The following is a 57671-nucleotide window of genomic DNA, read 5'->3' as shown; positions in this document are numbered from 1 at the left end:
TCCGAATCCCGAATTTCTCGATATAGGTTCTGCGCACCGCTTCGCTGAGCTTTTCCGCGCCAGCCACCACATAGCGTAGGCGGCCAAAATCGTAAGGGTGGGCATATTTGGCGTAATTACCGAGGAAAGTGCTGGTACCAAATAGCACCGAGCAGCCACGGTCATAAACGATTTCTGGGATGATGCGGTAGTGTAGCGGCGTTGGGTAAAGGAAAATTGGCACGCCGGTCACCAGCGGCAAAATCGCGCAAGCAGTCAGGCCAAAGCTGTGGAACAGCGGTAGCGCGACCATGAATTTATCGCGCGGGGTAAAGTCAGCCAGTGCGCGGATTTGTGCCACATTGGCCAAAATCGAATTATGGCTGTGCACTACGCCCTTCGGTTTGCCCTCCGAGCCGGAGGTAAACAGGATCACCGCAGCATCATCCGGTGATTGTTTGATGGCAAAGCTACTTGGACGCAGCAGCCCGAGTAAAACCAGTAATTTATCGCCCAGCCCGATCAATGGGCGTAAATCTTCCAGATACAAGACCTGAATATTCGGTAGATTGTCGATCAAGCCTTCGAGCTTGCCTTTGGCGATAAAGGCGCGTGAAGTCACGATAGTTTTGATATTTGCCGCAATACATGCTGCCAGTATCCCTTCGCGACCCGCGCTGTAATTGAGCATGGCAGGGATACGTGCCCTAGCGCTTAGCGCAAAAAACAGCGCCAGCGTCGGCGTGGTATTGGGTAACAGCACGCCAACTGTTTCCTGTTGGGTGGAGATTTTATCCACAATGCGCGACAGGCCAAGGATTTTCTTAGTCAGACTGCCATAGCTTTCTTCGTGCTGCGAAATGTCTTCTACTACGCTAAACGTGCTGCCAAATGCAATTTGGGCATCCAGATAGGCGCGATAGAGGGTGCGCTCGGGGCGGGTAGCCACCAGCATTTCGAGCAAAATATCGCGCATTAGTTGGCCGGCTTTGCGGCGGCGCTCTTTGGCGCTAGGCAAATCCGGCATTGCAATGCTGCGCCGACCCAGCACTTGCAGGCTGATTTTTGGAAATAAAGTCTGTGGATAAATTCCACCTAGGCGGCTAAAGAAGGTGCGCGAAGCGCCAGAGATGCGCACCGGCACAATCGTTGCGCCCGTGCGCGCCGCCGCAAAGGCCGCGCCATCGTAGACTTTCATCAGCGAGCCGGTGGTGGTAATGCGCCCCTCAGGGAAAATAACGACCGGTTTGCCCGCTTCAAGCAAGCGAACCACTGCCTTGATTGCCAGTGGGTTGGTTGGATCGACTGCCAGAAAATCGGTTAGGCTGAGAAACAGCCGAAAGAACCAGTTTTCTGCCACCTTAGTGTGTACCACAAAGGTGGCATCAATCGGCAAATGGGCGGCCAAGAAAATCCCATCGAGAAAAGATTCGTGATTGGCCACAATCAGCGTGCGCGGATTGTGAAACACGCTGAAATCGCCCTTGATCGTGAGCCGGTATAGCACGCGGAACAAGGTTTTCATTGAGGTACGAAACAGAGTCTTGAGCATGGCATCTACTGTGGCTGTCAACTTGACGTCATATGTTAGCAATAAATGCATTTTCAATTGTACCTTTTCACTGTTTAGCCGCAAAAAAGCCCGCATTAGCCCGCGAGCCATTCAGCGGCTTAGGTATAATGATCAGTATCAAAAGCCGCAACGAATACTTATCCTAGGTATTGCTGTGCGAGTCTCAACAAATATGACCTTCAGGTGAATACATCATGGCAAAAATGCTAGACCAAGCGCTAACCGATGAAGAGCTCGATCAACTCGATCAGTTTTTGTACTCGGATGCCGTCGGTAAGGATGCAATGTCCTTGTCCATGTTGCATGGCTACCTCACCGCCATTTTGATTGGCCCCGCGCAAGTGATGCCCACCGAATGGATGGGACAGATTTGGGATAAACCCGAAGCGGTGATTTTTGCCTTGCCCGAAGCCGATGCGATGATCGATCTGGTGATGCGCCTCTACAATCAAATCGCCGATGAGCTGGCGCAAGACCCTCCGGTGTACGAGCCTTTGTTGTACTGGGAAGACGAAACCGAAGAACACTCCAGCATTGAAGAATGGAGCTTGGGTTTCTGTTTTGGCGCGGGCTTGGCCGAAGAAGAATGGCAGCCGCTGCTCGATGAAGAAGAAGGCCAGTTTATGTTTATGGCCATCATGAGTGGTTCGGACGACGAAATGCGCGCTGATATGGAGCGCGAAGGTATCAACCTCGTGCAACACGATAATGAAATCGCCGAGCAATTGCCGGAAATGGTGCTCGAAATCCGCGACTTCTTCCGCAATCGCCAAATCAGCGAAGGCAGCAAACACCGATTGCATTAAGCCAATCCCAAATCAAAAAGCCGTGTTACGACACGGCTTTTTTGTGGCTAGAGCTTCAAGTTGGTGGTACTAAGCGAGTTGGTCAGGGTAAGCTGCATTCAGACCGAGTGCCTGAGCGCAGTTGGCAATTTGCGCGTGGTCAGCGACTCGGCCGATCCAGCCCAAATACGCATCATCGCCAGTATCCCAGTGCCATAGTGCAAAACCTTGCTGCTGCAGTTGTTCGTGGGCTAGTAGCATAATCTGCCCCACTTCCAGCTCGTCTTCAGGATCGGCGCAGCCCCAGTCAAACTCGATATCGATATGCAGATTGCCGCACAGTGTATCGAGTACGTCGAGCATCGATTCAGTGTCTTTCCAATCGACGAAAAACACCAGCTCCCAATCGGCAGCTTCTTTAAAGCCATAATTAATCAGCTCATCATTCTGCTCTTCGTATTCTTCTTTATTGTCTTCGTCTTCGATAAAGGCTTTGAATTGGGCGCTGCAGCGCTGCGCAAGTTGGCTATTGCCATTGCTAATCAGGTCATACAACTCGCGGGCATTGCGTAAAATGCGTTGATGCTGCGTTTCCTGTGGGGCCGTTTCGCCCAGCGTGGCTGGCTGGTAACCCTTGTTAAGCTTTTCTGCTGTAGTTTTGTCGGCAGCTTTCAGCATGGCTTCAACGCTGTCGAAGTGCTGGGTTTTCGTTTGGCCATTGGCTCCGATGCGCCCATAGCGACTGATCAGCGTGCCGTCGTCATTGAGCGTCAGCTCGTAGAATTTGTGTTCGCCAGTGTTGGCGTTGGATAGCTCGAAATAGCGGGTTTGAATAATATTCATAGGTATTGTCGGGTATGATCTATTTTACAAGGGTTTGGTGGCTATACCATTATGGGTATATGGCTTGCAGCTATTTTTTCTCGGCGAGAACACCGTTGGAAATACTCCGCATGCGCGTTAACATTTCTGCAGACCAAGTTTAAGCTGACTTTATGTGTAGGATTGTGAGCTAAATCTCATGCGCGAGCTAGCTTGCAGGGTGAGCTTGATGCAATTGTCGCGTGTGAATAGTCACTGACAAATCAAACTGATGCCTGCGCGTGGCGTCTTGATCGGGTAAAATGGCGTTTTGATTTTGAATAACGGCGACGCTTCGCCGTGCAAGGATATTTATGAGCCTCAAGTGTGGCATCGTCGGCTTGCCGAATGTGGGTAAATCCACGCTGTTTAACGCTTTGACCAAAGCCGGTATCGAAGCGTCAAATTATCCGTTTTGTACGATTGAGCCGAATGTCGGTATCGTTGAGGTGCCTGATCAGCGCCTCGCGCAATTGGCTGCGATTATCAACCCGCAAAAAATCCAGCCAGCCATTGTTGAGTTTGTCGATATTGCAGGCTTGGTGGCGGGCGCTTCCAAAGGTGAAGGTCTGGGCAATCAGTTTCTGGCCAATATCCGTGAAACCGATGCGATTGTGAATGTGGTGCGTTGTTTTGAAAACGACAACATTATTCACGTGGCTGGCCGCGTAGATCCGATTGACGACATTATCGTGATCGGCACCGAACTGGCGCTGGCGGATATGAATACCGTTGAAAAAGCGATCCAGCGTGAAGGCAAAAAAGCGCGTTCAGGCGATAAAGAAGCATTGGCGCAAATCGCCGTGCTGGAAAAATTGCTGCCGCATTTGAACGATGGCAAACCAGCGCGTTCGGCTGGCCTGTCGGATGAAGAAAAGCTGGCGATCAAATCGCTGTGCCTGTTGACGATTAAACCCGCGATGTATGTCGCGAACGTCGCTGAAGATGGTTTCGAGAATAATCCGCTGCTCGACAAAGTAACTGCTCATGCCAACGCCGAAGGTGCGCCAGTGGTTGCGGTGTGCGCGGCGATTGAATCTGAAATCGCAGAGTTGGACGATGCGGATAAAGCCGAGTTTCTGGAATCAATCGGCCAAGCTGAGCCAGGCCTCAATCGCCTGATTCGCGTCGGCTATGATTTGCTGGGCTTGCAAACCTACTTTACAGCTGGTGTTAAAGAAGTGCGCGCGTGGACGATTCACAAGGGCGACACCGCGCCACAAGCTGCTGGCGTGATCCATACCGATTTCGAGCGCGGCTTTATCCGCGCGCAAACCATCGCGTTTGATGATTTCATCCAATACAAGGGTGAGCAAGGCGCGAAAGAAGCCGGCAAGATGCGTGCTGAGGGCAAGGAATACATCGTGAAAGATGGCGATGTATTGAATTTCTTGTTTAACGTGTAACTTTTGATCGCGCGCGATGCCCATATATACAGGGCGTCGTGCCCCGAAGTGACGGTGAGGCCGCCCTTTTTCTCTGCAACGAGGCAAGCGCTGTCATCTCACTTGTCATTCAGGTGTAACATTAACGTCATATTATCAAGGATTGAACGATGAGCCGCACTGTAAACTGTGTCAAACTGGGTCGTGAAGCGGAAGGCTTGGATTTTGCCCCTGTGCCGGGTGAGTTGGGCAAGAAAATCTACGACAACGTGTCCAAAGAAGCATGGCAAGCTTGGGTAAAACACCAGACCATGCTGATCAATGAAAACCGTCTGAGCCTAGCCGATCCAAGTGCGCGCAAATATTTGCAGCAACAATTGGAAAATTATTTCTGGGGTGCTGGTGCTGATTCGATTCAGGGCTTTGTACCGCAGTAATACAGTAATGAATCAGGCCGCATAATGCGGCCTGATGTGCTTCAAAAGCCCCATATTGCCCTTTCACTGGGGAGCGGGCTTCAATAATCAGTAGCATGGCTTGTGATGTGGTGCGTCTTGGCTTGGCCGACGTGCTGTGAACCGCCAATGTAATTTTGCTGCGCAGCCCCTTAGGTCTGCCTTGTCGATAAAAGCCAAATAAGAGCGATGTTATGACGTATAAACCTGCCGACAATCAACTCATGCTCAATCGCGAATTGGGTTTGCTGGAATTCAATCGTCGCGTATTGGCGCAAGCCGAAGATGCGCGTAATCCTTTGCTGGAGCGCTTGAAGTTTCTATGCATTGTGTCGAGCAACCTCGATGAATTTTTCGAGGTACGCATTGCGTGGTTAAAAGAAAATATGCGCCATAACCCAACGCGGCTATTGCCCGAAGGGCTGACGCCGCATCAGGCTTTTGATTTGGTGTGTATCGAGGCGCACGATTTGGTTGAACGCCAATATCGCATTTTGCGCGAAACGATTTTCCCTGCCATGGAAGAAGAAGGCATTTATTTCTTCCGCCGTAGCCTGTGGACTGATGCGCAGCGCGCATGGGTAAAAGATTATTTCTTCCGTGAGTTGATGCCGATTTTAACGCCGATTGGGCTTGATCCTTCGCATCCATTCCCGCGCTTATCGAATAAAATTTTAAACTTCGTGGTCGAGCTCGAGGGGCGTGATGCTTTTGGCCGCAACTCGGGTATTGCGATTGTGCAAGCGCCGCGTATTTTGCCGCGCTTTGTCAAAATGCCAGCCGAGATTGCAGGTACGGAACACGGCTTTGTGTTCTTGTCGTCGATTATGCATGCGCATATTGATGAGCTTTTTGCCGGTATGCATGTGCTGGGGTGCTACCAATTCCGCGTCACGCGCGATTCGGACGTGTCGGTCGACGATGAAGACATCAAAGACTTGCGCGCGGCGATTGAAGGCGAATTGTCACAGCGGCCATTCGGCGATGCGGTGCGACTCGAAGTGGCCGATAATTGCCCGAAACATGTGCAAGATTTTCTATCGCAGCAATTTGGTTTGACCGATGCTGATGTGTATCGCGTCAACGGCCCAGTGAATATGGTGCGCTTGATGCAAGTGCCCGATCAGGTTGAACGCCCTGATCTGAAATACCAGCCATTTATGCCGGGTATTCCACCCGAGCTACGCAATCAAAGCGATTATTTTGCCGCGATTCGTCATGGCGATATTTTATTGCACCACCCGTACCAGAGCTTCACGCCGGTGGTCGACTTCCTGCAGCAAGCTGCGCGTGACCCCGCTGTGGTGGCGATCAAGATGACGATTTACCGCACCGGTGCTGAGTCCATTTTGATGGATGCACTGCAAGAAGCGGCGGCGCGCGGTAAAGAAGTGACGGTGGTGGTCGAGCTGATGGCGCGTTTTGACGAAGAAGCCAATATCAATTGGGCTGCGAAACTCGAACGTGCAGGGGCGCACGTGGTGTATGGCGTGTATGGCTATAAAACGCACGCCAAAATGCTGCTGATTGTGCGCCGTGAAGAAGGCTTGCTAAAGCGTTATGCACACGTTGGCACGGGGAACTACCACCCACGTACCGCCAAGCTGTATACCGACTTTGGTCTGTTTACCGCCAATCGCGAAGTGACCAGCGATGTGAATGATGTGTTTATGCAGCTCACCGGTTTAGGTTTGGCAGGTGATCATCACCAACTATGGCAAGCGCCGTTTACCTTGCACAGCAATTTTATCGCCGCGATTGAGCGCGAAATCGTGCATGCCAAAGCGGGCAAAAAGGCCGTGATCATTGCCAAAATGAATGCGCTGCTGGAGCCAACGATTATCGATAAACTCTATGAAGCATCAGGCGCGGGCGTCACGATCCATCTGATCGTACGCGGTGTGTGTGCGTTGCGTCCGGGTTTGCCGGGGATTTCGGAAAACATCCGCGTGCGCTCGATTGTGGGCCGTTTCCTTGAGCATCATCGCGTGTATTACTTCTTTAACGATGGCGCAGAAGATGTTTACTTGTCGAGTGCCGACTGGATGGGACGTAATTTATTCCGCCGAATTGAGATTGCCTTCCCAGTGCTGAGCCCGAAAGTGAAACGTCGCGTGATTCGCGAGAGCTTAAGACCATTCTTGGTTGATAACACCCAAGCATGGGAAATGCTATCCGACGGACGTTATCGTCGCAAAGTCGCGCGTGGGGATAAGGTGCGTTCTGCGCAGGGCTTGATGCTGACAGATCTTACTGCTGGGACTCGTACCTAGCTTCAGTGAGGCCACCTTGGGTTTCAAGGTGGTATGAACCAATAAACTAGCTTTATATTGCTATATGGCCGCATACCCGCAGGGGTATGCGGCCATTTTATTGTTGGTCTTATTGCAATGAGTGAGAGTTAAAGCAAAAGATGTCAATAAATTGTAACAATTGGGTGGTAACTTACCCAGCAGCTTCAGTGTTTTTTATGATGAAGCTCGTAAGTATGCTGGGGTTATCCCCAGTTAGCATTACGTGTATCTAGCAAGATAATGTGGTACTAGGGTTAAATGGAGATGGAACCAATGACTGAGGCAAAGGCAATGAATACTCAAAAACCTACCCCGGCCGAGCTCAAGAAACAGCAAGAAAAACCGCTCGCTGAACGTCTAGCCGGTGAAAAGCCTTTTGATTGGATCAAATTAAAAGACGATGTCGCAACGAAATAAAAAAGGCTGCCAAATGGCAGCCTTTTTTGTGGGCACCGCATGCCGCAGATTATTTCATCGCGAGCGCTAAGCTGGCCCGATAGTGATGAGCTGCTTCTTCTTCCCGCTCCAGTTGAGTTAACAACTCAGCCAATTCAGCGTGACTGGTCGCGCTAGGATTAACCGCAATACTGGCTTCGAAATAGCTTTGTGCCTTACCCCATAATTCGCGCTTGCGGCACAAACGGCCCAACGCCAATAGTAATTGCTCATCACGCGGGTGAGATTTCAGCCAAGTTTCTGCCTGCTGCAATTGGGCCATTTGGTGGGGCAAATCGAGCTCTAGCTGACTGTAAATCGGCAGCAATTCACTATTCCAATCGGCTTCCAGCGCTTTTTCCAATGTTTCTTTGGCTTGTTCCGGCGCTTCTTGCGCGACATAGCTACGCGCTGCGGCGTATACCAGCTTCGGATTATGTTGCTCAGCGCTAGAGAGCTTTTTCCACCACTCTTTTAGCTCGACTGGCGTCATTGGGTGCTGCTTGAGCAATTGCAGTTGAGCTGCAATTCGAATATGGGCGGCTTGTTCGGTATCTAGTGCTTCAGCCTTGGTTAATTGCTCAACCAGTTTGAGTACTGCTTCCGGGTTTTGCTCACGCTGGCGCAAACGTAGTTCCAGCTTCATGGCATTGGTGAGTTTCGGTGCCAATTCACGTGCAGCGCTAATCGCTTGGTTGGCTTCGCTATAGCGGCGCTCATCCAGTAGTAACTCACCGGCGGTCATCAGCGTGGCCAAGTGTTGCTCACCAAGGCGTTGTTTGAGTTGCTGCAAAATCTTATCGCGCTGCTCAAAGTCACGAGTGGCGTGGGCTGCACGGGCTGCGAGTAAGCCATTTACTGCAAATGCATCATCTTCATGGCTGGCTTGCATGGCTTCGCTGGCGAGCCGTGCTGCGCGCTGAAAGCGGCCTTCAAAAAAAGCAATGCGGGCGTCGCGTTCCAATTTGACTGATGCTTCTTTGGCCTGATTGGCTTGGTAGCGTCGCACGCGCTGCGGCAAGCCAGCGACCTCAACGAACATTTGCAGTAATAAATAGAGCGCAATGATGCTAACGAGCAACAGCACAATAAATACGTTTAAGGAAATTTCCATCCGCCATGGCGGTAGAAAGATCAGCGCATAACCGGTATTTACTTGTGCAAATAAAGTCATGCCCACTGCAAGCGAGAAAATGGCAATTACCCACAACAAAAACTTCATGGTTTAACCCTTTCTGCAGTGGTTCGTGCGCTGCGCACCGCGGTGAGGCTAGCGCTTAAATCAGGTAATGCAACACGGATTTGTTGATCTTCCAATTGCTTGATCATTTGCAGCGCCCCTTGGGTGGCTGGCATTTGCACATCAAAATAATCATTCAGGTAGCGTTTGATGGCGGCCACATCGGTGCGGAAGGTTGCTTCATTGCGTTGTAAAATCGACGAGCGGGCACTTAGCAAACGCAGCTTGATATTTTCGCGCAGGAAAAATGCTTGTTCTGGGGTGAGCAAAGCCGCTTCTGGCTTATCCATACGGCGAATCTGAATTAGTTGCTTAAACTCGTGCCAGATTTCTAGCAAGAAGGCCTGTACTGGGCCATCATTTTGCGTGCTAGGGTGATGCTGCACGGGTTGATCGTGGCCTTCGTCAATCATCAACGGCAGCGTATCGACTTTGCTAATCAAGCTATCTAGCTTGGCGGTGACGCCCACCACATCCAGATAAGGCATCGCTTTGAGCGTATCCATATCGCGGGTGATGGCTTGGCGGACGCTAATGAGCTCTGGGCGATTCAGGCGTGATAGCTGCTGATCAATATTGCTCAAGCCAGTTAGCGCGAGATTCACATCGCCCGACAGCTGTAATTGCTGGCTGGCAAAGGTCAGCATTTGCTCTAGCTCGGCCAGCGTGTGTACTGACTCGGTACGCGTGAGCATGTCATACATGCCGGTTAGCGCTTCTTGGCGACTTTCAGATTCGGCCAGTTTATTGGCTTGTGTCTGCACCTGAACTTGTAATTGCTGCTGAATCTGTGCCATTTGGGCATGATTAGTGCGCAATTCCTGCTGCAGTTTATTACTATTGGCCAGTTGGCTAGCCAAATCAGCTTTGAGTTGCTCCATGGCATTTTGCTGGTAGAGCCATACCCCGCCGCTGGCTAGTATTGCCACCAAGGCCAGAACTAGTGCTGGTTGTGGTAAGGTACGCCGTGGGGGTACTTGCAGGGCTGCGGAGAATGAATCTTGAGCGTTTTCTTGGGTCATGGGCTTTACACGTCTAAAGATGAGGCCGGTCAAAGTGCTGACAAATCGAACGGGTGATGCCCGCATCGCCAGCATCAGTCAGCAAAATTTGCTGTGCCCCTAGTGCTTGGAGCGTGGCAACAATGCGTGGATGCGGCGCGAAATACTGTACTGATTGTAGCCTGTGCTGCGCTAGCTCTCCACCTATGTGAAATAAGTGTTGTGCAGCTTCTGAGCTGGAGATGATTAAACCATCACAACCGCGTGTTAATTGTGTCAATAATTCACTTGCATTCCATGCTGGCGGCAATCGCTGGTAGCAACTAATCAGGCTCAGTTGCGCACCTGCGGCGGTCAATGCGCTCGGCAGTAGATCACGCCCACCTTGGCCACGGAAAATCACGATGCGCTTGCTCGCCAAGTTTTGCAGCTCAGGCATGGCCAGCAGACCTTCGCTATCAAATTGTTGTGGTGGGCAGATGATCTGCTCAACACCCAATTCTGCGGCACGCTTGGCGCTGCCAGGGCCGACTACCGCGACGGGCAAGGTGGCGGGCCAAGGGGCGGTTAGTTGTGCAAAAACCGCATCGAGTGCCGATGGGCTGATGAAAATCGCCAGCTCAAAGCTTGCCAGTTGTTGCAGTGCCACCGTTAATGGTGCGACATCGGCCGGCGGGGCAATGTCCAGTAGGGGCAATTGCAACACCTCGGCGCCTTGCGCGCTCAGTGCACCACTGAGTGCTGCTGCCTGTGCCGCTGGGCGTGTGACCCACAGCCGGCGGCCTTGCAGCGGAGCTTCATTGGAATTAGTCATGCGCCAGTTGTTTGAGAATCTCGCGGGCGCCTTCAGTGCACAGTAAATCGGCCACGGTACGGCCTAAACCATCGGCTGCGCTAAACGAGCCATTGGATTCTGCGGTCACTACTTGCGAGCCATCGGGCATGGCGATCAAACCGCGCAGGCGCAAAAAGCCATCGTCACTGGTGGCATAAGCCGCGAGTGGAATCTGGCATGAACCATTAAGGCGGCGTGATAAAGCACGCTCAGCTTCAACCGCGGCGGCCGTGGCGACATGATTAAATGGTGCCAGCAGCTCGGCTAAATCAGCGCGATCGCTGCGGATTTCCAAGCCCAAAGCGCCTTGGCCTGGCGCGGGTAGGCTTATTTCTGGGGATAATTCACTGCGAATTCGATCGCCCAAACCCAATCGTTTCAGCCCTGCGGCCGCCAAGATAATGGCATCAAATTCACCGTCATCGAGTTTGCGCAGACGGGTGTTTACATTGCCGCGCAGTGGTTTGATGGTGAGGTGTGGGTAGCGCATCCGCAGCTGGCTTTCGCGACGCAGGCTGGAGGTGCCGACGATTGCGCCTTCGGGTAATTCATCCAGATTGGCGTATTGGTTTGAAACAAACGCATCGCGTGGATCTTCGCGCTCGCCGATGGCGGCGATGCTAAAGCCCTCGGGCAGCACCATGGGTACGTCTTTCATTGAATGCACGGCCAAATCGGCGCGGCCATCTTGCAAAGCCTGCTCCAGCTCTTTGACAAACAGTCCTTTGCCACCGATTTTATTGAGCGTAACGTCTAAAATCCGGTCGCCCTGCGTGGTCATTCCCAATAGCGCGACTTCCAGCTCAGGATAGGTCTGCTCTAGCCATGATTTTACAAATTCGGCTTGCCACAATGCCAATGGGCTTTCCCGAGTAGCAATTACGACTTTCCGTAAATTGGTCGATGCGGACATGGGTATACCTCTGAGCATTGGCAAAGCAGGCAGTTTACCATGTGCGTTTGGCTGGTTGAGCAAGCAGGCGAACAAGTGATAAAACAAAACGCCCACAAGCGCTACACTTGGGGCGTTCAGGGGGGGCTCTACCTGATGATTATTTCGTAGTTTTCTCGTCGGGTTTGAGATCAAACTCCAGAGCACCTAGCTCATCATTGCTGCTAATGGCCTGCAGATTGAGTTCTTCCACTTCAAATTGTGGCGTTTGTTCTTCCAGTAATGATAGATCAGGCAGTGTGTGACCCGCATCAAGGTTAGGGAGCTCGATCGAGTGATCGAGCTCGGGCGGGCTGGCTGGTTTAATCAATAGTGATTCATATTGAGGTGGCACGCTGTTGCTGGGTGATAACGACACCATCATCGACAAATCGGGGCTGATAGGTGCTTCAAGATCCAACTTCAACTCCTCGGCAATTGGTGCCGTTTCGCTTAGGCCAAATGCATGGGCATAACTAGCCGTATGTAGCTGAGGGGCATTAGCTGTGTGGCTTTCACGCAGATACAGCGGGTTTTCCGGGTCGAGTTTGGCTCCAATATTGCGTACTAATTCCCAATCCGCCTCATCATGCTGAATGGCTTTCAAGTTTTGAGCCAGATGTGCATATTCCGATTTCATCCCTTGTTGGCGGAATAAGCGGAACAGCATTAACCAGCGCTCAATGTCTTCCGGATCTTCATCAATGCAGTGATACAGCACATCAATCGCATCCATGACTTCGCCTTGCGCAATCAGCATGTGCGCGCGCGCCAAATCATTCGGAGCGGTTTCTTCAACTTCAATGCCGTGTGGTGTGCCACCCAAATGCATCATCGACATCATGGTATTGCGGCTTAACAGGCCCGCTGGTGCTTTAAAGGTTGGGTTTGGGCCAAACTGGGTGAAATCTTGCTCGGTGTATTCATTGCGTTGCCATTGTGAGCGACGGCGTGTGAACCACCAGCCTGCGCCCAATGCGATCAGCAGTACACCGATTGCGCCACCCCACAACAGATAATCTGGCTCAATACCGTCTTCGCTAGATTCGCGCAGGACGGGAGGCGTGGCTGGTGCTGCATGTGCAGGTACCGCTGCGGAAGCTGCATTGACCGCGCTGGCAGGATGAGCCGTTGCCGGTGTGCTTAGTGTATTGACTGAGCTAGCCGCGACCGTACTGGCTGCATTCATTTGGGCCAGCCGGAGATTGAGCTGAGTAATCTCTAACTGCATTTTTTCCTGCAATGCGTTCAGCTCAAGGACTTTTTGCTCCAGTTCACGAGTGTAATCACTGCTACTTGCTGGCGATGTTTTAGGTTTTGCAATCGGGGCTTGTGATTCACCATCCAGTCGTAATAGGCCGGATTCCTGCTTGCTGGTTTTGCTTGGAGCTTTTTTGCTGGAGCGTAAGCGATCGGGAATCACGATACTCGTTCCGGCAGCAATTGGGGTGTTATCGCTATAACCCGGATTAACGCTAATGAGCTTATTGAGATAGCGCGGGTATTGCGGTGTATTTTCTGGGTAGTACTTTTTAGTTAGCTCAGCCAGTGTTGTGGCTTTTTTGACCGTAATGGTTTGTGGGTCGCGATTGGGTAAATCGGCCACAGCAGTGCTGGGGCGTGGCTGCGGAGCCGGTTTGGCAATGGTGAGCTGTGGTGCTGGTTTGGGCTCATTGAGCGGCGCTACATTCAGAAATGCAGTAAAAGCGCGTGAAAGCTGCACCCCGTTGCATTCGACCTGAATTCCAAAACCCACTGTGGGTTCACCAATAGATTGTCGGGAGCTAATCAGCAACACTCCACCATGATCACCACGGCTGCTTAGGCTGATGCTGGCATTTCCCAGCGTGGGTAAGTCATTATGCGCTTGGGTAAGGGTCAGGCAATCGAGGGTAAGGCTCTCACCCGCATTGGTTTTATAGGGGACTACCGCACGAAAAGGCTGACCAACGTACGATTGCAGCTCAAGCTCCCCAAGGGTTAAGGCATTTACACCTGCTGGATATATCAGCCCGATCAGTGCTAATCGGCGAACCATGGGTTTGAGGGCGGTGAGTGTGAATAGCTTCATAGCGTTTTACTGGCTAGCCAAATTGCATGGCCGATTTATACCAGAATTATGCTTTTATGACACAGAAAACTGCATAATTGAAAGCTATATGCAAAGCTAAATCATTAAATTATAAAGCACTAATTTAAATTGCTCAGGCCGGAATTGAAAACCATGCCCAATTAAACTTGGGCCACTGTATTTTGTGATGCTGATTAAAATTGGGCAATATTCAATAAGGTTTTACGGCTGAGTCGATAATAGGCAACGGGTGTTCGCATGGATTGGGTTGGGCCTTGTTGAGGTGCGCGCGGGGTGCTGATTAAGATTTGCCAACCACTTTTGAGTGCCAAGAGTCGGGCGTTAATTGCCGCAATAGTAGCTTGCGGATTTTGTACCGCATACAAACTAATTAATTCGGCACTCGTAGTTTGACGCTGTGAGCACAAATGCTGATACACCGCGGTTTGTAGCGTATCGAGCCCTAAGCTGGCGGCATTGTAATCAGGGGTAATTTGAAAGTGAGCCATCTAGCTTCCGTGGAGTGGGTGACCAGTAAGGTCATGCAATAATTATATTTTGGCGCCGGCCAGTATCAGTGCAGGCCTAGTGCGCCGACTTTGCCAGTATTTTCCCAGCCGCATACCAGGTTGTTCAATCCAGCGGAAACTCCAGCGAGCACATAGCAACACGCCAGCAACGATCAATAGCAATAAGGCATTATTGAGGGCGATACTGCCACTATCAATGTAGCGCACCTGCCCGACTTGCTTGAGCCAAGCGGGATAGTAATGCGCAAACAATACATTAACGATATACAGCAGAATAAAATGTACCAGATAAATCGAAAATGACCACTGGCCTAGTTTTAAAAAGGGTTTATGTTTCAGCCAGGCAGAGATTTGGCCTCGTTCACCCGCAAAAATAAGAATTGCCGCCGCAAAACCCCAGGTTGCCCAATAACTTTTGTGCGGATATTTCATGGCAACCATAAAATACAGTGCTAGCAGGGTCGCCGCTTCTAATAGGGTGGCCCAATGGCGAGCCAGATGCAATTGCCGGATGCGTAGATGTAGCGCGTAAATGGTGGCGCCAAGGAAAAAGCAGGTTAGTCCGCGTAAGCCGGGGCTATTGGCAATTTGGGTGTTCGCCAGTAGTGTGGTGAGCGAGCACAAGGCTACTAAGCCTGCGAATACCGCCGTGCTATGGCGATTAGCCCACAATACAATTAGCCCAAATGCGATGTAAATATAATACTCAACGCTAATGCTCCAAGATGGGCCATTAAACGAAAATAAGTTTGCATCGGGCAGCCAGCCTTGCAGCAGCAAAGCATTGTAAACCCACTGGGTACGTACCCCTTCGCTCCAGAATAAATCGGGTAAATCTTCCACGGTGAATTCAGCAAACAGTACCGGGCGCAAAAACACCAGCGCCGTCATCAGTAGCAAGGTAGCAAAATGCAAAGGCAAGATGCGGCAACTGCGGCTAATCATAAAATCGCCAAAGCCTGCGCCATTCATGCTGCGCTGGTAGTAGCGATGCGCCATGACAAAACCACTCAGCACGAAAAAAAACTCGACTAGCAGCCCGGCGGAGCGGAAAAACCGCCATTCACCGACGCTTTGCCAGATATGCAAATGAAAAAGCACGACGGATAGGGCGCATAGGCCACGGAAACTATCCAGAACGACAAAACGTTGAGCTGCAGCAGGGGTCATACGACGGAGTTCAATCGACTAAAGCAGGCCAGAATCAGCCAAAAGCAGTATTTTAGGCGTAAGCCGCCAGTAGCGGGAGAATGAATGCGCGACTAGCAGCGGGAATTCCGATTAGCGGAAAGCCGCCGTCCCACGCGTGGCATGGGGGTCATAAAAAAACCAGCCCAATTGGGCTGGTTACTTGTGCTCGGTGTGGGCTTACTGTTTACCCATCGCGTGGGCTAATTGAGCTGCACTTTTCTTGGTGATTTTGTCGATTTCTTTTTCCAGATAATCCAAGGTAATGGCTTTATCTTTTACCTTGGTTTTGCGGGTTTCTTTTAAATTCACAGCGCCAGCCAATAGTTCGCCGTTACTAGCGTCTTCGAGTTGAGCCATGGTACCAATTCGCAGGAGGTACGGCTCTTTGCCGATTGCCATTTTGGCGATATTGATCGCGGCTTTGGCGGGTAATACATCAATTAAATCCAGCCCTGGGCGGGTTTGGGCCAAGCCCGTCACCGCAAAACGCAGGCGCAAGGTGTTAGCGTCGGCTTGTTCTACAACTTTAATACCTTGCTTTTGTAGCTCGATGCTCAGCTTGGCTTTGAAGTAATTGGCAATTTTGCTTTCTTCATTCGGCTGTAGTAGCTCCCATTGCTGATCTTGACCTTGATGCAAAAAGAGTGGGGCTTCAACAATCACTTGTTGGTATTGGCTGAGTGTCACGCCGGGCTTGAGATAAATCCGTTGGCTAGGGTCTTTGGCATCAAGTTGATAGGCCGAGAGTGGAATGGTGAATAAATTATCGCGTACAGCATCGGTTTCGGTATTTGCACTCACCCATGGGCTAAGTAGCAAGCTGGCGCTCAGCAGAGTAGCGCGAAGCAGATGTTTCATAATGTATCCTTTTATTATTTCGACGCCTCAGTTGACGTCGTAAGCATGATGAGTAAGCCCATAAGTTGGGTAATCTATTTTAAAGTTCAATGTCAACTATTACCATTGCAGCATGATTGTGCTGACCAAGCGCGTGCGATGTCTTTGCTCGGTGTAGGCTGCGTGCTTAATTTAAATGTGCAGGGCTGCCTGAATCGCGCAAATCTTTGAATAAGGCTTTCCACTGTGGATCTTTTGGCAGGGCTACTGCGGCATCATTCAGAAAGTCGAGCAAAGTAGCTTGATTCGGTGCCAGAAAAAAATGTCGTTCAACCAAGCCGCGTGGCGTTGGCGCAATATACAACCAATGATCCAGATCGGTGATCTGCTGGCGATAGCTACCCAGCGAGCTGGCAGAAATAAAGGTCGCATCAATACGATGCAAATTGAGTTTTTTCAGATTGCTCAACACGCTGTTGGCGTCCTCACGGGTGATTTTCCCCTGCGCAATATCTGACTCGAAATCTTCCAATTGTCGGCCGATTACTGCCCCAACCCGTAAGCCATATAACGATGCTGCATTTTTAAACTCAACTGGTTTGCTCCGGTGGCTCACAACCAAGTTCACGTCCTGCATATACGGTTTGGACCACAGATATTTCAACTGCAAAGGATCATGGAAAAATACTGGATTGGCCCATGCCACCACCCCTTGCCACTGTGCTTGGTGCTCGATTACAAGATCTAAGCGTTTGCGCGGTAGCTGAGTTGGCACAAATTGATAGCGCCCAGCGGAGCGGTCGCTGAGCCAGTTGGCCAGTTTTGTTGTGAGATTGGCCGGTTGGTCGAGTGCAAACGGAGGCTCATCGTAGTACGTATAGAGTGGAATTTGCTCAACCGCGTGCGCACTCGATTGCACGCATAGCCAAATCAGCGCAATGCGGGCAATGCATTTAATGGTCTGTCGTAAGCGAAAGCGTTGCATTCCTCACCCCCGTCATCCGTTCTAGCATAGGCTAATTACATTGCAACGCAGCAATGCGGGCTAGCAGAATTTAAGTAGTCGTCAGCGAGATTTTTGTTTGGGTATTGCTTTGTAGCCTATTTTTGGCTTTGCTTATAGAGGTATACAGTGCTGGGTATTGACCTCTGTAGCTATAAAAAAGCCGCCAAATATCGGCGGCATAAGGTGGCCGTGTCGCAATCAAGTGCTTGCGTTATGCGGAATCAGGACGTGAGCCGTGATGGCGCATACGAAAAATATCATCCCCGCACCGCCCATAATCCAGCGATCAATTTTTTCGTCCCGTTGGTAAATCATCAGTGGCACGGTGATAAAACAGGCAACGCTCAGGGCATATAAAATAATCGCAAAGGGTGACATACAGTTTCTCGATGGTGGGTAACGCTGATATCGACAAACCCGCCATTCCAGAGTTCTGCCGCGTATGCGGCTTTGCCCAATTTTTTAGGAGAAGAGCTTTTTTTCCAAAAACACCTCAGCAGTTGGGTTGTCGTTGTAGCGAGTAATATCGTAAAAACCGAATTTTTGGTATATCGAGAGCGCCGATGCTGCGTTGCGCATTGTATCGAGCCGAATGATCTGCCAGCCACGTTGAGTGGCTGCTGCCATCGCGTGTGCCATTAGCTGAGTGCCAACTCCCCGTCGCTGGTGGCTCGGTAAAACAAAAAAGCGTTTCAGCTCCGCAATGCCTTGTTCAGCATCGAGCAAGCGTAAGCCAATGGTGCCAATGATTTCGGTGTGCGCCAGTAGTACCCAAAATTCGCCCCCATTATTCTGATAGCTGGTTTGAATGTCGCGTAGATCAGCGGGCAAATGCAGCCGATCAAATGTCCGCCCACGCGACGCCTGCATGATGGCGAAAAAATCGAGCAGTTGTGCTTGCAAAGCGGGGGTATAGGTTTGAAATTGCATGGTCTTATCAGCATTCAATAGCGCATAGCAGAACAAGCTATTGAAGCACGCCAGATATGCGGTGCATAGCATTCGTTGATGCTGGTGGGCTGCCGCAGTCGAAGCGGCTAGAATGCGTTTCACCAAAAAAAAACCGCCAAGATTGGCGGTTTTTCTGTGCAGAAAGGGCTAGCTTGCACTTATTTTTTGGCGCTGCATTTACCTGCTTTGGCCATATTCAAGAGGGCAACATCCACTTTGCCTTGCTCTTCAGATATTTGCTCCAAGCCTGCACCACCCACAAAAACGCCCATCTTCATGTACTGGCGGACAAAATAATGTTTGCCCGCTTCAGACGTTAGCTCCAGCGAATTGGCTGAGAACTCTGATTCAGTATCAATCTTGTGCGTTTTACCGCCGTCTACCTCAGTATAAAAGAACACCTGCGGCGCCGATTCGCCCAAACACTGGCCGTCCACCCAAAGATCTTTTTTGATGGCCGCACCAAAGTTGCTATTGCGATACACATAAAGTCCAGCTTTGCCTTCGCTCGGTGCTTTAAATAGCTTGGCTTTATCGGATTCTGCTTTGGGCACCATATCCACTGAGGCGCAGCCAGTAAATAGCAGGGCCGTGAGTAGGGCAAGGGTAGTTGTGATTTTCATTTTGTCTATTTCTTCTTTTTGGAAATCATTCAGTTAAACAAGGGTTTGTATGTGCCGAATGATGGATGCGAGAAAATTGGCGGATATTTGCCGCCATTGCCGATGCAAATAAGCCGTTTTTGTGGCGAAGATCGGTAGGTAAATGGTACTACGGCAAGTGTGTTTACCGGTACTTTTGAGCCTATCTTGGCATTGGTCTGCAACAAGCAAGCGTGGCGGGTGAAGTTCGGGGAGCTCAGCGTAGCGCTGTAAATCTTGGGCTTGATGAATTACAGGTAAAGAAAAACTGTGGCAGTACTTAGCAGAAAGCGTAACCCAACAATTAGCTCGGGTTACGCTGTGCGAGTTTATTCAGCGGCTGCCAATATTTCTTTTTTTACTTTGAAATATTCATTATCGCGGGTGTTTTTCTGGATCGCGATGGCTGCAAATAGGCTTAATCCATAAGCCATGCCATAAAATCCTTTTTCACTGAGCGTGATGGTTGCGTTAAATAAGCCAATACAAAGCAGTGAGATTGCAGCAATAAAAGAAAACCAGCAAATGCCATAATACATTGCGTTAAATGGCAATCCCTCCAGTTTATCCCGTACTGTTTTCTGTAAGGACACCGCCGCAAACAATCCAAACAGTAAAACGGTTAGGTAATAGCCTTTTTCGTTGAGCTGCATCGCCGCGTTGTTCAGCCCGATGAGATAGGTCGTCACCCCTGCACAGAATGCCAGCCATGAGGCCGCAACAAATGCAGATGAAGTTTTAGTGTTTGTACTCATTGCAAATCCCTATATTGAGAGTAAGTATTTCATCGTGTGATTGTAATGTTCTGTATAAAAATATTGCAACAAAATGTCATAGTTGCTGGTGTGATCTGAAATATTGACAGTGATTTTTTTGTCAGAGCCTGCTGCACGCTTAGATTCTGCCAATCCATGCTGGATGCCACATTGCAGGCAAACCACTATAGTTCGCGCCTAGCCGAACGCGGGCCACAACCCGCCCTATACGGCTATCAAAGTGTCCTGAATGCGTCGCACCAATAAAAAACCGCCAAGATTGGCGGTTTTTTATTGGCTGAGTGACTTAGGGGCCACGTCAGCAAAGTACTAAAACGTGGCCTAGTTCGCAGCTTTAGCAGCGCTGTTTGCGGCGACGTACCACGCACAAACCCAGCAAGCCCATGCCCATTAGCGCGTAGCTTTCTGGTTCGGGCACTGGTGCGGTAATCGCTTGCGGTACAAAATGTCCACCCAGCTCGCTGTCATTGAGGCCAAACACGTAAAACTTATTTTGCCCCGCCACGCCGGATACAAAATCATTGTCATTGGCGACCCACAATGTATGCAGGGTTTTGCCTTCAAATGTCACATCTTGACCGAATGCGTAGCCTTCGATTTTGGCGGGAACTTGCGCAGCGGTGAGGCCTGCGCCGCCTTCATTGCTTGGCTTGGTTAGCATGGCAACGACATCGACCGTGGCCGTTGGCGTTTTGCTGACCAGATATTTGCTTAGATCACCTTTGGTGCTGTCATTTGGAATTGGCGTCGCCCCGCTGATGTCGATGCGATAGCCTTTTTTCACCGCAGCGGCGCTGCCGTCGCCCAAACCTTTGCCGTCACGTTCATCAACTAGAAACTCATGGTCATTGATCGCGACGATCTCGCTCACGCCTGAGCCATCGGTTAATTTATAGGCAAATTGTTTGGTCTCGCCGGTGGCGACATCGACGGTCACAATGCGCACTTGGCCTTTATTATCTTGCAGCAAGGGTGCTTGCATAATGCCGACCAGCGTTTTGCCATCGGGTGTAATGGCCAAGCCTTCCATGCCTTTGTTGGCAACGCGGCCGCTGGTGTTCACAGGTTTGTCTTCCGCGGCGGTGGTTGCGCCCAAGGTTTTTACCGCCAGACTGCCGGGCAATTCAAACGCCTTAATCCGCTCGCCAGTCGCACGATCAAACTGATACACATACGGGCCGTATTCATCGGACACAAATACGCTTTTACCATCGGCAGATACACGCACGCCTTCCGGGTCAAAGCGGGCGTTATTGCTATTGTTCGAGCCTTTGCTGGCGTCAAAGGCATCTGAGCGGCCAGTAAAATAATTGCGACCGCCTGTGTTGTTCAGGCCCGCAGTATTCGGTGTGCCTGCCGTGCCGTAATTGAGCTTGTCGGCTGACCATAACAAGGTGGTGGAAGCGAGCTTGGCATTAACCTGAAATGGCAAAGCGCCCGCTTGGGGATTGGCTTGCAGCGACATATTCAGCGTATGAAAGCGCGAAATATAGCTGCTCGTCTCGTCTACCTTGTTATTCCATGGCGTTGCATTCGGGCCGCGATCTGGCGTGGCGATAAAAGTATTGCCGCCAGCCCAGGCAAAACCCGATCCCATGCCACCCAGAATATTGGCTGGCAGGCCGTTTTCCAGTGTGCCAGTCAGGCCAGATAGATCGGCCGAACCGCCAATTTCACCAATGCCCAGCAGGATTGCAGCATGGGCAGGAACGGCTGCACCAGCCAGTACACCAGCCAGCAAGATCGGTAATACGCGTAAACGAATCATTTCAGACATCCTAAGTAGCTTGTTTTTATATAAGAAAGTGCATGCTAAGGGGCTGAGATGACATGACGGTTAAACGCCAAATTTAGAGGGGAAATCCCGCGGTTCTAGGAACGAACCTCGGCTGACACCGGTTGACCGTTGCGGTGATGGTCATTCACAACACGCGGTGATAGGGCTTGGCACTATTGCAGGTGCAAATTTAGCTCAGAAGGAGCATCTTTATGAATAAATACTCAGTGCATTCTCGTCGATTGAAGCGTATTGCTGGCGTCTAGCCTGCCGCACAGGCAAAAACTAAACGGCCAGCAGTGCAGATTGGGAAGTCAGAATGGCTGGAGTTAGCCAAATCAGCTTCAGCCACATGCCATCTGCGCGGCGTATTACGCTTTATTGCTTGCCCATCGCGTGCGCCAGCTGAGCGGCATTTTTCTTGGCGAGCTTGTCGATTTCTTTTTGCAAATAGGCCAAGGTTACTTCTTGATCTTTAACCTTGGTTTTGCTGGTTTCCTTCAAGCTCACAACGCCTGCCAGTAGCTCGCCGCTGTTGGCATCCTCAACCTGTGCCATGGTGTGCACCATCAGTAAATATGGCTCGCGGCCAACGACCCGTTTCGCCAAATTAATTTTGGCCTTGGTTGGTGCAAAGTCGGTTAATTTGCGATCCGGCCGAGCTTGCCCCATACCTGTGACTGCAGAGCGCAAGCGCAAGGTATTAGCATCAGCCTGCGTCACTACGCTAATCCCCAATTGCTGTAGCTCCGCGCTTAATTGGCGTTGGAAATATTGAGCAATTTTATTCGCCTCAGTCGGCTGCAACAGCTCCCACTCGTGTTGCTGGTTTTGTTGCAAAAACAGCGGTAGCTCAACAATCACCTGCTGGTACTGATTCAGTTGCGCGCCAGATTTGAGGTACAGCCGTTGATTGGGGTTATTCGGATCTGCTTGGTACGATGAAAGTGGAATTGTAAACAAGTTATCACGCATCACTTCCGCATCCGTATTCGCCCACACGGACTGCCCCAGCAGCATGCTGGTGCTGAGCAGTGCAGCGCTAATTAGTTTTTTCATTACAAATCCTTGATTAAATTTGTGCATGGCTCTGACACGTGATGGAAGAGTAGGGATATTCGGGGAATTTGCGTTGAATTTCAATATCAATTGAAGTGGTAATTTGTGCGAATTCGGTGAACCGGCGGTTTCGCAGGCCGGACGAGCTAGGGGCGAGTCTTGCTTCGCCACTAGTAACCCCCGTGCGCCCGATCGCCGCGAAACCCCGTCCGTCCGGCAATTGGCAAGGCGCCGCAAAACTCGCTGCGCGCTAGCGTCGCGCTGCTCAAACAGGTTGCGGCTTAAAACCTCACCATGACTTTTTCAAATGGTGCGTCTCCACGGGCAATCCGTTCTAATTGGCGAATGGGTATGCCAATAGAAGCTTTATTTAATAATGGCTAAAAGTAAATACCGCTATGCAGTATCTGTGATTGTAGCGCTGCGCGTTTCTCCTACAGCTGCACCGAGCGAGGATGTGGTGGCTGTTTGGTGATTGCATTGCCTGCTGGCGCAGGCGGTGAACCGGCCGTTTCGCCGGCCTAACGAGCAAGGGACGGGTCTTGCTCCGTCCCTTGCAACCCTCGCGCGCCCGATCGCCGCGAAACCCCGTTTGAAAAAGCCACGGCGAGGCGCCGCTACAACTCGCAGCGCGCTAGCGTCGCGCTGCTCAAACACAACGCGGCTTAAAACCTCGCCGTAACTTTTTCAAACGGCGCGTCTCCACGGGCAATCCGTTCTAATTGGCTGTGGGGGTATATCAACCAAAGCAATAATCAGTATATCAACCAAAGCAATAATCAATTTAGTCTTCAGCGCAACACTGTGGCAGGTATATGCATAAATCGTTGCTCTGCGCCAATTCCCCTACATCAGCGCCGAGCGAGGAACAAGCGGCAAGGGGTTTCGGCGAGCTCTGTTTTGTTAAAGCCCGCCGCCTTGCCGATTGTCCGCAGCGAGGGCATCGGCGCAGCCGACGCAGATGTGGGGTCGCCTTCCTTTGCTGACTTTCCTTGGCGAAGCAAGGAAAGTCAGTGCCGCGGCGCACAGCCGCCAATCCGTGGTGGATGACAAGTTGAAAGTAAAGAAAAAAAGCGTAGGGCGTGGTTAGGCTAAGGCGTAATCCGCCAATCAGGATGTGAATCAACAAACATTTATCAGCGCGGGTCACGACCCGCCCTACACGGCTGATTTTTTAATTGTTTTCATTTTTTTCTCCAGTTTCGCAAGGCTTTTTCTTGTCTTCAATGGAGGATTGGCATCCTAAATAGATATATTTTTTTGATCTGTAACCGTAAGTTCGATAAAAATGTACAGATCCAGATTTGGATTCAATTATTAGATTGCAATAATCTTGATGACACGTTGTGTCATCCACCTTTGCGCCAATGTATGACCCAAGGTCACCTGCAAAACAGTATTGACCTCTGCGCATTAAAAATATTGAAGCTTGAAGATTTTGTGCGCCAAAATATTCAGTCGCGATGTAGCCTTTTTTTCCACTTTTGCTTAATTTTATTGGTGATATTTTTATCTCTCCAATCGTATCTATGCGAATGCCTTCTACCCCAGGTGGTTTTTCGAAGCACTCCTGTGAGTGTGCAGTTGTATTAATAAAAGAAAAAGCCGTAAATAATAAAGTTAAGATTTTTATCAACTTATTACCTTTGATGTGGGCTTTGTTAATGGAATGGACTCATTTTTCCTGAAATGGGATCAATGCGCTTCTTCCCAATTCTCCCCAACCCCCACTTCCGCCAATAAAGGTACTTTTAGCGTCGCCACGCTTGCCATAATCTCCGGTAATTTGGCTTTCACTAAGTCCAATTCAGCCTCAGGCACTTCCAAAATTAATTCATCATGCACCTGCAACAGCAGACGGCTGCTCAATTTTTCAGCAATCAACCAATGATTCACCGCCACCATCGCCAATTTAATCAAATCCGCTGCTGTGCCCTGCATCGGCGCATTGATCGCTGCGCGCTCGGCCCCCGCGCGTTGCGCGCCGTTGGATGATTTGATCGCCGGCAGCCACAGGCGGCGACCGAAGACGGTTTCTACATAGCCGGCATCGCGCGCGGCGGCGCGGGTGACTTCCATGTATTCGGCCACGCCGGGGAAGCGGTTGAAGTAGCGTTCGATAAAGGTTTTCGCCGCTTCGCGGGTGATTTCGAGCTGGGCGGCCAGACCAAACGCGCTCATGCCGTAGATCAGGCCAAAGTTGATGCTCTTGGCGTAGCGGCGCTGCTCGCTGGTGACTTCATCAAGGCTGACGCCAAACACTTCGGCGGCGGTGGCTTTGTGAATATCCAGCCCCTGCTCAAAGGCGCGGATCAGCGCGGCATCGCCCGATAGATGCGCCATGATGCGCAGCTCGATCTGCGAGTAATCGGCCGACACGATTTTGCAGCCCGCGGGCGCGATGAAGGCTTCGCGGATTTTGCGGCCCTCGGGTGTGCGCACCGGGATGTTTTGCAAGTTCGGGTCGGACGAGCTCAAACGCCCTGTGACGGCGACGGTTTGGTTAAAGCTGGTGTGCACGCGGCCGGTGGCGGCGTTGATCATCAGCGGCAGCTTGTCGGTGTAGGTGGATTTCAGTTTACTCAGGCTGCGGTGTTCGAGCAGCACTTTCGGTAGCGGGTAGTCTTTGGCCAGCTCGCTGAGCACTTCTTCGTCGGTCGACGGCGCGCCTTTCGGGGTTTTTTTGATCACCGGCAGTTTGAGTTTGTCGAAGAAAATCTCGCCGAGCTGTTTGGGCGAGCCAAGGTTAAACGGCTGGCCCGCCAGCTCGTAGGCTTGCTGTTCCAACTCGATCAGGCGCAGGCCGATGTCGTGGCTTTGACGGTTAAGTTTGTTCGCATCCACCAAAATACCGTTGCGCTCCATCACGTACAGCACTTGGCGCGATGGCATTTCGATGTCGCGGTATACGTAGTGCAGCCCGGCATTAGCTTGCAGGCGCGGCAGTAGGGTATGGGCTAGGCGGCCAGTAATATCGGCGTCTTCGGCCGCATACGCGGTGGCGGTATCCAGATCGACCTCGGCAAAGCCAATCTGCTTGGCGCCTTTGCCGCAAATGTCTTCGTATTTAATCGTGGTTTCGCCTAGCTCGCGCGCGGCTTGGTCGTCCATATTGTGCTTTTCGTGGCTGGCGAGTACATAGCTCATTAGTAGGGTATCGTCGGCGATACCGGCCAGATTAATGCCTAAGTTCGCCAAAACGTGCTGATCGTACTTCAGATTTTGGCCGACTTTTTTATGGTCGGCGGATTCCAGCCACGGTTTCAGTTGTGCGAGCGTGTCGTCAAACGGCAGTTGCTCCGGTGTGTCGGCACCGTGGTGTGCCAGCGGCAGGTAGGCGGCTTCGCCGGCTTGCACCGAGAACGACATGCCGACCAAGCGCGCCTGCATTTGATCGAGGCTATCGGTTTCGGTGTCGAACGCAGTCATGCTGGCGGCGCTGATTTTGTCTATCCATTTGGCCAGCAATTCGGACGTGTTGATGCATTCGTAATGGCGCTCAACGGGGGCGGCAGGAATGCTTGATACTTCGGCAGGTATTGCCTCATTAGGCTCGTCACCAAAGAGGTCTGAGGTGATACCCTTAGGTGTTTCGGGTTTGGCGGCTTGGCCGACTTTGCCTTCCATCTCGCGTACCCAAGTGCGGAAATTAAAGCGGGTAAACAGTTGCAGCAGCGTCGCACTGTCTTCAGTTTGATATTTCAGATCGTCGAAACCGTTTGGCAATTCGCTGCTTAGATCGACATCGCATTTGATCGTCACCAGCTCTTTCGCAGTTGGTAGCCATTGCAAAGTGTCGCGTAGGTTTTGCCCGACCACGCCTTTGATTGCGTCGGCGTTGGCGATGATGTTATCGAGGCTGCCAAATTCGGCTAGCCATTTAGCCGCCGTTTTCGGGCCGCATTTCGGTACGCCCGGCACGTTATCGACCGTATCGCCGATCAGTGCGAGGTAATCGACAATCTGCTCGGGCCAGACGTTAAATTTGGCAAACACGCCGTCGCGGTCGAGTACTTCTTCGGTCATGCTGTTTTCGATGCGCGCGTAGTCATCCACCAGCTGCGACATATCTTTATCGCCAGTCGACATGATGGTGGTGATGCCTTGCGCGGAGGCTTGGCGCGCCAAGGTGCCGATCACATCGTCGGCCTCAACGCCTTCAATCATCAAAATCGGAATTCCGAACGCGGCGACGGCTTGGTGGATCGGTGCAATTTGCACGCGCAGCTCGTCCGGCATCGGCGGGCGCTGGGCTTTATATTGCGGGTAAATGTCGTCGCGGAAGGTTTTACCTTTAGCATCGAACACGCACGCGATATAATCGGCGTGAGTTTGTTGGCGCAGCTTTTTGAGCATGTTCACAAAGCCAAATAGCGCGTTGCTCGGCGTGCCGTCCGGTGCGGATAGCTCACGAATGGCGTGAAAAGCGCGGTAGAGATACGAAGATCCGTCGATTAAAAGCAGCGTCGCCATGCGTGAGTTCTCTATACTGTGATTGGGTGTGCCGCCCATTATAAACGAGCTATTAACCTGTTAAGGGAGTGAACCATGCGCCATTTACTGATTGCGATGTTACTCGGTGCCGCGATTGCACCGACTTATGCCGAAGTGGTGGCTGACATGCCGCCACCCATGCCAACCGAAGATACCCCTACTTCAGTTGAGCAAGGCCCTGAAGTGCGCATCATCGAAAAAGCGGATGCCACGATTGCCGAATACCGACTGCACGGCAAGTTGTACCAAGTGAAAGTAACGCCGAAAGTGGGTAAGCCCTACTATCTGATTGATCCAACCGGCAAAGGCCAATTTATGCGCCGTGATATTGGCGAGAATATCGCCGTCCCAACGTGGGTATTGCTGGAATTTTGAGATAAGTGAATGTCTGTTTTTACTACTGTTAGCAGCGACGATTTAGCCCCGTTTTTAAAGCGCTATTCTTTGGGTCAATTGGTGGATATCAAGGGTATTGCCGCCGGAGTCACCAATACCAACTACTTTGTGACCACTACCCATGGGAAGTATGTGCTGACGCTGTTTGAAACACTGCGTGCGGATGAGTTGCCGTATTACGTGAATTTAATGGTGCACTTGGGCCAGCACGGCATTGCGATTGCGGCACCAATTGCCAATTTAAGTGGTGAATACATTGATGAACTCAATGGCAAGCCAACCTTATTGGTGCCCTGCCTGCCCGGCGCAGTAACCGACAGCCCGAATGCCGCCCAATGTGCGCAAGTGGGCGAAATGTTGGCACAAATGCATTTGGCTGCGGCGAGCTACAGTGGACAAATGGCCAATCCACGTGGTCCGCAATGGTGGTCAGCCACCGCGCACGATATGTACCCCTTCATGGGCGAAGCCGAGGCGGCTTTGCTGCATGCCGAAGTACAGCTGCAATCACAGCATAAATTCGATCAATTGCCGCGCGGTGTGATTCACGCCGATTTATTCCGCGACAACGCCTTGATGAATGGCGACTTGGTGGGTGGTTTTATCGATTTTTACTACGCCTGCAATGATATTTTGCTGTACGACTTGGCGATTACGCTCAACGACTGGTGCGTGCTGCCTGATGGCGATATCGATGCCGAGCGTGCCCAAGCGATGTTGGCTGGTTATCAATCAGTTCGCCCACTGACCACCGACGAAGTGGCTGACTGGCCGATTATGCTGCGTGCTGCGGCGTTGCGCTTCTGGGTGTCACGTTTGCTCGATTTTCACAAGCCAGCGGCGGGTGAAATGACTTTTGCTAAAGACCCGGGGCATTTCCAGCGCGTGATTGAGCATCATAAACAACGCAGTGATTTCTGGCTTTCATGATGATGTACCCGTGCCGCGATAGTTAAGATTGTGGCGCGTATGCCAGTGTTGATGGCACGGGCTGAGGATAGTGAATGAGTTTTTTAGAGCAATTGCGTGAATGGCAGGCTTCGCATGCCATCCTGTTTGGCGCCGATACGGCGCCTTATTGTTTGGATCAGCGCCGTCGTTATCAAGGCCAGACCTTGGCCGTTGCCCGCCCTAATTCGACCGAGCAAGTGCAGCAACTGGTGCGCCTGTGTGCCGAGCACCAGATTGCGATTGTGCCGCAAGGGGGCAATACCAGCCTGTGCGGCGCGGCGACGCCACTGAACGATGGGCAATCGCTGATTATCTCACTTGAGCGCATGAACCAAATCATTCAGGTTGATGCCGACAATAATACGATCACAGTGCAGACGGGCGTGACGCTGGCGCAAGTGCAGCAAGCTGCGCTGAATGTAAAACGGTTATTTCCCGCTAATTGGGCCGCAGCACAAAGCTGCCAAATCGGTGGTGCGCTGGCGACTAATGCCGGCGGCGTGAATGTGCTGCGCTACGGCAATATGCGTGAGCTGACGCTAGGGCTGGAGGTGGTGCTGGCTGATGGTGAGGTATGGAATGGCTTGCGTGGGCTGCGTAAAGACAATACTGGCTACGATCTCAAGCAATTATTTGTGGGCTCGGAAGGCACACTCGGCCTGATTACGCAGGCGGTATTGCGGCTGTATCCATTGCCCACTGCGCATGCCACCGCCTTGGTGGCGGTGGATCATCCGGCGGCGGCGGTTGAGTTGCTGCGTGGCTTGCAGGCCGAAGTGGGTGATCGGGTTACGTCGTTTGAGCTGATTTCGGCGCCGTGTCTTGATTTGCTGCATCTGCATTTTCCACGCCTTGCCCAGCCATTTCAGCCAACTCCGGCTTGGTGCGTGCTGATCGAGCTGTCCGATGGCGGTGACTCAGCAGCGCTTACCGATCGTTTGGCGGAATATTTATTTGCGCATGGTTGTATGGATGCCTATGTGGCACAGAATTTGAGTGAGGCTGCTGCTTTCTGGCAGTTGCGCGAATCAATTCCTGAAGCACAAAGGATTGACGGTGTAAGCATTAAGCACGATATTAGTTTGCCCATTGGGGCAATACCTGACTTTCTTGAAATGTGCGATGCTGAGATGCTTTCAGCATTTCCCGGTGCCAAGATCGTGGCGTTTGGTCATCTGGGTGACGGTAATCTACATTACAACTTGTTTTTGGCGGATAAAACCGCAGGCGTGTATGAGCAAGAGCAGGCGGTGAATGAGCTGGTATACCGCCATGTTGCCAGCCACAATGGCAGCATCAGTGCCGAGCATGGCATTGGTCAGCTCAAGCGCGAAACGTTGCAGCAGGTCCGTTCTGAATTAGAGCTAACTCTAATGCGCCAGATTAAGCGCTCGCTGGATCCGCAAGGCCTGTTTAATCCGGGCAAGGTTTTATAACTGATAACAATGACACGGCAATCGGTGCTGCTTGCCGCGCAACTTCTGATGGTTAAGGCTTCTGATGACACAAACGAACTCCACCACCGCAGGGCATGAATTTGGCTGGCATGTGTCTGAAAGTCAGGCGCATTTTGACCCGCTGCTCGATTGTCTGGTTGAGTTGACCCGTTTGCACGGCGATCCGTGGACCGCGCAAGCCTTAGCTGCCGGTTTGCCCTTGGTTGAAAATCGTCTAACACCATCTTTGCTGCCACGGGCTGCAGCTCGCGCGGGTCTGTCATCCCGCGTGCTGCGCCAAGGGCTCAATGAAATTCCCACACGGCTCTACCCAACAATTATTCTGCTGCACGATCAGCGTGCTTGCGTGCTGCTGGAAAAATTGCCAGATGGCCGTTTTCGCGTACGCATGCCAGAAACCGGTGAAGCCGTAGAAACTTTTACCGAAGCTGAGTTATCGGCACTGTACGCAGGGATTGCGATTATTGTTCGCCCGCGTTTTCGTTTTGATTTGCGGACCCCTGAATTGGGCCAAATTCGCGAACGGCATTGGTTTTGGGGGGCAATGTATGACAACTGGCGGATTTATCGCGACGCCTTGATCGCGGCTTTGTTGATCAATATTTTTGCGTTGGCAATGCCGCTGTTTTCAATGAATGTCTATGACCGTGTGGTACCCAATCATGCGATTGAAACGCTGTGGGTACTGGCCTTGGGTGCAGGTTTGATCTTGGGCTTTGATTTTGTGCTGCGCACTGCACGGGGTTATATCCTCGATGTGGCATCCAAGCGGATCGACGTATTGCTGTCGGCCTTGATTATGGAGCGGGTTTTGGGCGTAAAAATGAGCGCCAAACCTGCTTCAGTGGGCTCGTTTACCGCTAATTTGCGTGCGTTTGAATCGGTGCGAGACTTTATTGCCTCGGCGTCGATTACCACCTTGGTCGATTTGCCGTTTGTACTGATCTTCTTTTTGGTATTGGTCTGGATTTCACCTTGGCTGGTGCTGCCGCCTTTGATTGGTGCGATTTTAATCGTGGCTTTTTCCTGGTTGGCACAGGCCAAGATGAATCAAATGGTCGAGCTAACCCAGCGGGCGAGTGCCCAGCGCAATGCTACGTTGGTGGAAAGTATGGTGGGGCTGGAAACCATCAAAATTATGGGCGCCGAAGGTGAAATGCAGCGGCGCTATGAGCGGGCAACCCGTTTTCTGGCGCAAATTGGTGGCCGTTTAAAACTGCTATCAACCACTACGGTTAATTTTGCGCAGGCAATTACGCAGCTCGTGTCGATTGTGATTGTGATTGTTGGCGTGTATCTGTTGGTTGATGGTCAGATTACGATGGGGGCGATTATTGCCGCTTCCATGCTGGCCGGGCGGGCGATGGCGCCTTTGGGGCAAGTCGCGGGTTTATTGATGCAATATCAGAATGCCAAAACCTCGCTCGGGGCAGTAGAAAGCCACATGAAGTTGCCGATTGAGCGCCCAGCCAATAGCTCATTTTTGCACCGTGAATCATTCCGTGGCGAGATCGAGTTTCGCAACGTGACGTTCAAATATCCCGATCGTGACGATATTGCGTTAAAAAATGTCAGCTTCAAAATGTTGGCTGGCGAGAAAGTGGGCGTGATCGGTAGAGTTGGCTCTGGCAAAACCACGATCGAAAAACTAATTCTGGGGCTGTATCAGCCTACCGAGGGCGCAGTGCTTGTCGATGGGATCGATACCCGTCAAATTGATCCTGCCGAATTGCGCCGTGCGATTGGGTTTGTGCCGCAAGACCCGCTGCTGTTTTATGGCACGCTCAAACAGAATATCGCGCTTGGCAATGCTGCCGCCGACGATGCGCAGGTATTGGCTGCCGCTGAATTGGCAGGCATTGCCGAGTTTGTGAATGCCAATCCGCGCGGATTTGATATGCCAATTGGTGAGCGTGGCGATTCGCTGTCAGGCGGCCAACGACAAGCGGTGTCGATTGCGCGGGCGATTTTGAATGATCCTCCTATGTTGATTCTGGATGAGCCAAGCAGTGCGATGGATCATCAAAGCGAAGAGCGTTTGAAGCAACGCTTGCGGAGTTATTTGGCAGGTAAATCCATGTTATTGGTAACGCATCGTACGTCTTTGCTTGAGTTAGTTGATCGCTTGATCGTGATTGATCAAGGTCAGTTGATGGCAGATGGTCCGAAAGCGCAGGTGGTTGAGGCCTTGCAACAAGGCCGGATTGGTAAAGCAGGGGGGCGGCATAATGCAGACGCCTGTGAATTCACCTGTGATGGTCAAACCTAATTGGTTTAAGCGTACTTGGTCGCGTATTAGTCAGCTGTTCGATGCATTTTTCGATCGCTATATCTTTTTTGCCGAAGAAAAAGATCTGATCGACGATAGCGATTACATCGCCGATGCTAACCTCACGATTGTTGAGCAAAGCCCTCACGGTGCACGGGTTTTGATTCGTGTGGCGGCGCTGGCGGTTTTCGTGCTGCTGATTTGGGCGGCATTTGCCAAGCTCGATGAGGTGACTAAAGGCGAGGGTAAGGTCATCCCATCCCGCCAACTGCAGGTTATTCAAAGCTTGGACGGCGGTAGCGTGCAGGAGATTCTGGTGCGCGAAGGCCAGCAAGTAAAAAAAGGCCAGTTGCTTTTGAAGATTGATCCAACCCGCTTTGTGTCGACCTTGAAAGAGAGCAATGCGCAGGCGCTGTCTTTGCAGGCCAAAGCCGCACGACTTGATGCGCTGGCCAACGGAACTAGCTTGAATATGCCAGCTGAGGTGGTTAGCCAAGCGCCGCAAATCGCTGCGCAGGAAGAAATGCTGTATCAATCCAAGCGCTCAGAGCTGGATGCTTCGGTGGGCATTGCACGGCAACAGCTCAATCAGCGCACGCAAGAACTCAACGAAATCCGTGCGCGCCGTGAACAAGCAGCGCAAGGTTACGAGTTAACCAAGAAAGAGCTTGATGCCACACGGCCATTACTCAAATCAGGCGCGGTATCTGATGTGGAAGTATTGCGTCTGGAGCGCGATGTTTCACGCTATTTGGGCGAGCGCGATAGTGCGGGGGCACAAATTCCACGCGTTCAGGCCGCCATCGCCGAAGCCAATCGTAAAATTCAGGAAGTCGAGCTGGTATTCCGTAATCAGGCTCGTACCGAGCTAGCTGAAACCAGCGGGAAACTGAATTCGATTTCGGCGGGTAGCGTGGGTTTGCAAGATCGGGTTAAACAATCTGAAATTCGCTCGCCAATGGATGGTACGGTTAAACAGCTCTTTGCCAATACGGTCGGTGGTGTGGTGCAACCCGGCAAAGACATCATTGAGATTGTGCCGTCAGGCGATAGCTTGGTGCTGGAAGTGAAAATTCAGCCACGTGATATTGCCTTCCTGAGCCCAAAACAGAAGGCAACCGTAAAATTTACTGCTTATGATTTCTCGATCTACGGTGGCCTGGAGGCTGAAGTGGTGCAGATTGGTGCTGACACCGTGAAAGATGAAAAAGGCAATGTGTTCTATCTGGTGCGGGTACGCACCACCGAAGGGTTCTTGGAAAAAGACGGCAAACGCCTTCCGATTATTCCGGGGATGGTGGCCGAAGTAGATGTGCTCACGGGCAAGAAAACGGTATTGTCCTATCTGCTCAAACCGGTGCTGCGTGCCAAGTCGAGTGCATTAACCGAACGATGAGTTTGCCGATCTTTTTAATATCGGACGATGTTAGCCTGCTCGCGTATTGGCAGCAGGCCTTGGCACCCAGGTCGAGCCAGATCGCCACGCAATGGCCTACTTCACCTGCCGCTTTGGTGTTGTTGGATGCTCAATCCACCCGCTATGTGTGGCCGAGTGTATTGCAGTCAGCGCAGTCGCTGAATCAGTATGTGCTATTAGCTAGCTCGCTACCCAATGATGAAGAAGGCTATCAAGCATTAAAAGCGGGGTTTAGTGCTTATTGTCATGCCTATACTCCTGCTGAGTTGTTAAAGCAGATCATTGACGTCGTCGCTGCGGGCGAGATCTGGGCGGGTCGCTCCTTGGTGCAGCGATTAGTGGGGGCACTTAATCGCTTACCTGCACAACAGCAGGTTTTGCAGGGCTTGTCCGAGCGTGAAGTGCAAGTCGCACAGCTAACCGCCAAAGGCCTCAGCAATAAAGAAATCGCACGCCAGCTTGCGATCACCGAGCGCACAGTGAAAGCGCATCTCACACAAATTTTTGAAAAACTACAGGTCAATGATCGCGTGCAGTTAGTGTTGCGCGTCAATGGTTTGGCCTAAGGCTGCGCATGCTTATCGCAGCCGCAACCCGCCGTTGATCATTTGATCGCATCGACTGTACTTCAGTACAGTCGCCAGCCTTATGTCATTCAAGTAAATTCCATCATTAGGAAAATCTAATCTGGAGTACTGACATGGCCGAAACAGTCATCAGCAGCAGCAAGAGCGCAAAAACGATTGTGGTAGTAGAAGGCGAAGCGTTTATTCGTGATGCCAGCGGTAAAACCACACCGATTGCTGCGGGCGATCAACTGCAGGAAGGCCAAGTTATCTTCACCTCGGCCAGCGGCCACGTCACGTTATTGCTACCTAATGGTCAAGTGATCGAGCTGGGCGCTGATCGCAGCCTGCTGCTCGATGGCGATTTGGCTGATACCCAACCGACTGATGCTACCGAGGCCAAAGTTGCCAATGCGGATGCTAGCGCAGATCAAATCATCAACGCGCTCAATCAAGGTAAAGACCTTTCCGATGAGCTAGAAGCTACTGCGGCTGGTTTGAATGGTGCTGGTGGTGAAGGCGAAGGCAGCGGCTTTGTGCGCCTGCTACGGATTGCCGAAAATGTTGATCCGGTGAGCTTTGATTTTGCCGGCACGCCAGCTGCCAATGATTTAGTCGTGCCAGTGGTTGCCGAAGCTGCGCCACAAATCGATGAGCCAGTAGTCAATAAAAAACCCGACTTCGTGGGCGGCAATGGTAATCCATTGGGTGATAATGTTAGCGTCACCACACCAGAAGATACGCCTGTGAGCGGGCGTTTGGCGGCGGTCGACCCCGATGGCGATGCCCTGACTTTCGGCAAAATCAGCGACCCTACGCATGGCTCCGTTGTGGTCCAGCCAGATGGTAGTTGGACTTATACGCCGAACAAAGACTACAACGGCCCAGATAGCTTCCAAGTTACAGTTTCAGATGGCAAAGGCGGTACCGATACGCTAACGGTCAACGTGGGCGTAACCCCCGTAAATGATGCGCCCGATGCGATTGACGACACCGCCAGCACCAACATCAATACCCCTGTGGTGAATATCAATGTACTCGGCAATGATAAAGACCTAGACGGCGATACCCTAACCGTAACCCGTGCCGAGTTGCAAGATCCAAGCAAAGGCAGCGTCACCATCAACGCAGATGGTACGCTCAATTTCGTTCCGGCTACCAATGTGCTTGGCCCGGTGGTCATCACCTACACCATCAGCGACGGCAAAGGCGGCACCGATACCGCCCAGCTCACCGTGAATGTCAGCGATGTTCCAACTCCTCCGATTTCGAAAATCGAAGTGGGTCAGCCTGGCCCGCAAGACGATAGCGTGGTGGAAGGCAATAAACTGGTCTTCAATGTCACCATTAGCGCAGCCAGCCCGAAAGTTGAAACCTACAGCTTCAAACTTGGTGGTGGCACTGCAGCAGAGGCTGATTTCGAACGCGGCAATCTGAGCTTTAGCAATGGCGTCACTTATGATGCGGCAAGCGGCAAAATTACGGTGCCTGCTGGTGTGACCACCTTTAGTGTGACGTTGCCGACGGTCGACGACAAACTGGTTGAAAGTAGCGAAAGCGTACCGCTGAATATTGGCGGTGTCAGCGCCACTGGCAACATCATCGACAACGACACACAAGGCATCACCATTGTGGGCGCCGGCAATGGCGCGGGCACCGGTGACACCGTCGTGTATGAAGGCAGCGCCGCCGTCTTCACAGTGAAACTCGATGCAGCCGCCAGCAGCGACACCACCGTGAAACTGAGCCTGACCACCACCGGTGGCGCAGGCCAAGCCAGCGCTGGCGACGTGGGCAGCTTGGAATACTTCAACGGCAGCAGCTGGACCCCCGTAGTGAATGGTCAAGTGACGATTCCAGCTGGCAGTACCAGCGTTCAAGTGCGCGTACCGACCACGGTGGACAGCGTATTTGAAGGCCCAGAAAACTTCACGCTCAACGCCAATGTGACTGGCGTAGGCAGTGCAAGCGGTACGGGCACGATCGTCGACGACGGCCGCACCGGCCCAACGCCACCAACTGGCACGCCAGACGACGACCGTCCGCACGTGAGCATTGCCGGTGTGACGGATGGTAAAGAAGCAGGCGCAGTCGGCATTGTGTACAGCCTGCACCTCGACCACGCCAGCACCACCGCCACTACGGTGACACTCGACCTTAAAAACGGCAGCGCCACCTTGGGCACCGACACTGGCGCAGTCGAAGTTAGCTACGACGGTGGCAAGACGTATGTGCCAGTGAGCGGCAACAGCATTAGCGTGCCAGCCAATACCACCGATGTTCTGGTGCGTGTGGCGGTCACCGACGACGCTCTGGTCGAAGGTACAGAAAACATCACCCTGGCGGTGAAAGGCCAATATGACAGCGCCTTCACCACGCCAGTGAACGGCAACATCATCGACAACGACACACAAGGCATCACCATTGTGGGCGCCGGCAATGGCGCGGGCACCGGTGACACCGTCGTGTATGAAGGCAGCGCCGCCGTCTTCACAGTGAAACTCGATGCAGCCGCCAGCAGCGACACCACCGTGAAACTGAGCCTGACCACCACCGGTGGCGCAGGCCAAGCCAGCGCTGGCGACGTGGGCAGCTTGGAATACTTCAACGGCAGCAGCTGGACCCCCGTAGTGAATGGTCAAGTGACGATTCCAGCTGGCAGTACCAGCGTTCAAGTGCGCGTACCGACCACGGTGGACAGCGTATTTGAAGGCCCAGAAAACTTCACGCTCAACGCCAATGTGACTGGCGTAGGCAGTGCAAGCGGTACGGGCACGATCGTCGACGACGGCCGCACCGGCCCAACGCCACCAACTGGCACGCCAGACGACGACCGTCCGCACGTGAGCATTGCCGGTGTGACGGATGGTAAAGAAGCAGGCGCAGTCGGCATTGTGTACAGCCTGCACCTCGACCACGCCAGCACCACCGCCACTACGGTGACACTCGACCTTAAAAACGGCAGCGCCACCTTGGGCACCGACACTGGCGCAGTCGAAGTTAGCTACGACGGTGGCAAGACGTATGTGCCAGTGAGCGGCAACAGCATTAGCGTGCCAGCCAATACCACCGATGTTCTGGTGCGTGTGGCGGTCACCGACGACGCTCTGGTCGAAGGTACAGAAAACATCACCCTGGCGGTGAAAGGCCAATATGACAGCGCCTTCACCACGCCAGTGAACGGCAACATCATCGACAACGACACACAAGGCATCACCATTGTGGGCGCCGGCAATGGCGCGGGCACCGGTGACACCGTCGTGTATGAAGGCAGCGCCGCCGTCTTCACAGTGAAACTCGATGCAGCCGCCAGCAGCGACACCACCGTGAAACTGAGCCTGACCACCACCGGTGGCGCAGGCCAAGCCAGCGCTGGCGACGTGGGCAGCTTGGAATACTTCAACGGCAGCAGCTGGACCCCCGTAGTGAATGGTCAAGTGACGATTCCAGCTGGCAGTACCAGCGTTCAAGTGCGCGTACCGACCACGGTGGACAGCGTATTTGAAGGCCCAGAAAACTTCACGCTCAACGCCAATGTGACTGGCGTAGGCAGTGCAAGCGGTACGGGCACGATCGTCGACGACGGCCGCACCGGCCCAACGCCACCAACTGGCACGCCAGACGACGACCGTCCGCACGTGAGCATTGCCGGTGTGACGGATGGTAAAGAAGCGGGCGCAGTCGGCATTGTGTACAGCCTGCACCTCGACCACGCCAGCACCACCGCCACTACGGTGACACTCGACCTTAAAAACGGCAGCGCCACCTTGGGCACCGACACCGGCGCAGTGGAAGTCAGCTACGACGGCGGCAAGACGTATGTGCCAGTGAGCGGCAACAGCATTAGCGTGCCAGCCAATACCACCGATGTTCTGGTGCGTGTGGCGGTCACCGACGACGCTCTGGTCGAAGGTACAGAAAACATCACCCTGGCGGTGAAAGGCCAATATGACAGCGCCTTCACCACGCCAGTGAACGGCAACATCATCGACAACGACACACAAGGCATCACCATTGTGGGCGCCGGCAATGGCGCGGGCACCGGTGACACCGTCGTGTATGAAGGCAGCGCCGCCGTCTTCACAGTGAAACTCGATGCAGCCGCCAGCAGCGACACCACCGTGAAACTGAGCCTGACCACCACCGGTGGCGCAGGCCAAGCCAGCGCTGGCGACGTGGGCAGCTTGGAATACTTCAACGGCAGCAGCTGGACCCCCGTAGTGAATGGTCAAGTGACGATTCCAGCTGGCAGTACCAGCGTTCAAGTGCGCGTACCGACCACGGTGGACAGCGTATTTGAAGGCCCAGAAAACTTCACGCTCAACGCCAATGTGACTGGCGTAGGCAGTGCAAGCGGTACGGGCACGATCGTCGACGACGGCCGCACCGGCCCAACGCCACCAACTGGCACGCCAGACGACGACCGTCCGCACGTGAGCATTGCCGGTGTGACGGATGGTAAAGAAGCGGGCGCAGTCGGCATTGTGTACAGCCTGCACCTCGACCACGCCAGCACCACCGCCACTACGGTGACACTCGACCTTAAAAACGGCAGCGCCACCTTGGGCACCGACACCGGCGCAGTGGAAGTCAGCTACGACGGCGGCAAGACGTATGTGCCAGTGAGCGGCAACAGCATTAGCGTGCCAGCCAATACCACCGATGTTCTGGTGCGTGTGGCGGTCACCGACGACGCTCTGGTCGAAGGTACAGAAAACATCACCCTGGCGGTGAAAGGCCAATATGACAGCGCCTTCACCACGCCAGTGAACGGCAACATCATCGACAACGACACACAAGGCATCACCATTGTGGGCGCCGGCAATGGCGCGGGCACCGGTGACACCGTCGTGTATGAAGGCAGCGCCGCCGTCTTCACAGTGAAACTCGATGCAGCCGCCAGCAGCGACACCACCGTGAAACTGAGCCTGACCACCACCGGTGGCGCAGGCCAAGCCAGCGCTGGCGACGTGGGCAGCTTGGAATACTTCAACGGCAGCAGCTGGACCCCCGTAGTGAATGGTCAAGTGACGATTCCAGCTGGCAGTACCAGCGTTCAAGTGCGCGTACCGACCACGGTGGACAGCGTATTTGAAGGCCCAGAAAACTTCACGCTCAACGCCAATGTGACTGGCGTAGGCAGTGCAAGCGGTACGGGCACGATCGTCGACGACGGCCGCACCGGCCCAACGCCACCAACTGGCACGCCAGACGACGACCGTCCGCACGTGAGCATTGCCGGTGTGACGGATGGTAAAGAAGCGGGCGCAGTCGGCATTGTGTACAGCCTGCACCTCGACCACGCCAGCACCACCGCCACTACGGTGACACTCGACCTTAAAAACGGCAGCGCCACCTTGGGCACCGACACCGGCGCAGTGGAAGTCAGCTACGACGGCGGCAAGACGTATGTGCCAGTGAGCGGCAACAGCATTAGCGTGCCAGCCAATACCACCGATGTTCTGGTGCGTGTGGCGGTCACCGACGACGCTCTGGTCGAAGGTACAGAAAACATCACCCTGGCGGTGAAAGGCCAATATGACAGCGCCTTCACCACGCCAGTGAACGGCAACATCATCGACAACGACACACAAGGCATCACCATTGTGGGCGCCGGCAATGGCGCGGGCACCGGTGACACCGTCGTGTATGAAGGCAGCGCCGCCGTCTTCACAGTGAAACTCGATGCAGCCGCCAGCAGCGACACCACCGTGAAACTGAGCCTGACCACCACCGGTGGCGCAGGCCAAGCCAGCGCTGGCGACGTGGGCAGCTTGGAATACTTCAACGGCAGCAGCTGGACCCCCGTAGTGAATGGTCAAGTGACGATTCCAGCTGGCAGTACCAGCGTTCAAGTGCGCGTACCGACCACGGTGGACAGCGTATTTGAAGGCCCAGAAAACTTCACGCTCAACGCCAATGTGACTGGCGTAGGCAGTGCAAGCGGTACGGGCACGATCGTCGACGACGGCCGCACCGGCCCAACGCCACCAACTGGCACGCCAGACGACGACCGTCCGCACGTGAGCATTGCCGGTGTGACGGATGGTAAAGAAGCGGGCGCAGTCGGCATTGTGTACAGCCTGCACCTCGACCACGCCAGCACCACCGCCACTACGGTGACACTCGACCTTAAAAACGGCAGCGCCACCTTGGGCACCGACACCGGCGCAGTGGAAGTCAGCTACGACGGCGGCAAGACGTATGTGCCAGTGAGCGGCAACAGCATTAGCGTGCCAGCCAATACCACCGATGTTCTGGTGCGTGTGGCGGTCACCGACGACGCCCTGGTCGAAGGTACAGAAAACATCACCCTGGCGGTGAAAGGCCAATATGACAGCGCCTTCACCACGCCAGTGAACGGCAACATCATCGACAACGACACACAAGGCATCACCATTGTGGGCGCCGGCAATGGCGCGGGCACCGGTGACACCGTCGTGTATGAAGGCAGCGCCGCCGTCTTCACAGTGAAACTCGATGCAGCCGCCAGCAGCGACACCACCGTGAAACTGAGCCTGACCACCACCGGTGGCGCAGGCCAAGCCAGCGCTGGCGACGTGGGCAGCTTGGAATACTTCAACGGCAGCAGCTGGACCCCCGTAGTGAATGGTCAAGTGACGATTCCAGCTGGCAGTACCAGCGTTCAAGTGCGCGTACCGACCACGGTGGACAGCGTATTTGAAGGCCCAGAAAACTTCACGCTCAACGCCAATGTGACTGGCGTAGGCAGTGCAAGCGGTACGGGCACGATCGTCGACGACGGCCGCACCGGCCCAACGCCACCAACTGGCACGCCAGACGACGACCGTCCGCACGTGAGCATTGCCGGTGTGACGGATGGTAAAGAAGCGGGCGCAGTCGGCATTGTGTACAGCCTGCACCTCGACCACGCCAGCACCACCGCCACTACGGTGACACTCGACCTTAAAAACGGCAGCGCCACCTTGGGCACCGACACCGGCGCAGTGGAAGTCAGCTACGACGGCGGCAAGACGTATGTGCCAGTGAGCGGCAACAGCATTAGCGTGCCAGCCAATACCACCGATGTTCTGGTGCGTGTGGCGGTCACCGACGACGCTCTGGTCGAAGGTACAGAAAACATCACCCTGGCGGTGAAAGGCCAATATGACAGCGCCTTCACCACGCCAGTGAACGGCAACATCATCGATAATGATTTCCGTCCTGATACGCAAGATGTAACGGCGACAGGATTGGAAGATGCTACTTCAATTGCAATTGTGCTGAAGGGTACTGATACGGATGGTACGGTTAGCAGCTTTAGCCTGAGTAATCTGCCTGCGAATGGTTTGCTGTATAAAGATGCGGCGATGACGCAGTTGGTGACCGCTGGCTCTGATCTGGCAGCCTCTGGTAATCAACTGACTTTGTACTTTAAGCCTAATGCCGATTGGAACGGCGTAAGCAATTTCCAATATGCGGCTAAAGATAATCAGGGCTTGGTGGACCTGACCCCTGCAACAGCAACCATCAATGTAACTGCCCTTAACGATGCACCAACTACCACCGGTGGTGCGGTGACTGGGGTTGAGGATACGGCGCTGGTTTCTGGCGGGGCCGCGTTGAATTGGGCAAGCTTTAATGTCAGCGATATTGATAGCGCCACAAGCAGCTTGGGGATCAAAATTATTGGTCTGCCAGCCGATGGCAAACTGCAGTATTTGAATGGTACGACCTGGCAGGATGTCGCTACTAATCAAGTGATTAGCAAAGCCGACATTGATGGCGGTAAATTGCGGTTTGTGCCAGATGTGAATGAGTCTGGTGTTGACGCAAATGGCGGCTCTGCTGCGGGTAATCTGCAATCGGATTATACGCGCTTCACCTATCAGGCCACGGATGGTGCCGCGAACAGCGCTACCGCTACGATGAAGATCGATATTACTCCGGTAGCAGATACGCCTTTGCTGACGCTAAGCAGCAACAATATCGTGATGCAAACTAACTTCCAGGAAGTGAATCTGGGTGGTGCAGGTTGGACTTCGACCGCTTCCGCTGGCAACCTGACCTCCACAGGTGGCGTGAAATGGCAGACCTCGAATGCAAGTGGCCAGATCGAAGTGGGTACTGAGGCCACTTATTTGGGCAACAGTAACACCAGCAATAAGGTGATTGAGCTAGAGCGCAATTCTGGTGATGCGTCGAATCTGTTTACCGATTTAACCGTGAAAGCGAATGAGGTTTACGAGCTCACACTGGATTATTCATCGCGCTTGAATGCAGCTGGGTCACAAATTGATGTCTACTGGGAAGGTGTGAAGGTGGCAACACTCGATAGTGTGTCGCCAGGGTTCCAAACCTTTACCTACAACTTTGTTGCTAGCAAAGATGGTACTGCGCGTCTGGAGTTTAAAGCCGCAGATCAAAACTCAACTGGCGGTGTGCTGGATAACCTGCAGTTGGTGAAAGTGCCGGATAACGTGGGGGTTGAGGATAACTGGATCAATCTGAACAAGATTAACGCCCAATTGCGTGATACTGATGGCTCGGAAACCCTGAGCGTATCTTTGGGTGGAGTTCCGGTTGGTGCTCAATTAAGCGACGGTACGCATACCTTTACTGCCACTGCTGGCTTAACTAGTTTCAACGCAGCGGGTTGGAATCTGGCCTCCTTGAAAATTCTGCCTCCACAGGATTTCAATGGCCAATTCAATTTGACGGTAACTGCAACCTCTACCGAGATCGCTAATGGTCAGCAAGCTAGTCAGACGATCAATCTGCCAGTTACCGTACTGGCGGCAAATGATCCGGCGGTGATTGGTGGTAAAGATACTGGTCAGGTGCAAGAAGATACTAATTTTGTAAATGGCCAGATCACCACGGGCGGCCAGCTGACCATCAGTGATGTGGATGGCACGGCTCAGCAAGCCTTCAAAGCGATTACTACGCCTGTTGCAGGTACGTATGGCTCGCTAACTATGGATGCAACTGGTAAGTGGACGTATACCCTCAATAATAATGCTTCAAATGTACAGGCCTTGAATACGAGTGATCACAAAGTTGAGACATTCACCGTGCAATCGGTGGATGGCACCAGCAAAACGATTACGGTGAATGTGGATGGCTTGGATGAACCTAACCGTCCTCCGGTCGTTGATTCACATGCCATCACAGCCAAAGAAGGCGTGCCGACTGCGTTAACGATTGTCGCACCCGTTGATCCAGATGGTGATGCGATGACCGTGACGATCACTGGTTTGCCAACGCAAGGATCCGTTTTGTTAGCTGATGGCACCCCTGTCAGCAATGGAATGACGCTGACTATTAGTCAGTTAACATCACTTAACTATCTGATGCCACCGGGTATTACCGCTAACGTTAATGTTGGGCAATTTACGTATAGCGTAAATGATGGCAAGGCTAGTACTGTGGGGCAGATTAATATCAATGTGCTTGATAATCTTGATATTGTCCAAGGTGGTGGTGGTAATGACCAAATTACGGTGCGTGATGGCGATACCGGAGCTGGTACGACCGTAGATTTAATGTTAGGTGCATACTTCGACCAGAACGGCTTGCCAGTTGGATCATCTCAACAGGTGAAAACAACCGCTGGAATTGATCAGGTATTCAGTTCAGGCTCATCAAATGATTATATTGATGCTGGGGCTGGTAATGATGTTATTTTCCTTGGCGAGACTCAACCAAATAATACGAGTGATAAATCACAAAGCTTTATTCTTGCCGATGGGCTGATGAATGTCGCGCTTGGGGCTGACAACTCAAATCAACTGATGTTGACCACTAAACATGAATTGTCATCGGCCGCTAAAACATCTGCCGAATGGGCTGATATTGCCCACGGTGGTGCGGGTGACGACACAATTTATGGTCAAGGCGGTACTGATATGCTATTTGGCGGTACCGGTAACGATAAATTGTTTGGTGGTGTTTCTGCAGATGGTTTGCGTGGTGGTGAAGGCAATGATTTATTGGTCGGAGGCCAGGGGGACGACGTCCTGCGCGGCGACGTTGGATCGGATGTATTTAAATGGAATCTAGGTGATCAAGGCACGGCTGGCGCGCCAGCCCGTGACATCATTATGGACTTTAATAATGCCAAATCCGGTAATGTTGCTGGTGATGTTGATAAGCTGGATCTGCGTGATCTGCTGCAAGGCGAAAACAGCGGCACCTTGACGCAATATCTGCATTTCGAGAAGTCAGGTAGTGACACCATTGTGCACGTAAGTAGCAAAGGTGAATTTAGCGGTAGCAACTGGGCTGTTAAAGAAGATCAGATTATTACCTTGCAGGGGGTCGATTTGACCACGGCAGGTAATGATCAGGCGATCATTAATGACTTGTTGAAAAACGGTAAGTTAATCACTGATTAATTGCCAGTGCTGCACCCGTATTTTAAATAGGCCAACGGTTTCGTTGGCCTATTTGATTACCTGACAGCGAAAGAGTTAATCGACGATATATTGGATGCACCGAGCGGTGCTTATGGCTAGCTGCGTAAATGTCGCGAGCGTTCCGTAAATAAGCTGTGCGTTTGATTGGCTAATTGGTGTATTTCCGGCTGAAGCAGTTAAACTAGGGCTATCCAGCATGGTGTTTACACATTTTCTGGCTTATATACCAATAAGCGCATTATTAATGAAGGGTTTAGGATGAAATTTAAACTGATTGCCGCGATGGTGATAACTGCCATTACTCCAGCTAGCTTTGCCGCCAGCAGCCTCAAAGACGCCGTCGAGCAAACTGTCCTTAAAAACCCCGAAGTACGCGCTAAATGGCTCAGCTACAAAGCCTCTGGCGAAGAACAAAATGTCGCCAAGGGTAATTACTATCCCCGCGTTGATCTGAACGCCTACACCGGCTACGAAAAGCAAGAACGTCCTTATGCCAATAAGGGCGATAGCGCCTTTAACCACTATGGCGTCAGCCTCGAACTACGCCAGATGCTGTTTGATGGCTTTGCCACCCAAACCGAAGTGCGTCGCCTCGGCTATGGCAAACTGACCCGTTATTACGAATTACTCGCCGCCAGCGATATGGCGGCGCTGGAAACCGTCAACGCTTATCTCGATGTGCTGCGCTATCGGGAACTGGTGGAGTTGGCTAAAGAAAACTACGCCATTCACAAAGAAACCTACGATCAAATTGCCGAGCGGGTAAATGCCGGCGTGGGTCGTCGCGTCGATCTGGAAACCGCGACAGGCCGTTTGGCACTGGCTGAATCCAATTGGCTAACGCAAGCATCGAATCTACACGATGTGTCTACGCGCTATGAGCGCCTAACGGGCCTGCCACCTGAGGCAGATATGCCCAAACCCAGCAACCTCGCCAATGCTTTGCCCGGTGATGTGAATGCCTTGAAAGCTCTGCTGGGCAACAATCCGCAATTCAAAGCGGCGGTTTACAACATTCGCGCGGCGCGTGCGGATGCAGAAAACAAGAAGAGCGATTACTACCCGACCTTCGAACTACGCGCCAGCCAAGGCCTTGATAAAAACCGCGACAACATCGACGGCACTTACAAAGATGGCGTGGTGCAATTGGTGATGAATTACAACCTGTTCCGCGGCGGTGCCACCCAAGCCCGTGCCAGCCAATATGCCGAGCAGCTCAATATTGCCTACGAATTGCGTGACAAAACCTGCCGCGATATTCGTCAAACCACACAAATCGCGTGGAACGACACCTTCCGCTTGAAAGAGCAGCTGGGTTACCTTGACCAGCACGCCTTGGCCACAGAAAAATCGCGTGACGCCTTCCGTCGTCAATTTGATATCGGCCAGCGTTCATTGCTCGACGTTCTCGATACTGAAAACGAATTGTTCGAAGCCAAAATTGCGTTGGTGAAAGGCGATTACGATTATCAGCTCTCGCACGCGCGCGTACTGGCACAAACTCACCAATTGCTCGCCGCGTTGCAACTCTCGCCACTGGAAAGCACTGGCCCTGAAGATAATTTGGGTGACAACGTCACCGACGACGAGCGCATTGCCTGCTCGGGCGCGATGATTGAAAGCGTGAAACTGGATCGCGACGCCGTGATGGCCGCACGTCCCCCGCGCGCCGCCACACCCGTACCGACACCGGAAGCCAAGCCAGCCACTGGCGCCGCCACTTGCGACAAAGCCATCACCGACCTGGTCGGCAACTGGTCCGCCGCATGGTCAGGCAAGCAGCTCGATACCTACCTGAGCTTCTACGCCCAGAAATTTGAAGCCAGCGGTGGCCGCACGCGTGCTGATTGGGAAGCCAAACGCCGTGCTCGCGTGAGCAAAGAGGGCAGCATTACGCTCAAGCTGGACAACCAGACTTGCACGATGAGCGGCAAAGAGCGAGGCGAAGTGACCTTTACACAGAACTACAGCTCAAAAGACTACAGCGATACCGTGCAGAAAACACTGGAGCTGGTACAAGAAGGCGGCAAATGGAAGATCAGCCGTGAGCGTGTGACCAGCGGGCGTACTGAGTAATATACATACGGGTTGTATTTGTCTAAAAGCTATTTAATTTATTGGTTTAGAGGCTATACCCTTGAATGGCTCACCAAATTGGTGAGCCATTTTTATTGTCACCAATGCAATCTGTTACCATCGCGGCAATTGCATCAAGATATTGGCTTATGAAACTGAATATCATCGCCGTCGGCCACAAAATGCCGGATTGGATTAGTGAAGGCTACAACGAATTTGCCAAGCGCATGCCGCGCGACTTCGCGCTGACGCTAACTGAACTCAAGCCCGATAAGCGCATCAGTGCGCGCACGCCGCAGCAGGTAATGGCCGAGGAGGCCGAGCGTATTTTGGCTGCGATTCCGAACGACGCACGCGTGCTGGCGATGGACGAACGCGGCGCGAATTGGACGACGATGAAGCTGGCTGAAAATATGAAGCAATGGCAAATCGACGGCCGCGAAACGGTGTTTATCATCGGTGGCACCGACGGCCTTGATCCAAAAATCAAGCAACGCGCCGATCAATTACTCCAGCTGTCGGCGATGACGCTGCCGCACGGCATGGTGCGCGTGATGCTGGCCGAGCAGCTGTACCGCGCCGTATCCATTTTGAATAATCATCCTTATCACCGCGAATAATGACCCAACTCTATCTGGCTTCCGGCAGCCCACGCCGTAAAGAATTGCTGGCGCAAACTGGCGTGATTTTCGAGCGCATTGCCGCGCCGATCGATGAAACCCCGTTACCGAACGAAAACCCGCGCGACTATGTGATCCGCATGGCGGTCGAAAAAGCAGAATCGGGTTGGCGGCATTTACTGCAGATGGGCTTGGCGCTGAAACCGGTACTGGCGTCCGACACCTCGGTGGTATTGGGCGATGAAATTTTAGGCAAGCCGCTCGATGCAGCCGATGCTACTGCGATGCTGAAAAAACTATCGGGTTCCACGCACGAAGTGCTGACGAGCTTGGCACTGCGCACCGAAGGTGGCGTAGAAACCATGCTGAACGTGAGCCGCGTAACATTTGCAGCTCTGACCGATGCGCAAATCGCTGCGTATGTCGCCAGTGGCGAGCCGATGGATAAAGCCGGTGCCTATGGTATTCAAGGTGTGGGTGGTTTGTTTGTGGCGCATTTAGATGGCAGCTATACCGGCGTGATGGGCTTGCCATTGTATGAAACGGCGCAATTGCTTGCAAAGCAAGGCTTGGGTTTTATGGCAGCCTAAGTGTTTTGTCATATACATACTGGCGTATATGCTTGTGAAGCTTTTAAATACTAACTATTAACGATATACCTAATAAGGAATGATCATGGCTAACCATGTTTTTGAATTGCGTAACGAACACATTGCACTCTGCGATTTACTTAAAGCCGTATCAATTGCGCCATCCGGTGGCATCGCCAAAATGATGATCGCCGCGGGTGATGTGCAAGTGGACGGCCAAGTTGATACCCGCAAAACCGCCAAAATTCGCGTGGGTATGGTCGTGAGTGTGATGGGGGAGACTATTTCTGTAGTGGCGGCCTAATTGTTTGCTTAATTTGGCCAGCTTGACTTGCTAGTAGATTACATTTTGTGAGCACGCATAGAAAATTCTGACGATTACTTCGAGTAAGCCGAATATTCCTTCCGGTATCTCTCACCTACACTAAGCATCGTAATCGCCGTGAACGATCACGGCGAAAATATAAAACGAAAGCAAGGAGAGGGAAATGAATGGATTGCGTGATATTCGATTCGTTGGTGGTGTGGCGATATTGATCGGTATGGGCTTTGCGCTGAATACTTTTGTGGCTTCGGTGGCGGCTAATCACGTTGGGGTTGAGTTCAATCGTATTGATGGCAAGGTCGAGCCGACCCCATTATCCAGCGGTTGGCATATTATTGGCATTGGCACTAGCGTGGTTGAGTTTCCGACCTTTACGCAAACCTACACGTGGACACAATCTAAAACCGAAGGATCGGGTGCGGATGAGTCGATGAATTTCCAAGTGGCATCCGGGGTGGTGATCAATGCCGACATCAGCATTTCATACAGTATTGATTCGAGCAAAGCACCCGTGCTGTACCAGAAATACAAACGCGGTTATGAGGAAATCACCAGCCAGATTATCCGCAACGCGATTCGTAATGCGCTCAATAGCTACGGTACGGCTTACGATGCGGAAGGCCTGCTGGCTGGCGGCAAGATTCGTCTTGCGGAACAAGTTCGCGCCAAGATTAATCAGGAAATGAATCAATACGGTATCGTGGTTGAGCAATTTGGTTTTGTGAACGAAATGCGCTTACCGCCCAATATTCAAAACGCGATCAATGCCAAGATTCAAGCCACGCAAGAGGCGCTGCAATCAGAAGCTTTGCTGCGCAAAAACCAAGCCGATGCAGCCAATGCGGTCGCGGTCGCGAAAGGTAAAGCTGAAGCGAAAATCGCCGAAGCCGAGGGCGATGCCAAGGCACTGGAAGTGGTCGGTGAGGCGATCAAGAAATACGGCGCACAAGCGGCGCAGGTGAAAAACCAGACGCTGTGGATCGAGAAGTGGGACGGTAAATTGCCAACGACCAGCTTAGGTGCCAATACCAATGCGATGGTTAATGTGAACTAAGTACCTTAAGGCCGCAATAACAATACCCCAGTAACTATTGAGTGACTGGGGTATTTGATTTTGAACTTTAATAAATATCGGTTTTGAATGTATACCTATTCCAGTATCCCTTCGGCCACAGTACCCCACGGGCTATCTTCAACAAAGACCTTTTGCCCTTTAAACTTCAGCTTCAAGCTGTAATGCACAAATTCTTCGGGCGGGAAGCTTTCGATCAACAGCGTTGTTTTATCTAGCCATTGCATGCGCGATGCGACCAAGCTGTCTGGCGCCGATTTGCGCCATTCATCGTTGATCGGATATTGAAACGTAGAATATTTCCATTCCCCCGCAAAACCAGTCGGAATTTTTTCGGTAAATTGAGGTGTATCTTTGGGCCGAAATTCAATCGTCATTTGTTCTTTATCGAGACTGAATTTGAGTTTGGAGAGCCAAAAATCATTAAAACGAATCGATTTATTGTGTAGCGTCTTTTCCAGGGGTGAGTGCAAAGTGCTTGCCGCCACACCTTTTTCAAATTGGCTGATCTGCGCTGCTAATTGTTGCGTTGCGGCTGGATCGCTGGCAGCGGATGAGTCGCTTTGTAAAAAGCGCTGATGCAGCTGATCAAGCCCGATCGCGTCCATTTCGGAGAGTGAATTTTTGGCCGTCATCACCATCGTGATGTTTTCTTTGGGGAAGACCGCAATCGTTTGGCCACCCCAGCCGAGTGCAGCATACCAGCCCTTGCCGACCCACCACTGTGCGCCGTAGGCCGGGATGTTAGAAAATTTACCCACCGTGGCTACTCGCGGTTGCGTACTGTAGGTAATCCACTGTTGAGGAATGATTTGCTGGCCTTGCCACTTTCCTTGTTGGCGAAACAGTTCGCCAAATTTGAGCATATCGTGCGGCAAAATATACAGACCACGGCCGCCACCATATTGGCCATCTTTGTTTTGCACCCAACGGGTGTTTTGAATCGCCAGCGGCTTAAATAATTTGAGTTCGGCGTAATCCGCTAATGGCATACCAGTGGCCGCGCTAATCAATGCGCCGAGCAAATCTGATTCGGCGCTGTTGTAGGTAAATTGGCCTACTTTGTCGGGGTTGATTGGATAGCTTAAATACGCTTTGATCCAATCATCGGCCTGACGTACTTTGTTCCAATCATTGAGGGCGCTACCAAAGTACTCGCTTTTCCATTCAACGCCGGTCGACATGCTGGCTAATTTTTCAACCGTTAGGATGTTGGCGTTTGGCAAGTCAGCGTACTGCGGCAGGATGTCGGCGACGGTGTTGTTCAGTTTGATTTTGCCTTCGCCAATCGCGATGCCGAGTAAGGCCGAAACGACGCTTTTGGTCGCGGAATTAACCTGATGCACGATGTCGCTGCGATTGGGCGCGGCGTAGGCTTCGAGCACGATCTGGCCATTGCGGGCGACGATCACGCTATCGACATTGGTGCCCGGTGTTTGCAAATACTTCATCATATTGGCCAATTTGGCCGAGCTGAGCCCTTCGCTTTCTGGGCTGACATGATCGAGGGATGCGGCAAAGCTGGTGTGTGCGCACAGAAGAGCAAATGCACTGGCAATACGGAAGGGCTTCATCGGCAAAGGCTCTTTGGCTGTCATTAAGATTGCTCAGATATTTTATCGGGTTTAATGATTTCAGCAATGTAGGTTTGCAGATTCAATTGATCACGCCAATTTGGTGGCTTTTTAGTGGCAGGCACAGTTTGGTGGGGCAATAATACTGCTCAAATAGCAGCAAGCTAGCCAATCGCGGCTGGCTAGCTTGTGATTCTGCTTTTAAATACAGGATATTTTTGTAAAAACGATGTTTCAATTAGCCTGTAACGCGATACACCTGTCCAGTTTGTTTGCCTTCGACGCTTTTGCTAAACGCGCGGGCGACTTTGGTTGCGGCGACGGATTCAAAACCACGGAAGAAGGGGCCGTAACTGGCTAATGATTCGGTCAGTACGGTTGGGCTTACGGCATTGATGCGCAGGCTCCGTGTTAGTTCGATCGCAGCGCTAATCACAAAGCCATCAATACCGGCATTGACCATACTGGCGCTGCTACCGTACACAATCGGATCGTGCGACAGAATGCCACTGGTTAAGGTAAAGCTGCCGCCGTCATTCAGTACATGTTGCCCCGCCAATACCAGATTAATCTGCCCCATTAATTTGTCGGCTAGCCCGATGCCCATTAATTCGGGCGTCATCTCGGCCAGCGCGCCAAAGTGCACATTGCCGGCAGCCGAAATCACCGCGTCTACAGCGCCCACTTGTGCATACATGGCTTGTACGCTGCTAAAGTCTTTCAGATCGACCCGCACATCGCCGCTATTGCGACCGGCGGTGATGATGTCGTGACGTGGGGCGAGCTCTTGGGTGATGGCCTGGCCAATGGTACCGTTAGCGCCGATTAGTAGAATTTTCATTTTAAGTACTCCAGGTAGTTTGCAAGCAATGAAGCCATATTACGCCGCGACAATGACCTGATAAACTAGGCTAAAATGGATTGATTGTTTACTTTTTGGAAACAAAATGCAGCCGATGTGGGGTGATCTGCAGCAACAATGGCCGTGGGCAATGGCTTATGCGGCGGTGGTGGAACACGGTGGTTTTACTGCTGCAGCCAAGGTCTTGGGTGTGTCGAAGGCTTTACTCAGCAAACAAGTTCAGCAACTCGAGCGCAGTCTGGGTACGCAGCTGTTGTACCGTACCACCCGCAAGCTGCATCTCACCGAGGCCGGTCAGCTGTATCTGGCGCATTGTCGTGATTGGCAAACCCGCTTGCAGGCGGCTAATGTCGAGCTAGCTGAGCAAGGCCAACAGGTGAGTGGTCATTTGCGGCTGACGGTGCCTACGAGCTTTGGTGGGGTATTTATGGCCACCGCATTAATGGCATTTCGCCAGCAATACCCGCAGATTACCGTCGAGCTGGATCTATCCACGGTACCGCGTGATTTAGAGGCCGAAGGCTATGATTTGGCGATACGGGCCAATTTACCACCTCCAGAGCGGCTGATTTGTCGGCCGCTGGCACTTGTGCATGATTGGCTGGTGGCTTCGCCCGAATGTTTGGCGCAGCAGGCGGCGATAACCCAGCCACAAGATTTGGCACAGGTGCCGTGTTTATTAAACATGCATTTTCCTCAAGCCCAAATTTGGGAGTTGAGCCGCGCTGGACAATTGCAGCATGTGACGGTGCAAGCGCCGTTTCAGGCCAATGATTATGCGCTGATTCGAAATTTTGCTTTGCTCGGTGCCGGTGTAGCACGCTTGCCCGGTTATCTGGTGGGCGCTGATGTGGCGGCAGGCCGTCTGATTCGGGTCTTGCCCGATTATCAATTACGGGGATTGGCGATGTATATGATTTACCCGCAGCGTTTACCGCAGCCAGCGAAGGTCAGGGCCTTAGTTGATTTTCTGGCGCGGTGGTTTGCGGCTCCTGCCCAAGCGCAGCTATTGAGCTAAAGCCTATGCAGGCGGCTGTGCCAGATAGACAAAAGCCAGACAAGGCACACCGTGCGCTGTCTGGCTTTTGGAGATGACTTGAACAGGGGTTGCGACTATTCAACCATCTCTTTGTAGGCGTACCACGTAGCGTGACCCAGTAATGGGAAGATGACAATCAACCCCACTAGATAGGTGGCAAAGCCAATCGCAGTGAGTATCACGATGAGTGCCGCCCAGATTGCCATTGTGCTGATATTTTCAGCCACAGCGCGCAGGCTAGTCATCATGGCCGTTACGCTATCGACCTCGCGGTCTGCCAGCATTGGGATGGATACTGCCGTGAAGGCAAATACAAAGCAGGCTAATAAAAATCCAGCCGCGCCCCATACCAGAGTGAAATTAAGGTATTCGCCGGTAAAGGCCTCAATGAGTGGCATACCAGCAGGTACCTGCCCACCGTATAGTAGGGCAAACAGTATCGCTGACACGCGCTCCCATGCGATAGCCACCATGCCCAGAATCACCCCCAGAAAGGCAACTTGGCTTAGGTTTTTACCCGCATCGTGCAGTGACTGCATGAAAGAAGTTTCACGCCCTTCTTCCCGTTCGCTGGTGAGCTCGTAGATTCCAGCAGCAGCCAGTGGTGATAGCAATAGAAAACCTGTAATCAGCGTGGCAAAGAAATGCCCGTGCTGATCAACCAATGATAATAAGAGCCAGCCCACTGCAGTAATAATGCCACCATAGGTCAAGCTAGGCCCGGGGTGTTGTAGTAGATCAGCCAGACCCATTTTTAACCAAGCGATGGGCCGATCAGCGCCCACTTTACGCGTTTTTGGCAAGGTAAAGTGTTGATCTAATTCGGAAAGATGCATGTCCATGATCCTTCTCCCTGCGCGAGTGGTAATGATTCTTGTTAGACTGTTTTTGTCTGAAGTGTTTGTATTATCCGATGGACGGCTTTGTTGCGATGCACAAGAAAAATCATTTAAATCAATAACTTGCGAAGACGGTAAAGTTTGCTAGCGTGAAGCAACACGCTTGCATGCGAGGTGCCGTGATGAAGGTGGTGAGACGACAAAGGCGGGAATTGCCCGTATTACTACTTAGCTTGTGTGCCTCCAAGGTCATGGCTGCGGGTGAGTTTTGGACTTTTACCCCACCCGCGAGTCAGATTGCCCGGCAAATAGAAGGGCTGCATAGCTATCTGATGATCATCATTCTGATCATCTTTTTTGCCGTGTTTGGTGTGATGTTTTATGCCATTGTGCGTCACCGTAAATCGCTCGGGCATACCGCTAAGCCATTTCATGAAAATACCACGATCGAAATCTTATGGACCTTGATCCCCGCGCTGATTTTGCTGGGAATGGCGTGGCCTGCGGCCAGCGTCGTTCTAGCGCAAAAAGACAGCCGTGGGGCGGTAATGACCATTAAAGCCACGGGGTTTCAGTGGTTTTGGGCTTACGAGTACCTTGATTTCGGTTTTGGATTTAAAAGCAAACTCGCTACGCCGCAAGCACAAATCGATAATCATCACACCGGTGGCGAAAGCAAAAATCCGCATTATTTGCTGGAAGTCGACCGCGAGTTGGTGGTGCCTGTTGGACAAAAAATCCGCATTCTAACCACGGCTAACGATGTGATTCATAGCTGGGGTGTGCCCGCTTTGGGCGTTAAACAAGATGCCATTCCTGGGTTTATTCGCGATACCTGGTTCAAAGCCGAAAAAGTGGGCACGTATCGGGGGCAGTGTGTTGAGCTGTGTGGCAAAGGGCATGCGTTTATGCCGATTGTGGTTAAGGTACTGAGTGAGCCAGACTTCAAGCGTTGGATCGCCGATCAACAGGCGCATGCCAAAGCCATGCAAGATGATCCGAATAAAGTGTGGAGCGCCGTTGAGCTGATCGCTCGCGGGCGGCAGGTATACGAGGCCAATTGCCAAACTTGTCATCAGCCAAACGGTAAGGGCGGTGGCCCATTTCCCGCATTGGCAGGGTCGAAAGTGGCAACGGGTGCGAAAGCTGATCATGTGCACATTGTGCTTAATGGCAAAAATGCGATGCCAGCTTGGTCTAGCTTATCCGATGTAGAAATCGCCGCAGTCATCAGCTACGAGCGCAACAGCTGGGGTAATCAAGCCGGAATACTGCAGCCTAGTGAAGTTAAAACTGCGCGAGGAGCCAAATAATGCATAGCCCTTCGATTGCTTCCACTCATTTGCATACCCCCGGTGAGCATCATGCTGAACACCAGACAGGTTGGGCGCGCTGGCTCTATGCCACCAATCATAAAGATATTGGCACGCTGTATTTATGGTTTGCCTTTGCCATGTTTATCACGGGCGGCGTGATGGCGCTTTGCATCCGCGCTGAACTATTTCAGCCGGGGCTTCAATTTTGGCAGCCGGAGTTTTTTAATCAGCTCACCACTTTGCACGGCATCATTATGGTGTTTGGTGCCATCATGCCGGCGTTTACTGGCTTGGCGAACTGGATGTTGCCGCTGATGCTCGGCGCGCCAGATATGGCATTTGCGCGGATGAATAACTGGAGTTTCTGGCTGTTGCCGCCCGCCGCCGCTCTGCTGCTGATTTCGCTGTTTGTCCCTGGTGGTGCGCCAGCAGGCGGCTGGACTTTGTACCCACCGCTGTCGGCGCAAGCGGGCATGGGGATGGATCTGGCGATTTTCAGCATCCATCTGCTCGGGCTGTCGTCGATCATGGGCTCGATCAATATCATCACCACCATCTTAAATATGCGCGCGCCCGGCATGACTTTGCTGCGCATGCCGCTGTTTGCGTGGACTTCGCTGGTGACTGCTTATCTGTTGATTGCGGTGGCTCCGGTGCTGGCGGGGGCGGTGACGATGTTGTTGACCGATCGACATTTTGGTACGCATTTCTTTAACGCGGCGGGTGGTGGCGACCCGGTGCTGTTCCAGCATATTTTCTGGTTTTTCGGGCACCCTGAGGTTTACATCATGGCGCTGCCCGCCTTTGGCATCGTCAGCCAGATTATTCCGACTTTTGCCCGTAAACCGCTATTTGGCTATGTGTCGATGGTCTATGCAACGTGCTCAATCGCGATCTTGTCGTTTATGGTCTGGGGCCATCACATGTTTGCCGTGGGCATGCCCGCCACCGCGCAGTTGTTTTTTATGTTCCTGACGATGTTGATCGCCGTACCGACCGGGGTGAAAGTGTTTAACTGGATCGCGACGATGTGGCAGGGCAGCATGACGTTTGAAACGCCGATGCTGTTTGCGATTGGCTTTGTTTGCCTGTTTACCGTCGGTGGTTTTTCCGGGCTGGTGCTGTCGATTGCGCCGATTGATACCCAAATGCAGGATACCTATTACGTTGTGGCACATTTTCACTATGTGCTGGTTGCGGGTGCGCTATTTAGCCTGTTTGCCGCCGTGTATTACTGGCTCCCCAAATGGACGGGTTATATGTACCACGAGGGGCGCGGCAAGCTGCATTTCTGGTGGTCGATGATCTGGTTCAATGTGACTTTCTTTCCGATGCACTTTTTAGGGCTGGCGGGTATGCCGCGGCGGATTCCTGATTACGCCTTGCAATTCACCCAGTTTAATTCCTTAGCTACGGTAGGAGCCTTCTGTTTTGGCTTGGGCCAATTACTGTTTTTATTCAATGTCTTGCACACCATCCGTGGTGGGGTGGGCCCTGCGCCTGCGCAGCCTTGGGAGGGCGGCAATACTTTGGAGTGGGAGGTGCCCTCGCCCGCACCGCATCACACTTGGGAAAGCCCACCCGATATTGCCATGGTGCGCCGTGGCTTGATTGCTCAGGCGGTGTATCACGAGGGGGAGGATGAGGCATGAGTGCCAATCTGAAAACGGCATTAAAACTACTACTGCTGGCGTTGCTGTTTTTTCTGGTCGCTATTGCACGTCAACTATGGGTATCTAGTTAAAGCTCTTTTTAAATAAGCGCTTTGGCTGAATACATTGGTGGGTATATGGCTGCGATTGATGTAAGTATCATCACGAAACAAAACCAGCGATTGGCGATTAAATTAGCCTTGGTCGCTGCGCTGATGTTTGGATTTGGCTATGCCTTAGCGCCGTTTTACGCCTCGTTTTGCCAATTTTTAGGCATTGATCGGGCCAACGCCAGCCTCACACAAGCGGGTAGCGCGTTGCGAGTTGAGTTTGATGTCAATGTTGCCGCCGATTTACCCGTAACGATGCAGGCTTTGGATGGCGTGCAAGTTGCGCAAGCTGGCGGGCAGGTGAAGGCGCGCTTTGTGCTGCGCAACGAATCAGATCAACCCGTGTATTTACGTGCCGTACCGAGTTTTGCACCAGTACGTGCGGCCGGTGTGCTGCAAAAGCTTGAATGTTTTTGCTTTAACGCGATGAGTTTGGCGGGCAATGAGCAGCGCGAGGTCACGGTGGTTTTGCTGGTGGCCAAATCATTGCCCGCTGAAATGGGCGCGGCAACTTTGTCGTATAGCTTGCAAGCCATCCCAGCTTTTACACACAAAGTGAGGGAGAGCTGAGATGTGGACGGCCATCAAAGCAGTATTGGCCGCTTTTTTTGGCGTTCGCAGCAGGGAAAAATCACGGCGGCCAGTTCAGATTTGGCAGCTATTGGTGGCCGGATTGTTGTGCGGTTTGCTCTTGGCGCTGTTGGTGTGGGGCTTGGTACATACGCTGGTGACTACGCAACAGTAGGCCAACGGCACAAGGTAGGAGGTGAGCAATGAATGTAGAGAACGCAGTTCATGATGCACATTATTTTGTGCCATCACCTTCACGGTGGCCCATCGTCGGTGCGGTGGCACTATTTTGTTTGGGGCTTGGCGCGGCCTTAGCGATCAATCAGGTAGCGAGTGGGCGATGGGTGCTATTGATTGGGGCTGGTGTTTTGCTGTGGATGTTGATCGGTTGGTTCGGTGATGTGGTGCACGAGTCTGAAAGTGGTAGCTATGGCCAGCAGGTGGATTATTCCTTTCGGTGGGGAATGAGCTGGTTTATTTTTTC

The 57671-nt window shown here is 52.3% G+C and carries 44 protein-coding genes and 2 pseudogenes (2 of these 46 running past the window's edge); 23 read left to right on the top strand and 23 right to left on the bottom strand.

Annotated elements, in window-relative coordinates:
• Nucleotides 1-1531 carry the 5' portion of a bifunctional acyl-ACP--phospholipid O-acyltransferase/long-chain-fatty-acid--ACP ligase gene (gene aas / locus HZU75_RS07685; protein ID WP_180308547.1) on the bottom strand. Its footprint begins 617 nt before the window's first position, so the window shows 1531 of its 2148 coding nt (coding positions 1-1531); its start codon is at nt 1529-1531; its stop codon lies beyond the left edge, outside the window.
• Between the two features lie 215 nt (nt 1532-1746).
• On the opposite strand from aas, the gene HZU75_RS07680 reads away from it, so the two are divergent.
• Complete coding sequence (locus HZU75_RS07680) at nt 1747-2358, top strand: YecA/YgfB family protein (RefSeq protein WP_180308546.1); 612 nt, start codon at nt 1747-1749, stop codon at nt 2356-2358.
• Between the two features lie 69 nt (nt 2359-2427).
• Here HZU75_RS07680 and HZU75_RS07675 read toward each other — a convergent pair whose 3' ends face one another.
• Nucleotides 2428-3180, bottom strand: coding sequence for a DUF6630 family protein (locus tag HZU75_RS07675; RefSeq protein WP_180308545.1), 753 nt, complete (start codon nt 3178-3180; stop codon nt 2428-2430).
• A gap of 332 nt (nt 3181-3512) precedes the next feature.
• On the opposite strand from HZU75_RS07675, the gene ychF reads away from it, so the two are divergent.
• From ychF to HZU75_RS17390, 4 genes are all read left to right on the top strand, one after another.
• Nucleotides 3513-4604: a redox-regulated ATPase YchF gene (ychF, locus tag HZU75_RS07670; RefSeq protein ID WP_180308544.1), complete on the top strand. Its 1092-nt coding sequence runs from the start codon at nt 3513-3515 to the stop codon at nt 4602-4604.
• Nucleotides 4605-4753: 149 nt separating this feature from the next.
• On the top strand, nt 4754-5020 hold the full coding sequence (locus HZU75_RS07665) for an oxidative damage protection protein (RefSeq protein WP_180308543.1): 267 nt from the start codon (nt 4754-4756) through the stop codon (nt 5018-5020).
• Nucleotides 5021-5232: 212 nt separating this feature from the next.
• Entirely contained in the window at nt 5233-7311 is a 2079-nt protein-coding gene (ppk1, locus tag HZU75_RS07660; protein ID WP_180308542.1) for a polyphosphate kinase 1, read from the top strand.
• Between the two features lie 294 nt (nt 7312-7605).
• A complete protein-coding gene (locus HZU75_RS17390; protein WP_228028233.1) occupies nt 7606-7749 on the top strand; it encodes a hypothetical protein in 144 nt (47 codons plus the stop codon).
• 49 nt (nt 7750-7798) lie between these two features.
• Here the strand turns inward: HZU75_RS17390 and HZU75_RS07655 are convergent, their stop codons facing one another.
• The 18 genes and pseudogenes from HZU75_RS07655 to polA form a co-directional block, all read right to left on the bottom strand.
• Nucleotides 7799-8989, bottom strand: a complete 1191-nt coding sequence (locus tag HZU75_RS07655) for a heme biosynthesis HemY N-terminal domain-containing protein (RefSeq protein WP_180308541.1) — start codon at nt 8987-8989, stop codon at nt 7799-7801.
• Nucleotides 8986-10029 carry a uroporphyrinogen-III C-methyltransferase gene (locus HZU75_RS07650; RefSeq protein ID WP_180308540.1) on the bottom strand — a complete coding sequence of 348 codons (1044 nt, stop codon included), beginning with the start codon at nt 10027-10029 and terminating at the stop codon, nt 8986-8988. The genes HZU75_RS07655 and HZU75_RS07650 overlap by 4 nt, the downstream gene beginning before the upstream one ends.
• Before the next feature lie 13 nt (nt 10030-10042).
• Nucleotides 10043-10822, bottom strand: coding sequence for a uroporphyrinogen-III synthase (locus tag HZU75_RS07645; protein ID WP_180308539.1), 780 nt, complete (start codon nt 10820-10822; stop codon nt 10043-10045).
• Nucleotides 10815-11756: a hydroxymethylbilane synthase gene (gene hemC / locus HZU75_RS07640; protein WP_180308538.1), complete on the bottom strand. Its 942-nt coding sequence runs from the start codon at nt 11754-11756 to the stop codon at nt 10815-10817. Before hemC ends, HZU75_RS07645 begins: the two co-directional genes overlap by 8 nt.
• Before the next feature lie 139 nt (nt 11757-11895).
• Nucleotides 11896-13845, bottom strand: a complete 1950-nt coding sequence (locus HZU75_RS07635; protein WP_180308537.1) for a type IV pilus assembly protein FimV — start codon at nt 13843-13845, stop codon at nt 11896-11898.
• Nucleotides 13846-14039: 194 nt separating this feature from the next.
• Nucleotides 14040-14354: a hypothetical protein gene (locus HZU75_RS07630; protein WP_180308536.1), complete on the bottom strand. Its 315-nt coding sequence runs from the start codon at nt 14352-14354 to the stop codon at nt 14040-14042.
• 42 nt (nt 14355-14396) lie between these two features.
• Nucleotides 14397-15545 carry an acyltransferase family protein gene (locus tag HZU75_RS07625; protein WP_180308535.1) on the bottom strand — a complete coding sequence of 383 codons (1149 nt, stop codon included), beginning with the start codon at nt 15543-15545 and terminating at the stop codon, nt 14397-14399.
• A gap of 198 nt (nt 15546-15743) precedes the next feature.
• Nucleotides 15744-16424 carry a DUF3313 domain-containing protein gene (locus HZU75_RS07620; RefSeq protein ID WP_180308534.1) on the bottom strand — a complete coding sequence of 227 codons (681 nt, stop codon included), beginning with the start codon at nt 16422-16424 and terminating at the stop codon, nt 15744-15746.
• Between the two features lie 166 nt (nt 16425-16590).
• Complete coding sequence (locus HZU75_RS07615) at nt 16591-17388, bottom strand: substrate-binding periplasmic protein (RefSeq protein WP_180308533.1); 798 nt, start codon at nt 17386-17388, stop codon at nt 16591-16593.
• 219 nt (nt 17389-17607) lie between these two features.
• The gene (locus tag HZU75_RS07610; protein ID WP_180308532.1) at nt 17608-17787 is read right to left on the bottom strand and encodes a hypothetical protein; all 180 of its coding nucleotides are present in this window, start codon (nt 17785-17787) and stop codon (nt 17608-17610) included.
• A gap of 84 nt (nt 17788-17871) precedes the next feature.
• On the bottom strand, nt 17872-18462 hold the full coding sequence (locus tag HZU75_RS07605) for a GNAT family N-acetyltransferase (RefSeq protein WP_180308531.1): 591 nt from the start codon (nt 18460-18462) through the stop codon (nt 17872-17874).
• 56 nt (nt 18463-18518) lie between these two features.
• Nucleotides 18519-18983: a DUF2846 domain-containing protein gene (locus tag HZU75_RS07600; protein WP_180308530.1), complete on the bottom strand. Its 465-nt coding sequence runs from the start codon at nt 18981-18983 to the stop codon at nt 18519-18521.
• A gap of 347 nt (nt 18984-19330) precedes the next feature.
• A complete protein-coding gene (gene yiaA / locus HZU75_RS07595) occupies nt 19331-19756 on the bottom strand; it encodes an inner membrane protein YiaA (RefSeq protein WP_180308529.1) in 426 nt (141 codons plus the stop codon).
• Between the two features lie 355 nt (nt 19757-20111).
• Nucleotides 20112-20201, bottom strand: a pseudogene (locus tag HZU75_RS17755) (PEP-CTERM sorting domain-containing protein); the annotation flags it as partial.
• A gap of 102 nt (nt 20202-20303) precedes the next feature.
• Nucleotides 20304-21374: pseudogene (locus HZU75_RS07590) on the bottom strand (esterase-like activity of phytase family protein); the annotation flags it as partial.
• A 558-nt stretch (nt 21375-21932) separates the two neighbouring features.
• Nucleotides 21933-22613 carry a DUF3313 family protein gene (locus tag HZU75_RS07585; RefSeq protein WP_180308527.1) on the bottom strand — a complete coding sequence of 227 codons (681 nt, stop codon included), beginning with the start codon at nt 22611-22613 and terminating at the stop codon, nt 21933-21935.
• A gap of 1174 nt (nt 22614-23787) precedes the next feature.
• A complete protein-coding gene (locus HZU75_RS07580) occupies nt 23788-24249 on the bottom strand; it encodes a hypothetical protein (protein WP_180308526.1) in 462 nt (153 codons plus the stop codon).
• A gap of 59 nt (nt 24250-24308) precedes the next feature.
• Nucleotides 24309-27086: a DNA polymerase I gene (gene polA / locus HZU75_RS07575; protein ID WP_180308525.1), complete on the bottom strand. Its 2778-nt coding sequence runs from the start codon at nt 27084-27086 to the stop codon at nt 24309-24311.
• 75 nt (nt 27087-27161) lie between these two features.
• Here polA and HZU75_RS07570 point away from each other — a divergent pair, with 75 nt between their 5' ends.
• The 12 genes from HZU75_RS07570 (at nt 27162) to HZU75_RS07515 (ending at nt 49207) form a co-directional block, all read left to right on the top strand.
• Nucleotides 27162-27482 (top strand): DUF2782 domain-containing protein, encoded by a 321-nt coding sequence (locus tag HZU75_RS07570; protein ID WP_180308524.1) that lies wholly within the window; start codon nt 27162-27164, stop codon nt 27480-27482.
• A gap of 9 nt (nt 27483-27491) precedes the next feature.
• Nucleotides 27492-28433: a homoserine kinase gene (locus tag HZU75_RS07565; protein WP_180308523.1), complete on the top strand. Its 942-nt coding sequence runs from the start codon at nt 27492-27494 to the stop codon at nt 28431-28433.
• A 74-nt stretch (nt 28434-28507) separates the two neighbouring features.
• On the top strand, nt 28508-29890 hold the full coding sequence (locus HZU75_RS07560; RefSeq protein WP_180308522.1) for an FAD-binding oxidoreductase: 1383 nt from the start codon (nt 28508-28510) through the stop codon (nt 29888-29890).
• Nucleotides 29891-29954: 64 nt separating this feature from the next.
• The gene (locus HZU75_RS07555) at nt 29955-32180 is read left to right on the top strand and encodes a type I secretion system permease/ATPase (RefSeq protein ID WP_180308521.1); all 2226 of its coding nucleotides are present in this window, start codon (nt 29955-29957) and stop codon (nt 32178-32180) included.
• Complete coding sequence (locus HZU75_RS07550) at nt 32140-33576, top strand: HlyD family type I secretion periplasmic adaptor subunit (RefSeq protein WP_228028231.1); 1437 nt, start codon at nt 32140-32142, stop codon at nt 33574-33576. The genes HZU75_RS07555 and HZU75_RS07550 overlap by 41 nt, the downstream gene beginning before the upstream one ends.
• Nucleotides 33573-34163, top strand: a complete 591-nt coding sequence (locus HZU75_RS07545) for a response regulator transcription factor (protein ID WP_180308520.1) — start codon at nt 33573-33575, stop codon at nt 34161-34163. The genes HZU75_RS07550 and HZU75_RS07545 overlap by 4 nt, the downstream gene beginning before the upstream one ends.
• Before the next feature lie 134 nt (nt 34164-34297).
• The gene (locus HZU75_RS07540) at nt 34298-44521 is read left to right on the top strand and encodes a retention module-containing protein (protein WP_180308519.1); all 10224 of its coding nucleotides are present in this window, start codon (nt 34298-34300) and stop codon (nt 44519-44521) included.
• Between the two features lie 279 nt (nt 44522-44800).
• On the top strand, nt 44801-46618 hold the full coding sequence (locus HZU75_RS07535; protein ID WP_180308518.1) for a TolC family outer membrane protein: 1818 nt from the start codon (nt 44801-44803) through the stop codon (nt 46616-46618).
• 149 nt (nt 46619-46767) lie between these two features.
• Nucleotides 46768-47238: a 23S rRNA (pseudouridine(1915)-N(3))-methyltransferase RlmH gene (rlmH, locus tag HZU75_RS07530; RefSeq protein WP_180308517.1), complete on the top strand. Its 471-nt coding sequence runs from the start codon at nt 46768-46770 to the stop codon at nt 47236-47238.
• Nucleotides 47238-47828, top strand: coding sequence for a Maf family protein (locus HZU75_RS07525; protein WP_180308516.1), 591 nt, complete (start codon nt 47238-47240; stop codon nt 47826-47828). Before rlmH ends, HZU75_RS07525 begins: the two co-directional genes overlap by 1 nt.
• An 85-nt stretch (nt 47829-47913) precedes the next feature.
• Nucleotides 47914-48132, top strand: coding sequence for an RNA-binding S4 domain-containing protein (locus HZU75_RS07520; protein ID WP_180308515.1), 219 nt, complete (start codon nt 47914-47916; stop codon nt 48130-48132).
• A 184-nt stretch (nt 48133-48316) separates the two neighbouring features.
• The gene (locus HZU75_RS07515) at nt 48317-49207 is read left to right on the top strand and encodes an SPFH domain-containing protein (protein ID WP_180308514.1); all 891 of its coding nucleotides are present in this window, start codon (nt 48317-48319) and stop codon (nt 49205-49207) included.
• Between the two features lie 95 nt (nt 49208-49302).
• Here HZU75_RS07515 and HZU75_RS07510 read toward each other — a convergent pair whose 3' ends face one another.
• Nucleotides 49303-50823 carry a serine hydrolase domain-containing protein gene (locus tag HZU75_RS07510; protein ID WP_180308513.1) on the bottom strand — a complete coding sequence of 507 codons (1521 nt, stop codon included), beginning with the start codon at nt 50821-50823 and terminating at the stop codon, nt 49303-49305.
• 214 nt (nt 50824-51037) lie between these two features.
• Nucleotides 51038-51640, bottom strand: coding sequence for a short chain dehydrogenase (locus HZU75_RS07505; RefSeq protein ID WP_180308512.1), 603 nt, complete (start codon nt 51638-51640; stop codon nt 51038-51040).
• A gap of 106 nt (nt 51641-51746) precedes the next feature.
• Between HZU75_RS07505 and HZU75_RS07500 the strand changes: the two genes are divergently transcribed.
• Nucleotides 51747-52679 (top strand): LysR family transcriptional regulator, encoded by a 933-nt coding sequence (locus HZU75_RS07500; RefSeq protein WP_180308511.1) that lies wholly within the window; start codon nt 51747-51749, stop codon nt 52677-52679.
• A 95-nt stretch (nt 52680-52774) separates the two neighbouring features.
• Here the strand turns inward: HZU75_RS07500 and HZU75_RS07495 are convergent, their stop codons facing one another.
• Nucleotides 52775-53542, bottom strand: coding sequence for a DUF2189 domain-containing protein (locus tag HZU75_RS07495; protein WP_180308510.1), 768 nt, complete (start codon nt 53540-53542; stop codon nt 52775-52777).
• Between the two features lie 164 nt (nt 53543-53706).
• Between HZU75_RS07495 and coxB the strand changes: the two genes are divergently transcribed.
• From coxB to HZU75_RS07470, 5 genes are all read left to right on the top strand, one after another.
• Nucleotides 53707-54852, top strand: a complete 1146-nt coding sequence (gene coxB, locus HZU75_RS07490; RefSeq protein WP_180308509.1) for a cytochrome c oxidase subunit II — start codon at nt 53707-53709, stop codon at nt 54850-54852.
• Nucleotides 54852-56507: a cytochrome c oxidase subunit I gene (gene ctaD / locus HZU75_RS07485; RefSeq protein WP_180308508.1), complete on the top strand. Its 1656-nt coding sequence runs from the start codon at nt 54852-54854 to the stop codon at nt 56505-56507. The genes coxB and ctaD overlap by 1 nt, the downstream gene beginning before the upstream one ends.
• 137 nt (nt 56508-56644) lie before the next feature.
• Nucleotides 56645-57187: a cytochrome c oxidase assembly protein gene (locus HZU75_RS07480; RefSeq protein ID WP_180308507.1), complete on the top strand. Its 543-nt coding sequence runs from the start codon at nt 56645-56647 to the stop codon at nt 57185-57187.
• A 1-nt stretch (nt 57188) separates the two neighbouring features.
• The gene (locus tag HZU75_RS07475) at nt 57189-57362 is read left to right on the top strand and encodes a DUF2970 domain-containing protein (protein ID WP_180308506.1); all 174 of its coding nucleotides are present in this window, start codon (nt 57189-57191) and stop codon (nt 57360-57362) included.
• Nucleotides 57363-57390: 28 nt separating this feature from the next.
• On the top strand, nt 57391-57671 hold the start of the coding sequence (locus HZU75_RS07470; RefSeq protein WP_180308505.1) for a cytochrome c oxidase subunit 3. It continues 586 nt past the right edge of the window; only the first 281 of its 867 coding nucleotides appear in the window; the start codon lies at nt 57391-57393; its stop codon lies off the right edge, out of view.

Origin of the sequence: Chitinibacter fontanus (genome assembly GCF_013423785.1) — a bacterium.
GTDB lineage: Bacteria > Pseudomonadota > Gammaproteobacteria > Burkholderiales > Chitinibacteraceae > Chitinibacter > Chitinibacter fontanus.
This window is presented reverse-complemented; position numbering and strand designations above follow the sequence as displayed.

Coding starts and splice junctions, on each gene's coding strand:
- HZU75_RS07510 (WP_180308513.1), bottom strand. CDS start 50,823: ATGACAGCCAAAGAGCCTTTGCCGATGAAGCCCTTCCGTATTGCCAGT.
- HZU75_RS07600 (WP_180308530.1), bottom strand. CDS start 18,983: ATGAAAATCACAACTACCCTTGCCCTACTCACGGCCCTGCTATTTACT.
- HZU75_RS07475 (WP_180308506.1), top strand. CDS start 57,189: ATGTGGACGGCCATCAAAGCAGTATTGGCCGCTTTTTTTGGCGTTCGC.
- HZU75_RS07570 (WP_180308524.1), top strand. CDS start 27,162: ATGCGCCATTTACTGATTGCGATGTTACTCGGTGCCGCGATTGCACCG.
- HZU75_RS07535 (WP_180308518.1), top strand. CDS start 44,801: ATGAAATTTAAACTGATTGCCGCGATGGTGATAACTGCCATTACTCCA.
- HZU75_RS07565 (WP_180308523.1), top strand. CDS start 27,492: ATGTCTGTTTTTACTACTGTTAGCAGCGACGATTTAGCCCCGTTTTTA.
- HZU75_RS07650 (WP_180308540.1), bottom strand. CDS start 10,029: ATGACCCAAGAAAACGCTCAAGATTCATTCTCCGCAGCCCTGCAAGTA.
- HZU75_RS07615 (WP_180308533.1), bottom strand. CDS start 17,388: ATGCAACGCTTTCGCTTACGACAGACCATTAAATGCATTGCCCGCATT.
- yiaA (WP_180308529.1), bottom strand. CDS start 19,756: ATGAGTACAAACACTAAAACTTCATCTGCATTTGTTGCGGCCTCATGG.
- HZU75_RS07525 (WP_180308516.1), top strand. CDS start 47,238: ATGACCCAACTCTATCTGGCTTCCGGCAGCCCACGCCGTAAAGAATTG.
- HZU75_RS07665 (WP_180308543.1), top strand. CDS start 4,754: ATGAGCCGCACTGTAAACTGTGTCAAACTGGGTCGTGAAGCGGAAGGC.
- HZU75_RS07550 (WP_228028231.1), top strand. CDS start 32,140: ATGCAGACGCCTGTGAATTCACCTGTGATGGTCAAACCTAATTGGTTT.
- hemC (WP_180308538.1), bottom strand. CDS start 11,756: ATGTCCGCATCGACCAATTTACGGAAAGTCGTAATTGCTACTCGGGAA.
- HZU75_RS17390 (WP_228028233.1), top strand. CDS start 7,606: ATGACTGAGGCAAAGGCAATGAATACTCAAAAACCTACCCCGGCCGAG.
- rlmH (WP_180308517.1), top strand. CDS start 46,768: ATGAAACTGAATATCATCGCCGTCGGCCACAAAATGCCGGATTGGATT.
- HZU75_RS07645 (WP_180308539.1), bottom strand. CDS start 10,822: ATGACTAATTCCAATGAAGCTCCGCTGCAAGGCCGCCGGCTGTGGGTC.
- ctaD (WP_180308508.1), top strand. CDS start 54,852: ATGCATAGCCCTTCGATTGCTTCCACTCATTTGCATACCCCCGGTGAG.
- HZU75_RS07630 (WP_180308536.1), bottom strand. CDS start 14,354: ATGGCTCACTTTCAAATTACCCCTGATTACAATGCCGCCAGCTTAGGG.
- ppk1 (WP_180308542.1), top strand. CDS start 5,233: ATGACGTATAAACCTGCCGACAATCAACTCATGCTCAATCGCGAATTG.
- coxB (WP_180308509.1), top strand. CDS start 53,707: ATGCGAGGTGCCGTGATGAAGGTGGTGAGACGACAAAGGCGGGAATTG.
- HZU75_RS07520 (WP_180308515.1), top strand. CDS start 47,914: ATGGCTAACCATGTTTTTGAATTGCGTAACGAACACATTGCACTCTGC.
- HZU75_RS07610 (WP_180308532.1), bottom strand. CDS start 17,787: ATGTCACCCTTTGCGATTATTTTATATGCCCTGAGCGTTGCCTGTTTT.
- HZU75_RS07480 (WP_180308507.1), top strand. CDS start 56,645: ATGGCTGCGATTGATGTAAGTATCATCACGAAACAAAACCAGCGATTG.
- HZU75_RS07625 (WP_180308535.1), bottom strand. CDS start 15,545: ATGACCCCTGCTGCAGCTCAACGTTTTGTCGTTCTGGATAGTTTCCGT.
- HZU75_RS07555 (WP_180308521.1), top strand. CDS start 29,955: ATGACACAAACGAACTCCACCACCGCAGGGCATGAATTTGGCTGGCAT.
- HZU75_RS07505 (WP_180308512.1), bottom strand. CDS start 51,640: ATGAAAATTCTACTAATCGGCGCTAACGGTACCATTGGCCAGGCCATC.
- HZU75_RS07635 (WP_180308537.1), bottom strand. CDS start 13,845: ATGAAGCTATTCACACTCACCGCCCTCAAACCCATGGTTCGCCGATTA.
- HZU75_RS07545 (WP_180308520.1), top strand. CDS start 33,573: ATGAGTTTGCCGATCTTTTTAATATCGGACGATGTTAGCCTGCTCGCG.
- HZU75_RS07540 (WP_180308519.1), top strand. CDS start 34,298: ATGGCCGAAACAGTCATCAGCAGCAGCAAGAGCGCAAAAACGATTGTG.
- HZU75_RS07680 (WP_180308546.1), top strand. CDS start 1,747: ATGGCAAAAATGCTAGACCAAGCGCTAACCGATGAAGAGCTCGATCAA.
- ychF (WP_180308544.1), top strand. CDS start 3,513: ATGAGCCTCAAGTGTGGCATCGTCGGCTTGCCGAATGTGGGTAAATCC.
- HZU75_RS07495 (WP_180308510.1), bottom strand. CDS start 53,542: ATGGACATGCATCTTTCCGAATTAGATCAACACTTTACCTTGCCAAAA.
- HZU75_RS07655 (WP_180308541.1), bottom strand. CDS start 8,989: ATGAAGTTTTTGTTGTGGGTAATTGCCATTTTCTCGCTTGCAGTGGGC.
- HZU75_RS07620 (WP_180308534.1), bottom strand. CDS start 16,424: ATGAAACATCTGCTTCGCGCTACTCTGCTGAGCGCCAGCTTGCTACTT.
- polA (WP_180308525.1), bottom strand. CDS start 27,086: ATGGCGACGCTGCTTTTAATCGACGGATCTTCGTATCTCTACCGCGCT.
- HZU75_RS07515 (WP_180308514.1), top strand. CDS start 48,317: ATGAATGGATTGCGTGATATTCGATTCGTTGGTGGTGTGGCGATATTG.
- HZU75_RS07500 (WP_180308511.1), top strand. CDS start 51,747: ATGCAGCCGATGTGGGGTGATCTGCAGCAACAATGGCCGTGGGCAATG.
- HZU75_RS07585 (WP_180308527.1), bottom strand. CDS start 22,613: ATGAAAAAACTAATTAGCGCTGCACTGCTCAGCACCAGCATGCTGCTG.
- HZU75_RS07560 (WP_180308522.1), top strand. CDS start 28,508: ATGAGTTTTTTAGAGCAATTGCGTGAATGGCAGGCTTCGCATGCCATC.
- HZU75_RS07675 (WP_180308545.1), bottom strand. CDS start 3,180: ATGAATATTATTCAAACCCGCTATTTCGAGCTATCCAACGCCAACACT.